The 55,401-nt window shown below is 64.8% G+C and carries 55 protein-coding genes and 1 riboswitch (1 of these 56 only partly in view); of the genes, 18 read left to right on the top strand and 37 right to left on the bottom strand.

Annotation, left to right across the window (positions count from 1 at the left end):
- Positions 1-243, bottom strand: the beginning of a protein-coding gene (locus tag OWC48_RS40780) for a hypothetical protein (RefSeq protein WP_282525063.1). Its footprint begins 810 nt before the window's first position; 243 of the gene's 1,053 nt are visible here — the first part of the coding sequence; the start codon lies at positions 241-243; its stop codon lies beyond the left edge, outside the window.
- A gap of 195 nt (positions 244-438) precedes the next feature.
- On the bottom strand, positions 439-1,575 hold the full coding sequence (locus OWC48_RS40775; RefSeq protein WP_404979889.1) for a 2'-deoxycytidine 5'-triphosphate deaminase: 1,137 nt from the start codon (positions 1,573-1,575) through the stop codon (positions 439-441).
- 80 nt (positions 1,576-1,655) lie between these two features.
- Positions 1,656-1,735, top strand: a riboswitch (SAM riboswitch).
- 71 nt (positions 1,736-1,806) lie between these two features.
- On the opposite strand from OWC48_RS40775, the gene OWC48_RS40770 reads away from it, so the two are divergent.
- The gene (locus OWC48_RS40770) at positions 1,807-3,003 is read left to right on the top strand and encodes an O-succinylhomoserine sulfhydrylase (RefSeq protein WP_282525062.1); all 1,197 of its coding nucleotides are present in this window, start codon (positions 1,807-1,809) and stop codon (positions 3,001-3,003) included.
- Between the two features lie 175 nt (positions 3,004-3,178).
- Here the strand turns inward: OWC48_RS40770 and OWC48_RS40765 are convergent, their stop codons facing one another.
- Genes OWC48_RS40765 through OWC48_RS40755 form a run of 3 tightly spaced genes read right to left on the bottom strand, consistent with a single transcriptional unit; the run spans position 3,179 to position 6,225 of the window.
- On the bottom strand, positions 3,179-4,168 hold the full coding sequence (locus tag OWC48_RS40765; RefSeq protein WP_282525061.1) for an SGNH/GDSL hydrolase family protein: 990 nt from the start codon (positions 4,166-4,168) through the stop codon (positions 3,179-3,181).
- A gap of 12 nt (positions 4,169-4,180) precedes the next feature.
- Complete coding sequence (locus OWC48_RS40760) at positions 4,181-4,960, bottom strand: SGNH/GDSL hydrolase family protein (RefSeq protein ID WP_282525060.1); 780 nt, start codon at positions 4,958-4,960, stop codon at positions 4,181-4,183.
- Positions 4,960-6,225 (bottom strand): OpgC domain-containing protein, encoded by a 1,266-nt coding sequence (locus tag OWC48_RS40755; protein WP_282525059.1) that lies wholly within the window; start codon positions 6,223-6,225, stop codon positions 4,960-4,962. Before OWC48_RS40755 ends, OWC48_RS40760 begins: the two co-directional genes overlap by 1 nt.
- Before the next feature lie 181 nt (positions 6,226-6,406).
- Here OWC48_RS40755 and apaG point away from each other — a divergent pair, with 181 nt between their 5' ends.
- Entirely contained in the window at positions 6,407-6,799 is a 393-nt protein-coding gene (gene apaG, locus OWC48_RS40750) for a Co2+/Mg2+ efflux protein ApaG (RefSeq protein ID WP_014491305.1), read from the top strand.
- Between the two features lie 171 nt (positions 6,800-6,970).
- Here the strand turns inward: apaG and OWC48_RS40745 are convergent, their stop codons facing one another.
- From OWC48_RS40745 to OWC48_RS40735, 3 genes are all read right to left on the bottom strand, one after another.
- Positions 6,971-7,978 (bottom strand): Hsp33 family molecular chaperone, encoded by a 1,008-nt coding sequence (locus tag OWC48_RS40745; protein ID WP_282525058.1) that lies wholly within the window; start codon positions 7,976-7,978, stop codon positions 6,971-6,973.
- Between the two features lie 256 nt (positions 7,979-8,234).
- A complete protein-coding gene (gene argF, locus OWC48_RS40740; RefSeq protein ID WP_282525057.1) occupies positions 8,235-9,158 on the bottom strand; it encodes an ornithine carbamoyltransferase in 924 nt (307 codons plus the stop codon).
- Positions 9,158-10,366, bottom strand: coding sequence for an aspartate aminotransferase family protein (locus OWC48_RS40735; protein ID WP_212095151.1), 1,209 nt, complete (start codon positions 10,364-10,366; stop codon positions 9,158-9,160). Before OWC48_RS40735 ends, argF begins: the two co-directional genes overlap by 1 nt.
- A 456-nt stretch (positions 10,367-10,822) precedes the next feature.
- Here OWC48_RS40735 and OWC48_RS40730 point away from each other — a divergent pair, with 456 nt between their 5' ends.
- Positions 10,823-11,335 carry a GcrA family cell cycle regulator gene (locus OWC48_RS40730; protein ID WP_014491301.1) on the top strand — a complete coding sequence of 171 codons (513 nt, stop codon included), beginning with the start codon at positions 10,823-10,825 and terminating at the stop codon, positions 11,333-11,335.
- A gap of 102 nt (positions 11,336-11,437) precedes the next feature.
- On the opposite strand, the gene phoB is transcribed toward OWC48_RS40730, so the two are convergent.
- From phoB to OWC48_RS40665, 13 genes are all read right to left on the bottom strand, one after another.
- Entirely contained in the window at positions 11,438-12,145 is a 708-nt protein-coding gene (gene phoB / locus OWC48_RS40725) for a phosphate regulon transcriptional regulator PhoB (protein WP_014491300.1), read from the bottom strand.
- Between the two features lie 14 nt (positions 12,146-12,159).
- Positions 12,160-12,876, bottom strand: coding sequence for a phosphate signaling complex protein PhoU (gene phoU, locus OWC48_RS40720; RefSeq protein ID WP_028155152.1), 717 nt, complete (start codon positions 12,874-12,876; stop codon positions 12,160-12,162).
- Positions 12,877-12,887: 11 nt separating this feature from the next.
- On the bottom strand, positions 12,888-13,709 hold the full coding sequence (pstB, locus tag OWC48_RS40715) for a phosphate ABC transporter ATP-binding protein PstB (RefSeq protein ID WP_014491298.1): 822 nt from the start codon (positions 13,707-13,709) through the stop codon (positions 12,888-12,890).
- Positions 13,706-14,551: a phosphate ABC transporter permease PstA gene (pstA, locus tag OWC48_RS40710; protein ID WP_282525056.1), complete on the bottom strand. Its 846-nt coding sequence runs from the start codon at positions 14,549-14,551 to the stop codon at positions 13,706-13,708. The genes pstB and pstA overlap by 4 nt, the downstream gene beginning before the upstream one ends.
- A gap of 4 nt (positions 14,552-14,555) precedes the next feature.
- Positions 14,556-15,545: a phosphate ABC transporter permease subunit PstC gene (gene pstC, locus OWC48_RS40705; protein ID WP_282525093.1), complete on the bottom strand. Its 990-nt coding sequence runs from the start codon at positions 15,543-15,545 to the stop codon at positions 14,556-14,558.
- 143 nt (positions 15,546-15,688) lie between these two features.
- Complete coding sequence (pstS, locus tag OWC48_RS40700) at positions 15,689-16,702, bottom strand: phosphate ABC transporter substrate-binding protein PstS (RefSeq protein ID WP_014491295.1); 1,014 nt, start codon at positions 16,700-16,702, stop codon at positions 15,689-15,691.
- Between the two features lie 144 nt (positions 16,703-16,846).
- On the bottom strand, positions 16,847-18,145 hold the full coding sequence (locus tag OWC48_RS40695; protein WP_282525055.1) for an ATP-binding protein: 1,299 nt from the start codon (positions 18,143-18,145) through the stop codon (positions 16,847-16,849).
- Between the two features lie 32 nt (positions 18,146-18,177).
- Positions 18,178-19,233, bottom strand: coding sequence for a lysylphosphatidylglycerol synthase domain-containing protein (locus tag OWC48_RS40690; protein WP_282525054.1), 1,056 nt, complete (start codon positions 19,231-19,233; stop codon positions 18,178-18,180).
- Between the two features lie 453 nt (positions 19,234-19,686).
- A complete protein-coding gene (locus tag OWC48_RS40685; protein WP_282525053.1) occupies positions 19,687-19,797 on the bottom strand; it encodes an Rdx family protein in 111 nt (36 codons plus the stop codon).
- Between the two features lie 12 nt (positions 19,798-19,809).
- The gene (locus tag OWC48_RS40680) at positions 19,810-20,742 is read right to left on the bottom strand and encodes a haloalkane dehalogenase (RefSeq protein ID WP_282525052.1); all 933 of its coding nucleotides are present in this window, start codon (positions 20,740-20,742) and stop codon (positions 19,810-19,812) included.
- A complete protein-coding gene (locus tag OWC48_RS40675; protein WP_282525051.1) occupies positions 20,739-21,329 on the bottom strand; it encodes a TetR/AcrR family transcriptional regulator in 591 nt (196 codons plus the stop codon). The genes OWC48_RS40680 and OWC48_RS40675 overlap by 4 nt, the downstream gene beginning before the upstream one ends.
- 121 nt (positions 21,330-21,450) lie before the next feature.
- Positions 21,451-21,747, bottom strand: a complete 297-nt coding sequence (locus tag OWC48_RS40670; RefSeq protein ID WP_282525050.1) for a hypothetical protein — start codon at positions 21,745-21,747, stop codon at positions 21,451-21,453.
- A 2-nt stretch (positions 21,748-21,749) separates the two neighbouring features.
- Positions 21,750-23,144, bottom strand: a complete 1,395-nt coding sequence (locus tag OWC48_RS40665; protein ID WP_282525049.1) for an OmpA family protein — start codon at positions 23,142-23,144, stop codon at positions 21,750-21,752.
- Between the two features lie 164 nt (positions 23,145-23,308).
- On the opposite strand from OWC48_RS40665, the gene OWC48_RS40660 reads away from it, so the two are divergent.
- Together OWC48_RS40660 and OWC48_RS40655 are read left to right on the top strand one after the other, a co-directional pair.
- Positions 23,309-24,367, top strand: a complete 1,059-nt coding sequence (locus OWC48_RS40660; RefSeq protein WP_282525048.1) for a polysaccharide deacetylase family protein — start codon at positions 23,309-23,311, stop codon at positions 24,365-24,367.
- A 104-nt stretch (positions 24,368-24,471) separates the two neighbouring features.
- Positions 24,472-25,272 (top strand): SDR family oxidoreductase, encoded by an 801-nt coding sequence (locus OWC48_RS40655; RefSeq protein ID WP_282525047.1) that lies wholly within the window; start codon positions 24,472-24,474, stop codon positions 25,270-25,272.
- A 172-nt stretch (positions 25,273-25,444) separates the two neighbouring features.
- Here OWC48_RS40655 and boxB read toward each other — a convergent pair whose 3' ends face one another.
- The 5 genes from boxB to OWC48_RS40630 all read right to left on the bottom strand — a co-directional run bounded on the left by boxB (position 25,445) and on the right by OWC48_RS40630 (position 31,974).
- A complete protein-coding gene (boxB, locus tag OWC48_RS40650) occupies positions 25,445-26,881 on the bottom strand; it encodes a benzoyl-CoA 2,3-epoxidase subunit BoxB (RefSeq protein ID WP_282525092.1) in 1,437 nt (478 codons plus the stop codon).
- Between the two features lie 157 nt (positions 26,882-27,038).
- The gene (gene boxC, locus OWC48_RS40645) at positions 27,039-28,727 is read right to left on the bottom strand and encodes a 2,3-epoxybenzoyl-CoA dihydrolase (protein WP_282525046.1); all 1,689 of its coding nucleotides are present in this window, start codon (positions 28,725-28,727) and stop codon (positions 27,039-27,041) included.
- 119 nt (positions 28,728-28,846) lie between these two features.
- On the bottom strand, positions 28,847-29,371 hold the full coding sequence (locus OWC48_RS40640; protein ID WP_282525045.1) for a DUF309 domain-containing protein: 525 nt from the start codon (positions 29,369-29,371) through the stop codon (positions 28,847-28,849).
- A gap of 18 nt (positions 29,372-29,389) precedes the next feature.
- Complete coding sequence (locus OWC48_RS40635; protein WP_282525044.1) at positions 29,390-30,208, bottom strand: alpha/beta fold hydrolase; 819 nt, start codon at positions 30,206-30,208, stop codon at positions 29,390-29,392.
- Between the two features lie 224 nt (positions 30,209-30,432).
- Positions 30,433-31,974 (bottom strand): benzoate-CoA ligase family protein, encoded by a 1,542-nt coding sequence (locus tag OWC48_RS40630; RefSeq protein ID WP_282525043.1) that lies wholly within the window; start codon positions 31,972-31,974, stop codon positions 30,433-30,435.
- 28 nt (positions 31,975-32,002) lie between these two features.
- Between OWC48_RS40630 and OWC48_RS40625 the strand changes: the two genes are divergently transcribed.
- Positions 32,003-33,019, top strand: a complete 1,017-nt coding sequence (locus tag OWC48_RS40625; RefSeq protein WP_404979890.1) for a helix-turn-helix transcriptional regulator — start codon at positions 32,003-32,005, stop codon at positions 33,017-33,019.
- A gap of 258 nt (positions 33,020-33,277) precedes the next feature.
- Positions 33,278-33,673, top strand: a complete 396-nt coding sequence (locus OWC48_RS40620) for a group II truncated hemoglobin (protein WP_282525042.1) — start codon at positions 33,278-33,280, stop codon at positions 33,671-33,673.
- Between the two features lie 64 nt (positions 33,674-33,737).
- On the opposite strand, the gene OWC48_RS40615 is transcribed toward OWC48_RS40620, so the two are convergent.
- From OWC48_RS40615 to OWC48_RS40600, 4 genes are all read right to left on the bottom strand, one after another.
- On the bottom strand, positions 33,738-33,998 hold the full coding sequence (locus OWC48_RS40615) for a hypothetical protein (RefSeq protein ID WP_282525041.1): 261 nt from the start codon (positions 33,996-33,998) through the stop codon (positions 33,738-33,740).
- Positions 33,949-35,685: a YbaL family putative K(+) efflux transporter gene (ybaL, locus tag OWC48_RS40610; RefSeq protein ID WP_282525040.1), complete on the bottom strand. Its 1,737-nt coding sequence runs from the start codon at positions 35,683-35,685 to the stop codon at positions 33,949-33,951. The genes OWC48_RS40615 and ybaL overlap by 50 nt, the downstream gene beginning before the upstream one ends.
- An 85-nt stretch (positions 35,686-35,770) precedes the next feature.
- Positions 35,771-36,103 carry a PRC-barrel domain-containing protein gene (locus tag OWC48_RS40605; protein WP_041956976.1) on the bottom strand — a complete coding sequence of 111 codons (333 nt, stop codon included), beginning with the start codon at positions 36,101-36,103 and terminating at the stop codon, positions 35,771-35,773.
- A gap of 68 nt (positions 36,104-36,171) precedes the next feature.
- Positions 36,172-36,957, bottom strand: a complete 786-nt coding sequence (locus tag OWC48_RS40600; RefSeq protein WP_282525039.1) for an IclR family transcriptional regulator C-terminal domain-containing protein — start codon at positions 36,955-36,957, stop codon at positions 36,172-36,174.
- A 111-nt stretch (positions 36,958-37,068) separates the two neighbouring features.
- On the opposite strand from OWC48_RS40600, the gene OWC48_RS40595 reads away from it, so the two are divergent.
- Positions 37,069-38,427 (top strand): aromatic ring-hydroxylating dioxygenase subunit alpha, encoded by a 1,359-nt coding sequence (locus tag OWC48_RS40595; protein ID WP_282525038.1) that lies wholly within the window; start codon positions 37,069-37,071, stop codon positions 38,425-38,427.
- A 157-nt stretch (positions 38,428-38,584) separates the two neighbouring features.
- Positions 38,585-40,021 (top strand): glutamine synthetase family protein, encoded by a 1,437-nt coding sequence (locus OWC48_RS40590; protein WP_282525037.1) that lies wholly within the window; start codon positions 38,585-38,587, stop codon positions 40,019-40,021.
- Positions 40,022-40,631: 610 nt separating this feature from the next.
- Here the strand turns inward: OWC48_RS40590 and OWC48_RS40585 are convergent.
- From OWC48_RS40585 to OWC48_RS40555, 7 genes are all read right to left on the bottom strand, one after another.
- On the bottom strand, positions 40,632-41,360 hold the full coding sequence (locus OWC48_RS40585; RefSeq protein WP_282525036.1) for an ABC transporter ATP-binding protein: 729 nt from the start codon (positions 41,358-41,360) through the stop codon (positions 40,632-40,634).
- Positions 41,353-42,120 (bottom strand): ABC transporter ATP-binding protein, encoded by a 768-nt coding sequence (locus OWC48_RS40580; RefSeq protein WP_282525035.1) that lies wholly within the window; start codon positions 42,118-42,120, stop codon positions 41,353-41,355. The genes OWC48_RS40585 and OWC48_RS40580 overlap by 8 nt, the downstream gene beginning before the upstream one ends.
- Positions 42,113-43,057 (bottom strand): branched-chain amino acid ABC transporter permease, encoded by a 945-nt coding sequence (locus OWC48_RS40575; RefSeq protein ID WP_282525034.1) that lies wholly within the window; start codon positions 43,055-43,057, stop codon positions 42,113-42,115. The genes OWC48_RS40580 and OWC48_RS40575 overlap by 8 nt, the downstream gene beginning before the upstream one ends.
- Positions 43,054-43,971 (bottom strand): branched-chain amino acid ABC transporter permease, encoded by a 918-nt coding sequence (locus OWC48_RS40570; protein ID WP_028148057.1) that lies wholly within the window; start codon positions 43,969-43,971, stop codon positions 43,054-43,056. Before OWC48_RS40570 ends, OWC48_RS40575 begins: the two co-directional genes overlap by 4 nt.
- Positions 43,972-44,280: 309 nt before the next feature.
- Positions 44,281-44,499: a hypothetical protein gene (locus OWC48_RS40565; protein ID WP_282525033.1), complete on the bottom strand. Its 219-nt coding sequence runs from the start codon at positions 44,497-44,499 to the stop codon at positions 44,281-44,283.
- A gap of 1 nt (position 44,500) precedes the next feature.
- Positions 44,501-45,160, bottom strand: a complete 660-nt coding sequence (locus OWC48_RS40560) for an acyl-homoserine-lactone synthase (RefSeq protein WP_282525032.1) — start codon at positions 45,158-45,160, stop codon at positions 44,501-44,503.
- A gap of 83 nt (positions 45,161-45,243) precedes the next feature.
- The gene (locus tag OWC48_RS40555) at positions 45,244-45,981 is read right to left on the bottom strand and encodes a LuxR family transcriptional regulator (protein ID WP_282525031.1); all 738 of its coding nucleotides are present in this window, start codon (positions 45,979-45,981) and stop codon (positions 45,244-45,246) included.
- A gap of 165 nt (positions 45,982-46,146) precedes the next feature.
- On the opposite strand from OWC48_RS40555, the gene OWC48_RS40550 reads away from it, so the two are divergent.
- The 9 genes from OWC48_RS40550 to OWC48_RS40510 all read left to right on the top strand — a co-directional run bounded on the left by OWC48_RS40550 (position 46,147) and on the right by OWC48_RS40510 (position 55,162).
- Entirely contained in the window at positions 46,147-46,323 is a 177-nt protein-coding gene (locus OWC48_RS40550; protein ID WP_014491261.1) for a hypothetical protein, read from the top strand.
- A gap of 252 nt (positions 46,324-46,575) precedes the next feature.
- Positions 46,576-47,514, top strand: coding sequence for a LysR family transcriptional regulator (locus OWC48_RS40545; RefSeq protein WP_282525030.1), 939 nt, complete (start codon positions 46,576-46,578; stop codon positions 47,512-47,514).
- 144 nt (positions 47,515-47,658) lie between these two features.
- Complete coding sequence (locus tag OWC48_RS40540) at positions 47,659-48,537, top strand: shikimate dehydrogenase (RefSeq protein WP_282525029.1); 879 nt, start codon at positions 47,659-47,661, stop codon at positions 48,535-48,537.
- Between the two features lie 58 nt (positions 48,538-48,595).
- Complete coding sequence (locus OWC48_RS40535; protein ID WP_282525028.1) at positions 48,596-49,726, top strand: ABC transporter substrate-binding protein; 1,131 nt, start codon at positions 48,596-48,598, stop codon at positions 49,724-49,726.
- Positions 49,727-49,936: 210 nt separating this feature from the next.
- A complete protein-coding gene (locus OWC48_RS40530) occupies positions 49,937-50,812 on the top strand; it encodes a branched-chain amino acid ABC transporter permease (RefSeq protein ID WP_014491257.1) in 876 nt (291 codons plus the stop codon).
- Positions 50,809-51,807, top strand: coding sequence for a branched-chain amino acid ABC transporter permease (locus tag OWC48_RS40525; RefSeq protein WP_282525027.1), 999 nt, complete (start codon positions 50,809-50,811; stop codon positions 51,805-51,807). The genes OWC48_RS40530 and OWC48_RS40525 overlap by 4 nt, the downstream gene beginning before the upstream one ends.
- Positions 51,804-52,547, top strand: a complete 744-nt coding sequence (locus tag OWC48_RS40520; RefSeq protein WP_282525026.1) for an ABC transporter ATP-binding protein — start codon at positions 51,804-51,806, stop codon at positions 52,545-52,547. The genes OWC48_RS40525 and OWC48_RS40520 overlap by 4 nt, the downstream gene beginning before the upstream one ends.
- Before the next feature lie 9 nt (positions 52,548-52,556).
- Positions 52,557-53,294, top strand: a complete 738-nt coding sequence (locus OWC48_RS40515; protein ID WP_028148065.1) for an ABC transporter ATP-binding protein — start codon at positions 52,557-52,559, stop codon at positions 53,292-53,294.
- Complete coding sequence (locus OWC48_RS40510; RefSeq protein WP_282525025.1) at positions 53,291-55,162, top strand: bifunctional sugar phosphate isomerase/epimerase/4-hydroxyphenylpyruvate dioxygenase family protein; 1,872 nt, start codon at positions 53,291-53,293, stop codon at positions 55,160-55,162. The genes OWC48_RS40515 and OWC48_RS40510 overlap by 4 nt, the downstream gene beginning before the upstream one ends.
- Positions 55,163-55,401 lie beyond the last annotated feature (239 nt).

The raw sequence follows: 55,401 nt of genomic DNA, 5'->3' as shown, positions 1-55,401 counted from the left end.
GTGATATTGCGCGGCGGCCACCGCCGGCGGCAGATGACTGAGACCGAGCTTCTCGAGCCCCGGCAGGAAGCGCTCCTGCTGCTGGCGGCGAAACACGCGGAAGACGAATTCGGCAGCATCCGCCGTACCGCGCCGCGTGACGACGGTGAGGATGAGGCCGGTGAAGTAGGCGTGATAGAGGTCGGCGACCGCGCGCCAGCGCTTCCATTGCGCTTCTTGTGCTGCGTCTGATGCGGCGGTCATGTTCGCTCCCGATCGTTGTTTTGCGGGAGTGTGTCATCGCGGATGGGGTGACGCAACACGCCACAAGCTCGGTGTCATCACCCTGCGAAGACCGGGCGATCCAGTATTCCAGAGGCGCTTGTGATTGAGTCGAGAGGCCGTGGCGTACTGGATTCCCCGCCTTCGCGGGGAATGACAGCGGAGGGTGGGCTATTACTACACCCGGAAATGCTTGCTCAGCTTCAGCCCCTGCGCCTGGTAGTTCGAGCCGATGCGCTGGCCGTACATCGCGTCGGGGCGCGCCAGCATCTTCTCGTAGACGAGACGGCCGACGATCTGGCCGTGCTCGAGAATGAACGGCACTTCGCGCGAGCGCACTTCCAACACGGCGCGCGATCCCTGCCCGCCGGCGCCGGCATAGCCGAAGCCGGGATCGAAGAAGCCGGCATAGTGCACGCGGAACTCGCCGACCAGGGGATCGAACGGCACCATCTCCGCGGCGTAATCGGGCGGCACCTGCACGGCTTCCTTGGAGGCGAGGATGTAGAACTCGCCGGGGTCGAGGATCAGGCTGCCATCGGGACGCGCCGAGATCGGCTCCCAGAAATCCTCCACCGCATAGCCGGAGCGGCGGTCGACGTCGACGACGCCGGTGTGGCGCTTGGCGCGGTAGCCGACGAAGCCGTTGGCCTTCTCGCCGGAGAGGTCGACGGAGACGGCGACGCCGCCGGTGAGATCAGCATCGTCGAGATCGACCAGACGCTCGGTCGCATGCAGCGCCTCGAGCTCGTCGATGTTGAGGATGGCATCTCCGGTGCGGAAGCGCACCTGGCTCAAGCGCGAGCCCTCGCTGACCAGCACCGGAAACGTCTTCGGGCTGATCTCGGCGTAGAGCGGGCCGTGATAGCCGGCGCCGATCATGTCGAAGCGGCGGGTGCCGTCGGCGATGACGCGTGTGAAGACATCGAGCCGGCCGGTCGAACTTTTCGGGTTCGCGGCGGCGACGATCTCCGGCGGCAGCGCCAGGCTTTCCAAGAGCGGCACGATGTAGACGCAATTGGTCTCCAGCACCGCGCCATCGGTGAGGCTGAACTCGTGCAGCTTCAACTCGTCGATGCGCTCGGCGACGGTCGCGCCGGGACCGGGCAGGAAGCTGGCGCGAACGCGATACGCGATGTCACCGAGGCGGAGGTCGAGGCTCGCCGGCTGGATCTGGCTCTCGACGAAGTCATAAGCGGGCAGGATGAGGCCTGCCTCCGCCATCGCTGCGATCATGCGGTCGGGCAGGATACCATTGGCGTCGGCGGCAACCGTGAAGCTCAACCAGGGGTCCTCGTCGGGGGTCAAACGCATCCGGACATGCGGGAAATACTAGCCTTTTACGGCTATCCGATGGACGCCTTGACGGAAAGGCCATTGCGGAATATGAGCATCACTTATCCCGTGGTGATTTGAGCCGGCCGGCTTGCAGCCACGTTAAATAAGTCGCTAAACAGGCCGGGGACCTCTGTGATCCCGGCCCGTGGAAGTTATCCAGGCCGGTTTTTTTGTGACCATTTTCGATGGTCACGCAGAGGAGGTCCTATGTCGAAGTCCCCGGCGTCCACCACGCAATACCGTCCTGAAACCCGTCTGGTTCATTCCGGCACCCTGCGCTCGCAATATGGCGAGACGTCGGAGGCGCTGTTCCTGACCCAGGGCTATGTCTACAACAGCGCCGAGGAGTGCGAGGCGCGGTTCAAGGGCGAGGACCCCGGCTTCATCTATTCGCGCTACTCCAACCCCACCATCGCGATGTTCGAGCGCCGCATGATCGAGCTCGAGGGCGCCGAGGCGGCGCGCTCGGCCGCAACCGGCATGGCCGCGGTGACGACCGCGATCCTGGCGCCGCTGAAGGCCGGCGATCACGTGGTCGCCTCGCGCGCCCTGTTCGGCTCGTGTCTCTACGTCATCCAGGACTTGCTGCCGCGCTACGGCATCGAGACCACGCTGGTGGACGGGGCCGATCTCGACCAGTGGCAGCGTGCGCTCAGGCCGAACACCAAGACGTTCTTCCTGGAAAGCCCGACCAATCCGACGCTCGACGTGCTCGACATTCCCGGCATTGCCGAGATCGCGCACGGCGGCGGCGCGCGGCTCGTCGTCGACAACGTGTTTGCGACACCGATCTGGCAGAGCCCGCTCGCACTCGGGGCCGACGTCGTGGTCTATTCCGCGACCAAGCACATCGACGGCCAGGGCCGTTGTCTCGGCGGCATCATCCTGTCGTCGGAAGCGTTCATCGCCGAGCACATCCACAATTTCATGCGCCAGACCGGCCCGTCGATCTCGCCGTTCAACGCGTGGGTCCTGCTCAAGGGCCTGGAGACGCTCGGCGTACGCGTGCGTGCGCAGACCGAGACGGCGGGACGCATCGCCGACGTGCTGGCGAGCCATCCGAAGATTTCGCGCCTGGTCTATCCCGGCCGCGCCGACCATCCGCAGGCAGCTCTCGTGAAGAAGCAGATGCGCGGCGGCTCGACGCTGGTCGGCTTCGAGGTCAAGGGCGGCAAGCAGGGCGCGTTCCGCGTGCTCAACGAGCTCAAGCTTGCAAAAATCTCGAACAATCTCGGCGATGCCAAGAGCCTCGTCACGCATCCGGCGACCACGACGCATCAGCGCCTCAAGCCGGAAGACCGCGCCGCGCTCGGCATCAGCGAGGGCTTCATCCGCTTCTCGGCGGGGCTCGAGCATGCGGATGATCTGATCGAGGATCTGACCGCGGCGCTGGAGAAGGCGTGAGGCTCTTACCCTCCCCTGGAGGGGGAGGGTCGATCGCGCGAAGCGCGAGCGGGGTGGGGTGATCTCTCCAAGCGGGCAGTATTCGATGCGGAAGCACCGTCACCCCGCCCCGCTCCGCATTCCGCTTCGCTGCATGCGAAGCGACCCTCCCCCTCCAGGGGAGGGTGAGCGAAGCTCACATCGGCCGATACGTCCGCACATCAGCCGGCACATTCACGCCGAGCTTGATCTGACCGACGGAGCGGATGATGTCGTCGCCGAGGAGCTGGGCGAAGCAGGCATAGCCCCAATCGTTCATGTGCAGGCCGTCGGCGATCACGAAACTCTCGACCGGGATCGATTGCTTCTCGTGCCAGTCGCGCATCACCTCGAAGCGGGGGAAGATGCCGACGTGACGAAGCTCGGCGACCTTGCCGAGCAGCTGCACCATCTTGCCGGCGCTCTCCTTGCGCTGGTTCACGGCCGGCGAGTATTGCGGATCGACCAGCACGATGTCGGCCCCGCCGGCGGCCTGGATGCGGGAGATGCCGTCCTCGACCATCTTGGCGGTGTCACCGGGATCGAGATTGCGCAGCACCGCATTGGTGCCGACCTGCCAGATCACGAGATCCGGATGCACGTCGATCACCTCCTTCTGGAGGCGCTTCATCATCTCGGGCGCGTCCTCGCCGCCGACGCCCGCATTGATGACGGTGATGTCGGCGCTCGGATATTGCCGCCGGAGCTGCGCGGCGAGGCGGTTCGGATAGTTGAAATCGGGCGAGCTCGCGCCATAGCCTGCCGTCGACGACGAGCCGAACGCAACGATCGCGACGGGTTTGCCGGCGGCGAGCTTGCCCGCGACATGCGGCAGCGAGCCCATCGTCTTCGCGCCGCCCTTCGGTGCGAGGCAAGGCACGCGGCTGAAAATGTCGCCGGCGGATTTCGCGACCTGCTTCACCTTGTCGATGGCGCGCGCGGTCACGCCGCGCTGTTCGGGGGACGTCACGGCGACGGTGGTCTGGGAGGGCGAAGCGGGAGCCGGACTAGCGGCCTGCTGCGGCGCGGGCGTTGCCTGCATGGCCTGCGCCTGCACCGGTGCCAGCGACACCGGCGTCAGCAACAGCAGAGCCGCCGCGGGGGCAGCCAGCCACGCCGTCAGGCAAAAAGGGCGGAGAGAACTCATTAACGCTAGACCTCAATTTTGCTGCTCAGCCGGCCCCAGATGGGCTGCGTCGATCACGAACTGTGCCAACGCCCGGCCAAGGCAATCATGGACCTGTTTCGCCAGCTCTGGCCCGCGGGACGGGCTGAACAGGTCGAACTGACCCTGATCATTCCACTGCCGCATGATCGCGAAACGGTCGAACAGCGGGATGTCATGCTCCTGCGCCACCACCCGCATATTGTCGAGATAGGGCGGCACCGAGATCATGGTTTCGGTACGTGGGCTGTACTGCAAGTTCATCAAGACGACGTCAGCCCCTGCTTTTTGCAACGCGGAAACCCCTCCGGTCACCGCCCCGCGAAAATCATCGGGATCAATCGCTCGGATAGCATCGACAGTCCCGGTCTGCCAGATGACCAAAGTAGGCCTTTTTGCTTCCATCAGCTTAACGAAGGTGGTGGCCGCTTCCTCGGCCGTCTTCTTGCTCTGTATTTCTACGGAGACATGCACGGCCTCCGACGGCAGCAGCCTGTCCTTCAAAATGGCCTGCATGCGCGCCGGATAGGAGCTGTCCTCCGAGGCCGGAATCGTGGTCGAACGGCTGCCTATGACCAGGATTTCCAGCGGTTTGCCGGCCTTGATGGCGTCGGCGACCCTGGGAAGCTGGCTTTCAGTGGTGAGCAGATAGGATGGCAATTCGCAGGCCGGGGGTGCGGCCGGAGCAGTCGACGCAGCATCGCCCGCGCGCGCCAGGGGCGCGGCGAGGTTACCGCACAGCAGGACCAGGCTCAGGAGAACCTTCGCCTTCATCAGCCCCCTCCCGCCAGATCGGCGTTGCCGACGGCGTTTTTGGTTTTCGCACCGCTCTTGTCAGCCACGCGCTTGTACCACGAAATCACCCAGGCAACGCCCCACATGATCAGGATTCCGGAGAGACTAATCAGCGCATGCATGGCTGCGCCGCCGGAGACTTCGGCCAGGATGAAATGGCCGGCGAAGGCGAGGAAGACGCCGAGACAGAAGATCTCCAGGGAATGCTGGCCGCAGAGGATCAGCGGCCGCAGCCAGGGCGATTTCAGGCCCGGCCATTCCCGGGGCAGGAAGCGAACGGTGAGTGCGGCGAACGCCAGGAAATGCGTGAAGCGCAGCACGTCGAGATCGGCCTTGTCGATCGGATACATCCACTGCTCGAGCCGCTTCGGCATGAAGTGGGAGAGCTGCGGCACATACCAGGTCAGCGTCACGTAGAACGCCGCGACCAGATAGGCGATCGAGATCCACATCGTGACGCGGGACGCCAGGATGCGCGACATGCGTCGCGCACCTCCGAGCGCACACCATGCACCGAAGACGAAAAGCAATTGCCAGGCGAAGGGATTGAACGCCCAGAAGCCGTTCGGATAGGCCGACAGATAGAGGTCGTATTCCCAGGTCACCGCGTAGAGCACGACCGAGAGGCCGAGCGTCACGTCGGGCCGCCATTTCATCAGCCACAAGATCAAGGGCAGCGCCAGCATCAGCACGATATAGAGCGGCAGCACGTCCATGTTGACCGGACGAAAGCGCAGCAGCAGCGCCTGCACAATCGTGACGTCCGGCTGCTTGAGGAAATCCATGATGCCCATCTCTTCGGTGTAGAGCGGGTTCTCGAACCTGGTCGCAACGTAGGAGATTTCGGCGAGGAAGATCGTGAACAGAAAGACGTGGGCGACATAGATCTGCCAGACGCGCCGCAGGATGCGCGCGGTGGCGACGACGAAGCCGCTTTCGAGCATGGCACGACCGTAGACGAACGCCGCAGTATAGCCGGAGATGAAGATGAAGATCTCGGTAGCGTCGCTGAAGCCGTAATTGCGGATCGTGAACCAGGTCAAAAGGCTCGGCGGCAGATGGTCGACGAAGATCAGCCACAGCGCGAGCCCGCGGAACAGGTCGAGCCGGAGCTCGCGCTCGCCGATGGCGGGCAGCGTGATGGCCGGCGCGGCGGAGCGCGGCTTCGCCTCCGCAGGTCTGGCCTCCGCAGGCTTGCCGGTTCCCGCGATCGTCGATCCCGTCACTTGGTCGGCAATGGTCATCGGGGGTTCGAAACCCTTCCGCAAATCGCGACGTATCAAGGAGTGTACAGGTCCGGCCGTCGTCTCGCAAAGCGGCCGGATCACATTGGGATCTACTTCCTCGGTAATTCTGGCGGCACGATGTCGCCAAAACCGCCTGCGGCCGTTGGTTCCCGGCCGGGTTTTCGTTATGATGGCAGCCATGTATCGCGCCGTGACCCGCCAGATCGAAGTGACCGTCGAGCCGAACTTTGTTCCGGAGCAGTCGTCGGCCGACCGCTCCCGCTATTTCTGGTCCTACACCATCGTCATCACCAATTCCGGCGACGAAACCGTGCAGCTGAAGACGCGACACTGGATCATCACCGACGCCACCGGCCGCCAGCAGGAGGTCAGGGGCGAGGGCGTCGTCGGCGAGCAGCCGACCCTGGCTCCCGGCGAGCGCTTCGAGTACACCTCCGGCGTGCCGCTCGCGACCGCCTCGGGTTTCATGACCGGCCGCTACCAGATGGTCAGCGAAAGCGGCGAACGCTTCGAGATCGACGTGCCGACGTTCTCGCTGGACAGCCCGGACAACAAGCGGGTGTTGAACTAGGGCGCGCCGAGATCGTCGCAACACTTGCAGCCGTCATGCCCCGCGAAGGCGGGGCATCCAGTACGCCGCAGCCTCTCGGCTCAATCACTGCCGTCTCGGAGTACTGGATCGCCCGGTCAAGCCGGGCGACGACACCAAGTGTGTGGCTCGCAATGACGAAGGATGCGATGCCTACGCACCCTCGACGCCCGCCTCGGGCGGCGTGAACTGGTACACCGACGAGCAGAACTCGCAGGTCACCACGACCTTGTCGTCCTTGACCATGGCGGCGCGGTCGTCGGGCGAGAAGCTCTTCAGCATCGCGCCAACCGCATCGCGCGAGCAGGAGCATTGCGCCTTCAGGACCAGCGGATTGAACACGCGCACGCCGCGCTCGTGGAACAGGCGGAACAGCAGTCGTTCGCCGGAGAGCTCGGGGTCGATCAGCTCGACGTCTTCGACGGTCTCGACCAGCGAACGCGCCTCGACCCAGGCGTCGTCTTCGGCGACAGCATGCACCTCCGCGCCTTCGGGCGCATCGCCGGGATGCAAATCGGCCTGCCGCGCGCGCTCGGGCGCCTTCGGCAGGAACTGCATCAGCATGCCGCCGGCGCGCCAGCGATGCTTGCCGCCGTCGTTCGAGCGCCACTCCTCGCCGACCGCGAGACGCACGCGCGTCGGGATCTGCTCGGAGCGCAGGAAATATTCGTGGGCGGCATCTTCCAGGCTACCGCCGTCGAGCGCGACCAGACCCTGGTAGCGGCTCATGTCGGGACCCTGGTCGATGGTCATGGCGAGATGACCGTTACCGAGGAGCGTGCCGGAATCTTTTATCTCGCCGAGGCGCTCGGCATCGTAGCGCGCATAGGCGCGCAGGCGATCCGGCGCCATGTAGTCGACGACCAGGAACGACACCGGACCGTCGGTCTGGGCCTGGAGAATGAAGCGGCCCTCGAACTTCAGCGCCGAGCCGAGCAGCGTCGTCAGTACGATGGCCTCGCCGAGCAGCTTGCCCACGGCAGCGGGATAATCGTGCTTGGTCAGGATCTCGTCGAGCGCGGGACCAAGCCGCACCAGGCGGCCACGCACGTCGAGCGCGTCGACCTCGTAAGGCAGCACGGCGTCATCGATGGGAACCGCTGATGGCGCGCGAACCGGGCCTTCAGGCCCGGTATTCATGTCAGGGGATTGGGAAACCATGGCGCTTTATCTGGGGTCGATGGAGGAAAATGGAAGAGGGCGCAAGGGTGGTGTGTTCCGGATGCACTTATGATCGCACAGGATCCTGCAAATTCGATGTCGTCCCGGGGCGCGCGAAGCGCTGATACGGGACCCATAGCCACAGGATTACGCGATAGCCCGCGTAGCCCGGATGGAGCGTAGCGCAATCCGGGACCACTCCAACTGCGGACACAAACCCGGATTTCGCTGCGCTCCATCCGGGCTACAAGTGAGATTACTTCACCGCGTCAAAGCACCAGGCCAGAATGCCCTTCTGCGCATGCAGGCGGTTTTCGGCCTCGTCGAACACGACCGATTGCGGGCCGTCGATCACCTCGTCCGTGACTTCCTCGCCGCGATGGGCGGGCAGGCAATGCATGAACAGCGCATCGGGCCTGGCCAGCGACATCAGCTTCGCATTGACCTGATAGGGCTTGAGCACGTTGTGACGGTGCTCGCCCTCCTTGTCGCCCATCGACACCCAGGTGTCGGTGACGACGCAGTCGGCGCCCTTCACGGCGGCCTCGGGATCGGTGCCGAGCACGATCGGCGCGCCGGTGGCCTTGATGAAGTCCCGCATCACCTTTTTCGGCGCAAGCTCCGGCGGCGTCGCGACATTGAGCTTGAACTTGAAACGCTCGGCGGCATGCGCCCAGGACGCCAGCACATTGTTGTCGTCGCCGGTCCAGGCCACCGTCCTGCCCTCGATCGGGCCGCGATGCTCTTCGTAGGTCATGAGGTCGGCCATCACCTGGCAAGGGTGCGAGCGCCGCGTCAGGCCGTTGATGACGGGCACCGTCGCATATTCCGCCAGCTCCAGCAGGGCCTCGTGATTGAGGATGCGGATCATGATGGCGTCGACATAGCGCGACAGCACGCGCGCCGTGTCGGCGATGGTCTCGCCGCGGCCGAGCTGCATCTCGGCGCCGGTCAGCATGATGGGCTCGCCACCGAGCTGGCGCATGGCGACGTCGAACGAGACGCGGGTGCGGGTGGAGGGACGCTCGAAGATCATCGCCAGCGTCTTGCCTTCCAGCGGCTTCACCGGCTGGTGCGCTTTCTGCTTCGCCTTCATGGCGGAGGAGGCCGCGAGCATGCTCTTGAGCTCCGACAGCGGGAGCTCGTTGATATCCAGAAAGTGCTTCGGGGACTTGCTCATCAGCTTGCCGCCCGCTTGGTCTGACTGGACGAGATCGCGGCGCAGGCGCGTTCGAGCCGACCGACGCTGTCCTCGATTTCGGCTTCGGTGACGATCAAGGGCGGCAGGAAGCGCACGACATTGTCGCCGGCGCCGACCGTGAGCAATTTCTCGTTGCGCAGCGCCGCGCCGAGATCGCCTGACGGCACCACGGCCTTGATGCCGATCAGAAGGCCTTCGCCGCGCACTTCGCTGACGATGTCAGGATAACGATCGATCACGGAGGCGAGCTTCTGCTTGAGCAGCAGCGACATCTTCTGCACGTGATCGAAGAAGCCGGGCTTGAGCATGACGTCGAGCACGGCGTTGGCAGCCGAGATCGCGAGCGGATTGCCGCCGAAGGTCGAGCCGTGCGAGCCGGGCCCCATGCCGGCAGCCGCGTCCGCGGTCGCCAGCACCGCGCCGATCGGGAAGCCGCCGCCAAGCGCCTTGGCCAGCGACATCACGTCAGGCGTGACGCCGGTGCGGCGATGCGCGAACAGATCGCCGGTGCGGCCCATGCCGGTCTGCACCTCGTCGAACGCGAGCAGCAGACCCTTCTCGTCGCAGAGCTGGCGCAACGCCCTCAGGAAGGCGGGCGTTGCCGAACGCACGCCGCCCTCGCCCTGGATCGGCTCAATCAGGATGCCGGCGGTCTGCGGACCGATCGCCTTCTTGACGGCTTCGATATCACCATGCGGGACCTGGTCGAAGCCGTCCATCGGCGGGCCGAACCCCTCGAGATATTTTGCCGAACCGGTCGCGGCGAGCGTTGCCAGCGTGCGGCCGTGGAAGGCGCCTTCGAAGGTGATGATGCGGTAACGTTCCGGATGCCCCTTTGAGAAGTGATGATGGCGGACCAGCTTGATCACACCTTCCAGCGCTTCAGCGCCGGAATTGCAGAAGAACACGAAGTCCGCGAAGCTTTCATTGCACAGACGCGCGGCAAGCTTCTCGCCGTCCGGGCTCTGGAACAGGTTCGACATGTGCCAGAGTTTGGTGGCCTGCTCCTGCAACGCCTTGACCAACGCAGGATGAGCATGGCCGAGCGCATTCACCGCCACGCCCGAGGTGAAATCGAGATAGCGATCGCCGTTGGTCGCAATCAGCCAGCAGCCTTCGCCGCGCTCGAAACCGAGGTCGGACCTGGCGAAAACGGGGAGCAAGTGCGGCGCTGCGCTGTTAGTCATGACGATCACTTGAATGTTGCGGACGGTGTGAGCGTGCATTGCGCAACGCACCATTGACCGGCCCGGAAAACGAAACGTGCCGCCTTTTAAGGGCGGCACGCACGACTATCTTATGCCTGGTGAAACCGGTGTCAATGCCGCCCGGAAAGCCTCGCGAAACGCAGAATCCGTAGTCTTGCGGTGTCGATTTTGCGTATTTCCGCCACGGAACATGTGGAAGCGAGTCGGCGGACTCTTGCGCGTGAGTCACGCCATATTGTAGCGTTTGGCTTGTCAGATACGACATCTCGTGCAGCAGTTCTGATCCTCTAAGTCCTCATGTACCGGCGTAAGCGTTCGGGCGCATCTGGCGCGCCCGGCGAGCCTTAAGGGATTCTGGCGGCACGGGTTTTTCGAAGCTTAGGCATTCGCCGTGCGGCCGCCAGGATGGCAGGCGCCGGCGAAGGAAAGGGTGCAATGACCGTTTTGACCTGGTCGGATGATCGCGTCGAGCAGCTGAAAAAGCTCTGGGAGGCCGGACTTTCGGCCAGCCAGATCGCCGCTGAACTCGGGAATGTGACCCGCAATGCCGTGATCGGCAAGGTGCACCGGCTCGGCCTGTCGGGCCGCGCCAAGAGCCCTTCATCGGCAGCGCCCCGGCCGCGCAAGGCGCGCCCCGCCCAGCACATGATGCGGGTGACCCGCCCGATCGCGCGCGGCAACACCGCGCTGGCGCAGGCCTTCGAGGTCGAGGTCGAGGCCGAACCGGTCACCTACGACAACGTCGTGCCGATGAGCCAGCGGCTGTCGCTGCTGGAGCTGAACGAGGCCACCTGCCACTGGCCGGTCGGCGATCCCTCGAGCCCGGATTTCTTCTTCTGCGGCGGCAAGGCGCTCTCCGGCCTGCCCTACTGCGCCCAGCACTCGCGCGTGGCGTATCAGCCCGCGGCCGATCGCCGTCGCGCGCCGGCGAAGCCGGGTCCGCGCTGAGTTAGCTCCAGACAACCTTGTCCCGGCACAGGGCTGGGACGATCGAGCAAGAAAAAAGCGCGCCACCCGGCGCGCTTTTTGTTTGCTGGCTTGCGGCGGACCCTACGCCTGCTCCGCCTTCGCAAAGCGATCGTCCAGTGCGTAGCCCGCGCCGCGGACGGTGCGGATCGGGTCCTGCTCGCGGCCGAGATTGAGCAGCTTGCGCAGGCGGCCGATATGGACGTCGACGGTGCGCTCGTCGATGTAGATGTCACGGCCCCAGACGCTGTCGAGCAGCTGCTCGCGCGAGAACACGCGGCCGGGATGCTCCAGGAAGAACTCCAGCAGGCGATATTCGGTTGGACCGAGATCGATCGGCCGGCCCGAACGCGCCACGCGGCGCTTGTCGCGGTCGAGCTCGATGTCGCCATAGGCGAGCACCGTGGCGAGCCGCTCCGGGCTGGCGCGCCTGAGCAGGCCCTTCACGCGTGCCAGCAGCTCCGGCACCGAGAACGGCTTGACGATGTAGTCATCGGCGCCGGTCGCAAGGCCCCGCACCCGCTCGCTCTCCTCGCCACGCGCGGTGAGCATGATGATCGGGAGCTGCTTGGTCTCGGGCCGGGTGCGCAGCCGCCGGCACAGCTCGATGCCGGAGAGGCCCGGCAGCATCCAGTCGAGCACGATCAAATCGGGGATGTGCTCCTTGAGGCGGGTGTCGGCATCGTCGCCGCGCATCACCGTCTCGACGTCATAGCCGTCGCCTTCGAGGTTGTAGCGGAGAAGCTCGGTGAGAGCTTCCTCGTCCTCAACCACCATAATGCGTGCGCCCATGGTGTCGTCGCTCCTTAAGTGTTCGGGACCGTCGTGGCGAAGGTCGTCATGTCGCCCTTCGGCCGCTTGTCGGTGATCGCCTGGCCCTCGATCATGTAGAACACGGTCTCGGCGATGTTGGTGGCGTGGTCACCGATGCGCTCGATGTTCTTGGCGCAGAACATCAGATGGATGCAGAACGAGATGTTGCGCGGATCCTCCATCATGTAGGTGAGGAGCTCGCGGAACAGCGAGGTGCAGATGGCGTCGACTTCCTCGTCGCCCTTCCACACCGCCATCGCCGCCGGCAGATCGTGCGCGGCATAGGCATCCAGCACCGACTTGACCTGCTGCTGCACGAGGTCGGTCATGTGCTCCAGGCCGCGGAACAGCTTGAGCGGATGGAAATCGGTCTCCAGCGCCGCGACGCGCTTGCCCATGTTCTTGGCGAGGTCGCCGATCCGCTCGAGATCGGTCGCGACGCGCATGGCGCCGACGATCTCGCGCAGATCCACCGCCATCGGCTGGCGGCGCGCGATGGTGAGCACGGCGCGCTCCTCGATCTTCTTCTGAAGCGCGTCGAGCTCGGCGTCGATGGTGACGACACGCTGGCCGAGCGCGACGTCACGGCGGATCAGCGCGTCGACGGAATCGACGATCATGCGCTCGGCGATGCCGCCCATCTCGGCGACCAGGCGCGTGAGCTCCTGGAGGTCGGTGTCGAAGGCCTTTGCGGTATGTTCAGAACCCATGTTCCGTCTCCTCAGCCGAACCGGCCGGTGATGTAATCCTGCGTGCGCCGGTCGGTCGGCGACGTGAAGATCTTGCTGGTGTCGTCGAACTCGATCAGCTCGCCGAGATACATGAAGGCGGTCTTGTCGGAGACGCGCGCCGCCTGCTGCATGTTGTGGGTGACGATCGCGATCGTGTAGTTCTCGGACAGCTCCTGGATCAGTTCCTCGACCTTCGCGGTCGAGATCGGGTCGAGCGCCGAGCAGGGCTCGTCGAACAGGATCACCTCGGGCCGCACCGCGACCGTGCGGGCGATGCAGAGGCGCTGCTGCTGGCCGCCGGAGAGCGACAGGCCGGAGGCGTTGAGTTTGTCCTTGACCTCGTTCCACAGCGCGCCGCCGCGCAGCGCCTTCTCGACGCGGTCGTCCATCTCGGACTTCGAGATCTTCTCGTAGAGACGGATGCCGAAGGCGATGTTTTCGTAGATCGTCATCGGGAACGGCGTCGGCTTCTGGAACACCATGCCGACGCGGGCGCGCAGCAGATTGAGGTCCAGCTTGGGGTCGAGGATGTTGGTCTGGTCGAGCATGAGCTGACCGGTGACGCGCTGGCCCGGATAGAGGTCGTACATCCGGTTGAAGATGCGCAGCAGGGTGGACTTGCCGCAGCCCGACGGACCGATGAACGCCGTGACGCGGTTGGTGCCGAGCGCCAGATTGATGTTCTTCAGCGCGTGGTGCTCGCCATAATAGAAGTTGAGGTTGCGCACCGTCACCTTGGCCGGGGCTTCGGGCAGCACCGGCGCCTGGGGCAGGCCACCGGCCGCGCTCATCGATACGGAAAGCTCACTCATTTTGCGGTCCTCTCGGCGCCAAGGATGCGCGCACCAATATTCAGGGCAAGAACGGTCAGGGTGATCAGCAGCGCGCCGCTCCAGGCAAGCTGCTTCCAATAGGCGTAGGGGCTCTGCACGAAGTTGTTGATGGTGACCGGCAGGTTCGCCATCGTCTTGTTCAGGCCGAGGCTGAAGAACTGGTTCGACAGCGCGGTAAAGAGCAGCGGCGCGGTCTCGCCGGCGACGCGGGCAGTCGCGAGCAGCACGCCGGTGATGAGACCCGATCGGGCGGCACGATAAGCAATGCGCTTGATCACCAGCGAGCGCGGCAGCCCGAGCGCGGACGCCGCCTCGCGCAGCGCGTTCGGCACCAGCAGCAGCATGTCCTCGGTGGTGCGCAGCACCACCGGGATGACGATGACGGCGAGCGCGAGCGCGCCTGCGATCGCCGAGAAGCCGCGCATCGGCACCACCACCGCGCCGTAGATGAACAGGCCGATGATGATCGAGGGCGCCGACAGCAGGATGTCGTTGATGAAGCGGATCACCGAGGTCAGGCGGTCGTTGCGGCCGTACTCGGCGAGATAGGTGCCGGCGAACAGGCCGAGCGGCGCGCCGATGCCGACGCCGAGCACGGTCATGATGATCGAGCCGACGATGGCGTTGCGCAGGCCGCCTTCGGTCGAGCCCGGAGGCGGCGTGTCCGCGACGAAGAGCTCCAGGTTCAGACCGGCGATGCCGTTGTAGAGCAGCGTGATCAGGATCAGCGCAAGCCAGGTGACGCCGAAGGCGGCGGCGCCCATGCAGAGCCCGCGAACAACGATGTCCTTGCGGCGGCGGCGTGAATAGATCGGGTTCATGGCGCTAGTTCCCCGCCTTCTTTTCCAGCCGCATCAGCATCAACCTCGCCGCTGCGAGCACGAAGAATGTCAGCACGAACAGCAGCAGGCCGAGCAGGATCAGGCCGGACTGGTGCAGGCCGTCGCTCTCGGCAAACTCGGATGCGATCGCCGCCGAGATCGTGGTGCCCGGGGCGAAGATCGAGGAGGAGATCCGGAACGAGTTGCCGATGATGAAGGTCACGGCCATGGTCTCGCCGAGCGCGCGGCCCAGCGCCAGCATGACGCCGCCGATGACGCCGACGCGGGTGTAGGGGATCACCACGCTGCGGACGACTTCCCAGGTGGTGCAGCCGACGCCGTAGGCGGCTTCCTTCAGCACCGGCGGCACCGTCTTGAACACGTCGACCGAGATCGAGGTGATGAAGGGCAGCACCATGATCGCGAGGATCAGCGCGGCGTTGAACAGGCTGAGATAGGACGGGGGACCTGCGAAGATGGCGCCCAGCACGGGGACGCCGTCGAAGATCTTGATCATGAAGGGCTGGAAGGTGTTGGCCAGGAACGGGCCCAGCACGAAGAAGCCCCACATGCCGTAGATGATCGAGGGGATGCCGGCGAGCAGCTCGATCGCCATGCCGATCGGGCGGCGCAGCCATTGCGGGCAGAGCTCGGTGAGGAAGATCGCAATGCCGAGACCCACGGGAATGGCAATCAGCATCGCGATGAAGGAGGTCACGAGCGTGCCGTACATCGGTCCGAGCGCGCCGAGCACCGGCGGATCGGCGGACGGCGCCCAGCGCTGCGTCCACAGGAAGGAGAGGCCGTATTCCTTCATCGCCGGGAAGGCGCCGACGATCAGCGAAATGATGATGCCGCCGAGGATCAGCAGCACCGAGATCGCGGAAAGCCGCGTGATCCAGTAGAAGGTGACGTCGCCGAGCTTGAAGGCGCTCAAGGCCTTGGCGCGGTCATACGGTCCGGCGTCGTCGATTATATCGCTCTGAACGGCCATCTCTGCCACGCCGATCCCCTGTGCCCGTTTGATATACGCTTGTTGTCGGTCTTGTTGTTGGTGTTGCGCTCCGGATGCGGCGCGAGGCCGATCCGGAGCGGAGGTCTTGTGAGATCCCGGCGCCCAGTCCGGGACAAGAGCGCTTAGCTCTTGATCTCGGCAGCCCAGGTCTTCTCGATCAGCTGGACGACCGGGTCCGGCATCGGGATGTAGTCGAGCTCTTCAGCCGCCTTGCCGCCGCTCTTGAAGGCCCAGCGGAAGAACTTGATGGCTTCCTGCGAGGCTGCCTTGTCGGTGGCATCCTTGTGCATGAGGATGAAGGTCGCCGCCGTGATCGGCCAGGACTTGTCGCCGGGCTGGTCGGTCAGGATGACGTAGTAGCCGGGAGCCTTGGCCCAGTCGGCGTTGGAAGCCGCGGCCTGGAAGGCTTCGACCGTCGGCTGCACCGGCTTGCCGGCCTTGTTGACGAGACCGGTGTAGGTCAGCTTGTTCTGCTTGGCATAGGCGTACTCGACGTAGCCGATCGAGTTCTTGGTCTGGCTGATGTTGCCCGACACGCCTTCGTTGCCCTTGGCGCCGACGCCGACCGGCCACTCGACCGCGGTGCCCTCACCGACCTTGCTCTTCCAGTCCGCGCTGGCCTTGGAGAGATAGTTGGTGAAGTTGAAGGTGGTGCCCGAACCATCCGAGCGGCGGACCACGGTGATGGCGTCCGACGGCAGCTTCACGTTCGGATTGAGCTTCTTGATCGCGGCGTCGTCCCACTTGGTGATCTTGCCGAGATAGATGCTGGCCAGGGTCTCGCCGTCGAACACCAGCTCGCCGGGCTTCACGCCCTCGATGTTGACGACCGGAACGATGGCGCCCATCACCATCGGCCACTGGACGAGGCCGTCCTTCTCGAGCTGCTCGGCCTTGAGCGGCGCGTCGCTGGCGCCGAAGGTCACGGTCTTGGCCTGTATCTGCTTGATGCCGCCGCCGGAGCCGATCGACTGGTAGTTCAGACCGTTGCCGGTCTCCTTCTTGTAGGCGTCAGCCCACTTGGAATAGATCGGGAACGGGAACGTCGCACCGGCACCCGTAATGTCGGCAGCAAAGGCCGCCGTCGCCGATGCGGCGACCAAGCCGGCAGCGACGATCGTTTTGATGAAATTCATGGTGGTCTCCATACAGGGGAGCGAAGCGCCATCCGCGCCCGATCGCGCTCCCCGTGCCGCCCCTTTAGGAGCGGTCGGCTGTGCTTTTACGAAGGTTTCGTGACAGCTGGATGACACATACAAGCGTTTGAAATCGCTTGAATATCAGGTTAGAGTCGCGGTCTTCGCCTGGGGAAAACAGGCCGTGAAAACGGCACCCTGCTTGGGCACGCTCTCGATCAAAAGCCGGCCGCGATGGCGGTTAAGAATATGTTTCACCAGCGATAATCCGAGCCCCGTCCCGCCCTGCGACCGGCTGTCGCCGACGTCGACCCGGTAGAACCGCTCGGTCAGCCGCGGCAGGTGCTCGGGCGCGATGCCAGGGCCGAAATCGCGGACCATGACCCGGATTTCCTGAGTTCCATCAGTGGCTGCCGCGGCCGCCAGCGACACGATGACACGTCCGCCCGACGCCCCGTATTTGAGCGCGTTCTCAATCAGGTTCTCGAACAGACGGAGCAATTCCTCGCGATCGCCCGCGATCATCACCGGGGTCTCAGGCAGATGGGTTTCGACCTCGACCTGGCGCTCCCGCGCCAGTGGCTCGAGCCCGTCGGCGACCTGGAAGATGATCGGCAACAGGTCGACCAGGGTGTCGGGCCGCACATGGGCCGACAGCTCGACCCGCGACAGCGAGAGCAGATCGTCGATCAGGCGCGCCATCCGGGTCGCCTGGTTGTGCATGATGCCGAGGAAGCGCTCGCGCGCCTTGGGATCGTCCTTGGCCTGGCCCTGGAGCGTGTCGATGAAGCCCGACAGCGCGGCGAGCGGCGTGCGCAGCTCGTGGCTGGCATTGGCGACGAAGTCCGCGCGCATTTCCTCGACCCGGCGCAGCGGCGTCTGGTCGTGGAAGGTCATCAGCATGCATTTGTCGGCGCCGCCGAAGGAGGTCGGCACCGGCACCGGCGTGATGATCAGCTCCATCCAGCGATCGACCGGGACATGGTCGAGATAGGTCGCACGCCGCGGTTCGGTGGTGGCGATCGATTCACGCAGCGCCGTGATGATCTCCGGCGAGCGCAGCGCGAACTGGGCGAGCTCGTTCTTGCGCAGCGCCGGCGCCAGCTGGGCGGCGGCGGCATTGAGATGGATGACACGCCCGGCGCGGTCGAGCAGCACCGCCGGATCCGGCATGCCGGCGACGACCGCAGCCACCGCCGCGCTCTCGACCTGGTTGACGCGGCGGGTGTCGTCGCGCGAGGCGGCGTTGTCGTGCAGCCGCCAGGGGATCAGCGCCGCGGCCGCGATGCAGAGGAACACCGTCGCCGCCCGCATCACCGACAATTCGCCGAGCGAGACCACCACCGACAGCGCCAGCGCCGCGGCGATCAGGATGACGGTCGAGTGCCGCAGCCGGTCGGACCAGGGCTGCGCCGAGGGAGAAGATGGGGCGTCGATCGCCATCGGGGCGGGCTTCTCCTAAGGGGATGCGCCGGTCAGGCGCCGCTGTCGCTGCGCTCTCTCACATAGGCGGCTTCACGTGCCGGGCCGGGGTCGAGCTTGAGCGCCGCCTGCTGCAAGCGCTTCGATCGAGCGCCGATTATAACCTCGCGAAACGTCAGCAAGATTACAGATATGACGAAGGGGGAGAGATAATAGAGGACGCGGAACAGGAGCATGCCACCCAGCAGTTCCTCGCGATCCATCTGCCAGAGGCCGACCAGCATGGCGGCATCGAACACGCCGAGCCCTCCCGGCGAGTGGCTGGCGAAACCGAGCAGCGTCGCCGAGACGAAGATCACCGCCACCACGACGAAGCCGAGATTGGGCTCGTCCGGGACCAGCACGTACATCGCGAGCGCACAGAAGCCGAGATCGATGATTCCGATGGCGATCTGGAGCAGCGTCAGCGGTCCGCCCGGCAGCACCACGGTCCAGGGCCCGCGGCCGACCACCCGCGGCTGGGTCCAGACCCAGACCACATAGGCGACCAGCCCCACGATGATCATCATCGCCAGCATCCGGTTCAGCCAGGGCGGAAGCTGGTCGATCGAGGCCGCGGCTTCCGGATGGTAGGAGATGCCGAGGCCGAGCACCGCGGCATTGCCGAGCCAGAAGGTCAGGCCGGCGAGAAAGCAGATCTTTGCGACGTCGATCGCGTTCAGGCCATAGGCGGAATAAATGCGGTAGCGCACCGCGCCGCCGGTGAAGACGCTGGCGCCGACATTGTGGCCGATCGAATAGCTGGTGAAGGCGGCGAGCGCATTGATGCGGTAGGGCACATGGGCATGGCCGATCGCGCGCACGGCGAACAGATCGTAGAAGGTCAGGGTGAAATAGCCCGCGGCCACGAACAGCGCCGCCATCGCAATCTGGCTCGGCTCGGTGCTCTTGATCGCTTCGAGGACCTCGTTGACGTCGATGCCCCGCAGCATGTGGTAGAGCACATAGCAAGCGATGCCGATGACCGCGACGCTGATCACAACTCCAAGTTTATGCAGGACTTGCTTCTGGCGCAGAAACGTCATCGCCCTGCGTATGGCTTCCAGCATCTAGACCTCGAACAACGCTTCAGCGGCCAGGGCGGCCGGCGGACAGGCGGACGACGTACAGGCACTCAACGAACCCTTGCCGCCGGCTCCGGCATCGCGCGTGCCCCATGCCCCTCCACTAGCGCGTTTTGGGGCGGAGTGGAATTCAGCAATTCGAACAAAAACTCGTGCCTTCAATATTTTAGGCAGGGTTGCGGGCTCCTGATGCACGGATTGGCGCTTTCGGCGGCAAGACTGACGCGAATCTCCATGGCAATCCTGCGCAGGCGCCATGAAGTTTTGATGATTTCGACCGCACAATGTTCCGTCACGACTTAAGCCAACGTCAATCTATGGGCCGCCCCCGCCTGGCGAAAGAGGGCTGGCCGGAGCTGTTGTTCAGGGATTTCCGGCGGGCTGAAAGGCCGCGGCGACGGCCGTGGCCTCAGGGAGGCGATCAGATTCCGCCCCGGATCAGAGCCACACGGAAGTGACGGCGGCACGCTGCCGCAGCGCAGCAGCGGCCTCCTTGGCGCGCTTCTCGTAGCCGCAGGGACGGCAATAGATGATGGTCACGTCAGGCATCGCGCCCTCCTATCAGGCCGCGCGCTGCGGACGCACCGCCTCGATGCCGGCGATCCAGCCGGCGACGGAACGGCCGATCGCCTCGGGGTGATCCTCCTGGAGGAAGTGCAGGCCTGCTCCGAGGCGGACCAATGCGCAGTGCTTCAGCGAGGCCGCGAACCGCTCGGCAAATTCGGGCGCGACGAGCGCACCGGGCGTGCCCGAGAACAACAGCTTCGGATAGGACGATGCAGCGAGCGCGGCATGCGCGGATCGGAGCATCTGGTAGACGTCGGCGGGCTCGCCCGCGATCGGCAGCTCGCGGGGGAAGGCGAGAACGGGCCGGCGGCTCTCCGGCGTCGGGAATGGCGCACGGTAAGGCGCCATCTCGTCCTCGCCGAGCTTGCGGACGATCCCACCGGGCAGCACGCGTTCGACGAACGCGTTCGCCTCCAGGATCATCGCTTCGCCCTCGCCCTCCGTCCTGAATTTGCGGAACGCCGCCCTCGCCGCCTCGGCGTGATCCTGCTCCTCCGCGACCTCGGTGTGGTGAAAGTCCTGCCAGGTCGGCATCGGCCGGATGAACTCCATGAAGGCCAGGCCGCGCACGAAATCGGGCCGGCGCGCGGCGAGATGGAACGCGAGCGCGGTGCCCCAGTCCTGCGCGACGAGATAGGCCGATTTGATGCCGCGCTGTTCGATGAATGCATCGAGATAGCGGACGTGGTCGACGAAGCGATAGCCGATGTCGGGCTTGCCGGATTGGCCGAAGCCGACGAGATCGGGCGCGATGCAATGTGCGACCGGCGATACCAGCGGCAGGATGTTGCGCCAGATATGCGACGACGTCGGGTTGCCGTGCAGGAACAGGGCAGCGGGCGCATCGCGATCTCCCATCTCGCGATAGGCCATCGTGCTTCCCAGCACAGACGCTTTGCGAATCTCGATTTCGATTGGCTTGCTCATGTCAGCTCCCTGAAGACGGTTTGAAAGGCGATGGTCTTGAAACGTTCGAGGGCGTTGGGATTGCGGTCGACCTTCATGCGCAGGATCGCGCCCTGCCAGGATGCGAGCAGGAAATCGGCGAGATCTTCGGGCTCGAAATCGGATGCGATCTCGCGGCACGTCTGGGCGTCCCTGATGCAGGCGGCGAACGGCGTGCGCCACTCAGCGAAGATTTCGGCGAGACGCGCGCGCAGCATTTCGCTGCTGGCTGATGCCTCCAAGCTGAGATCTCCGATCAGGCAGCCGCGCCCATAGCCGTCGGCCTCCAGACGGCCGGTGATGATGTCGAGATAGCGGCGCAGCCGCGCGCGCGGCGTCAGCGAGGTGTCGTCGAGCGCCTCCGCGACCAGTCCCCTCGTGGTGTCGAAGTAGCGGTCGAGCACCTCGGAGGCGAACACCTCTTTGGAACGAAAATGGTTGGTGAAGGACCCCTGCGGCGCGCCGGCCGCGGCGGTGACATCACGCACGCTGGTGCCGTGATAGCCGGTCCGGAACATGACCTTCAGGCCGGCATCGAGGATGGCGTCTTTGAGTGAGGGCTTTGGCATGAGCGAATAATACGTACGTACGTATTATTGTCAAGCGCATTCTGATCGGCAATTTGCTTGCCGATCAGGCCGTTATTGCAATGTTGGATAGAGGCCCCGCCCTCCGAGCGAACCTGAATATCTAAGCCGCAGGCTGGCTCCGCGAGACCACCCTGTCGCGCAGCCAGGCGCCGATGGTGCAGCCGACGAGGTAGCAGGCGAACATGACCAGCCCGAGATCGAGCCAATAGCCGAAGCGGCCGGGCACCACATGCGCGAAGGAGGCAGCGACCAGGGCGGCAGCAAGCGCGCCGAGCCAGCGCGCGGTCACCTTCGAGGTGCCGTTGCCGCGCTGGACCACCGAGATCCAGCCCATGCAAAAGCCCAGCAGCAGCGAGCCGATCAGCCAGCCCAGATGGAACGAGACGAGATAGGGCATCGTCACCTCACCAGAAATTCGATGCGGCGGTTCTGCGCCTTGCCTTCGTCGGTGTCATTGCCGGCGAGGGGCTGCGTGGCGCCATAGCCAACCGGAGTGAAGCGGGTGGCCGGCAACCCGGCCTTGACCAGATAGTCGATCACGGCCTGCGCGCGCTTCTCCGAGAGAGCCTGGTTGAAGGAGTCCTCACCATCGGCATCGGTGTGCCCGGCCACCTCGATATTGGTGGTGGGGCAGCGCAGCGCCGTCTCGATCAGATGGTCGAGAATGCCGGCGGAATCCGGGTCGATGTCGGCGCGTTTCGTTGCGAAGCGGATCTTGCCCTTGTTCAGGAGCTCCGAGAACAATTGCTGGCAGACCGTGCCATCGACCGGACCCGCGGCAGGCTTCACCGTAATCTCCGGCTTGTACTGCCAGTTCTTCGGGAAGTCCTTGCCGAGGCCTGCGCGGATGTCGTTGGCGGCGCCCTCGTAGAGGGCATCGCCCGACAGCTTCACCTCGCGATCGGACACCACGAGCGTACCGGTCGACAGCCGCGACAGCGCGCCGAGCGCTGCGACCACGGCAGTATTGAAGGAGCCGGGTGCGCCGACGCTGGCCTTGAGATTGTCGACGACCTTTTCGGTGAAGAACTTTCGCGAGGCACTGGTTGCAATGGCCGCGTGCACGCTGTTGTCAGGCACGTAGCCCGTCAGCGTCACGGTCGCCGCGACCGGGTCCTTGTAGGCCTGGAAGATGTAGGGCGGCGCCTTGACGTCGTTGGCGGCGACCGAAAAGCCCTCGGGCAGGTTCTTGAGCGCGGCCGCGATCGCCTCACGGCCGCCGAGGTCGCGCGCCATGCCCGACAGATTAACCTTGGTGTCGGTGATCGTGATCTTGCCGTCCTTGAGCTTGCCGATCTGGTCGAGCAGCAGCATCGCGGCCGCCTCGAACCGCGGCGGCGCGCCGCGCGCGAGGCCCATCTGATCGGCGACCTCGGTCCCGTTGACCTCCTTGCGCGCGGCCTCGGTCAGGCGTGCCTTCATCGACGGCAGGGGCGCGGAGCCGGACAGCGTTACCCGCACCACGTCACGCTCGGCATTCCAGACGAAGGGCGTCGCTTCGGGAACAAGGCGGGTCCGGTCGTCGACCAGGCGCACGCCCGGGACGAGCTCGACCGCCATCACGGCATCGCGGCGCCCCTCCTCGGAAAAGGCGTCCGCGGCCAGGCTGACGTCCCGGCCGTCGACCGCGATCCGGGTCTTGTCCAGAACAGTCTCCTTGAGCGCCGCCGAGCTGCGGGCGGACAGGTCCGCCTCGACCGGCAAGGTATTATTCCAGGCCGCAAATCCCCACATGACGGCCAGGGGGATCAGCCCTGGCCACCATTTGCTGGCCCACCTGAAAAGCTTCTGCATTCAACGACCCGAACTCTGGAACCGGAGACAAAACAAACCCTTGGCGGGCTGTCAAACCGGAAATGATGCCCTTCCGAGGGCCATGCGTCGACAATTGGAATAACTTTTTCTTCAAGGGTTCTTCCGTAAGTTGAAAGTGGAATGCCAGAGTTCGCCAGCCGGTCATGAAACAACTCCGAAACAACGTCATCCGCGCAGCGCTGGGGGCACTCTATTTCAGCGGGGCGCACCACCTGTTGCGCCCGCTCTTGTCGGGCGTCGGCGCCATTTTCATGCTGCACCACGTGCGGCCGGCCCGCGAGGCCGCGTTCCAGCCGAACCGGCACCTCGAAGTCACCCCCGATTTCCTCCGCGCCACCCTGAGCCATTTGCGCTCGCGCGGGATCGACATCGTCAGCATGGACGAGCTGCATGAGCGGCTGGTGCAGGGCCGGTTCATCCGCCCCTTCGCCGCCTTCACCCTCGACGACGGCTACCGCGACAATCTCGAATTCGCGCTGCCGGTTCTGCGCGAATTTGACGCGCCCTTGGCCGTCTATGTCGCGAGCGAGTTTGCCGAGGGCACCGGACGTCTGTGGTGGACCGCGCTGGAGGCCGTGATCGCCAAGGCCGAACAGATTGACATCCAGATCGGCAATTCCGCCCTGCGGCTGGATGCAACGACCCCAGCCGCAAAACAAATGGCGTTCGACCGCCTGCACGATTGGCTGCGCGCGCTGCCGGGCGAACATGATCTCAAACGCGAGATCGAGGCGCTCTGCGCCAGATACGACGTCGACATGGCCGCACTGTGCCGCAGCCTGTGCCTGTCCTGGGACGAGGTGAGGGCATTTTCCGCCGATCCGCTGGTCACGATCGGCGCGCACACCATCAGCCATTGTAATCTGGCCAAGCAGAGCGAGGGGATCGCCGCGCAGGAGATGGCGGTCAGCCGCGCGCGGATCGAGCAGGCGCTCGGCCGTACCGTGCTGCACTTCGCCTACCCCTATGGCGACCGCGAAGCGGCCGGCGAGCGCGAATTCGCACTCGCTGCATCGGCCGGCTTCAAGACCGCCGTGACGACCCGGCCCGGCATGCTGTTCGCCGAGAACGCCGGCCACATGACCGCGCTGCCGCGCGTCTCGCTCAACGGCAATTACCAGGACGCGCGAATTTTGCCGGTGCTGACCTCAGGCGCCGCGACCGCGATGTGGAACGGCTTTCGCCGGATCGCCGCGGCCTGATCCATCACTCAGACCTCATCCTGAGGAGCGCTCAGTAAGAGCGACGGCGGAGATTGACTCCCCTCTCCGCCGCGCTCAAAACGGCGCCAACCAAGGGAGGCACCATGTTCAACGATCTGTTCTCGCTCAAAGGCCGTGTCGCGCTCGTGACCGGCGGCTCGCGCGGCATCGGCAAGATGATCGCGGCGGGCTTCCTCGCGCAGGGCGCGGCGAAGGTCTACATCACCGCGCGCAAGGCAGGTCCCTGCGAGGCGACGGCGAAGGAGCTCTCCGCCCAATATGACGGCGAATGCATCGCGCTGCCGATCGACATCTCGACCATCGAAGGCTGCGACAGGCTGGCCTCCGAGATCATCAAGCTGGAGCCGAAGCTCGACATCCTCGTCAACAATGCGGGTGCGGCCTGGGGCGCGGAGTTCGACGAATTCCCGGAGAGCGGCTGGGACAAGGTGATGGACCTCAACGTCAAGTCGCTGTTCTTCCTGACCAAGGCGCTTGCCGCACCTCTGCGTGCGGCGGCGTCGCACGAGCGGCCCGCCAAGGTCATCAACATCGCCTCGATCGACGGCATCTTCGTCAATCCGAGCGAGACCTATTCCTACGCCGCCAGCAAGGCCGCCGTGATCCACCTGACGCGGCGCATGGCGACGAAACTGATCAAGGACAACATCAACGTCACCGCGATCGCGCCGGGCGCGTTCAAGTCCGACATGAACCGCGCCGCGCGCGACCATGCGGACGAGGTCGCAAAGCGCATCCCGGCGCGGCGGATCGGAACCGATGAGGACATGGCCGGCGTGGCGATCTACCTCGCCTCGCGCGCGGGCGATTACGTGGTCGGCAACACCATCGCCGTCGATGGCGGCGTGGTCTATGCGAATGCGGGACTGGAGATTGCGGGGTAGGCGAGCTTCAGGAGAAGCCGTGCCGCACACTCCGCTGTCATGCCCCGCGAAAGCGGGGCATCCAGTACGCCGCGGCTTCTCGGCTCTAGAACGACCGCCTCTGGAATACTGGATCACCCGCTTCCGCGGGTGATGACAGCATTCGTGTGGCGCGAGCGTCGTCGTCTAACGTCTACGACTCGATCTTCACGTACTCGAAATCGCCGGGCTTGTTGTCGATGCCGACTTTCGGCGGCGAGATCCAGGAGGCGAACTTGCCGGTCTCGGTGACGGGCTGCATCAGCGAGGTGATGAAGTCGCCATCGGCGGTCGAGGGCAACCAATCATCCTTGCGCTTGGCCCAGGTGGCGTCGTCGATCAAAAGACCATCCGGCGTCGCATGGATGCCCTTGAACTCGCCGATGTGGCGGTGGAAGGCGACATTCGGCAGCGTCAGCTTGAAATCATAGCCCGCGGTGGAGATCACCTTGTTCCAGCGCAGCATGCCCTTGACGCAGTCCTGGCTGTAATCGTCGCGCAGGCGCATGTTGAGCGCGGTCAGCGCCGGCTCGTCGACGAGCTTGATCTCGCCGTTGATGAACTTGAGCACCGGATAGGTGGCGTTCTTGAGCTGGTGATCGTCGTCGATCTGGGTCTCGTGATAGCGGCCCTTGATGCCGGTGTTGAAGGCGTTGGCCGCGTTGGTCGAGACCTCCGAGCCGAACAGGTCGAGCGACAGCGTATAGTGCAGATTCAGCTTCTTCTGGATGGTCGGCAGGTCGATCACGCCGAGCGCACGGACCTTTGCGATGTCGGTGGGATCGGTGATGCCGGCTTCGCGCATCGCGTCACAAGTGCGCTGCACGACGCGGGTGATGCCGGTCTCGCCGACGAACATGTGGTGCGCTTCTTCCGTCAGCATGAAACGGCAGGTGCGCGACAAGGGATCGAAGCCCGACTGCGCGAGCGAGTGCAGCTGCATCTTGCCGTCGCGGTCGGTGAAATAGGTGAACATGAAGAAGGACAGCCAGTCCGGCGTGGCCTCGTTGAACGCACCGAGCATGCGCGGCGCGTCGGCATCGCCCGAGCGGCGGCGCAGCAAGTCATCCGCTTCCTCGCGACCGTCGCGGCCGAAGTACTTCTGCAGCAGATAGACCATCGCCCAGAGATGGCGGCCTTCCTCGACATTGACCTGGAACAGGTTGCGCATGTCGTAGAGCGAGGGCGCGGTCTTGCCGAGATGGCGCTGCTGCTCGACGGAAGCCGGCTCGGTGTCGCCCTGGATCACGATCAGGCGGCGCAGCATGGCGCGATACTCGCCCGGGACTTCCTGCCAGGCCGGCTCGCCAAAGTGCTCACCGAACGGAACGACGCGGTTCTCCTCCTGCGGCGCAAGCAGGATGCCCCAGCGATAGTCGGGCATGCGGACATAGTCGAACTTGGCCCAGCCGCGCGGATCGACGGAGTACGCGGTGCGAAGATACACCAGCGACTCCTGGAAGCCTTCCGGCCCCATGTCGCTCCACCAATCCATATAGCCGGGATGCCATCCTTCCAGCGCCTTCAGCACCTGGCGGTCTTCGGCGAGATTGACGTTGTTCGGAATCTTGGTCGAGTAGTCGACGTTCATGATGTTCATGGCCGTGCTCCTTGCTCCGTCTCGTGTCCCGGACGCAGTGCGGCGCGAAGTGCTGCACTGCTGAGCCGGGACCTATTGTCTGATCCTGTGGGTCCCGGTTCTGCGCGGCGTCACTTCGTGCCGCAGCGCGCCCGGGACACGAGAGTCATCAAACTCTCGTCATATCGAATTTCGGCTTCTGGCCGCTGCCGTAGCGGCGCAGTGCACCTTCCTCGCCGACCGCGTTCGGGCGCTGGAAGATCCAGTTCTGCCACGCGGTGAGGCGCGCGAAGATTTTTGATTCCATCGTCTCGGGGCCGACGAAGCGCAGGCTGGCTTCCATGCCGGTGAGGCTGTCGGGCGAGAAGCTGGCGCGCTCTTCCAGGAACACACGGACCTCGTCGTCCCAGTCGATGTCGTCGAGCGCGAAGGTGACGAGGCCGAGCTCTTCCGCCTGCTCGGCGTCGAGCGCGGTGCCCATGGTGGCTTCCGCACGCTCGACGTCGGACGGATCGGCCTGGAAGCGCGATTCCAGCCGGGTCAGGCCGTGGCTCATCGGATACGGACCGAAATTCATCGCGGAGAGTTCGATCGACGGCGGCGGACGGTTGTCGCCCTGACGCGTGCCGATCAGCATGTAGGAGCGGTCGGCAGCGAAGACGAGCTCGGCGAGCGTACCGGCAAAGCAGGAGCCGGGCTCGACCAGCGTCACCAGCGTGCGCGAGGTGACGTCGATGCGCTTCAGCACGCGCTTCCAATAGTGCCTGATTTCGTTGACCAGCCAGTGCGCCTTGTGGGCATCGAGGAAGGCATCGGATGCCAGCACGTGGGCGCGGTCGCCATGGCTCTTGAACACCAGCATCGCAATCTCGAGCTCGTTGATGCGCAGATGCAGGATGGCGTCGTCGAGCTCGCGCGCGACCTGGAGCGGCCAGAACGATGACCCCTGCGCCATCATGCCATCGATGTCGGCCGGCGGCGCGGCCTCCGGCGCCTTGATCGAGATGGTGGCGATGCGCGCCGTGCGATCGATGTCGACGCTGACAAAACCGTAGCGGATGCTGGTCTCGTCGATGACGCGCCTGAGCGGTGTCAGCGCAATACCCTTGCCGCTGCCCTTGCGCTTCGACTGGCCTGCGAACGCCTTGGCGCGCTCGGCGACCTTGGCTTCAAGTTTGGAGTTCGGCGCGATCTCGTCGACGAGGCGCCACTGCACGGCGCGCTTGCCCTTCACGCCTTCCTCGATGGTGCAGAAGAAATCGGCGTGGTCGCGGCGCACCTTGCGCTTGTCGACGACGCGGGTGAGGCCGCCGGTGCCGGGCAGCACCGCGAGCAGCGGCACTTCCGGCAGGGCGACGGCCGACGAGCCGTCATCGGCGAGGATGATGTGGTCGGTCGCGAGCGCCAGCTCATAGCCGCCGCCGGCGGCCGAGCCGTTCACCACCGTGATGAAGCGCTGGCCGGAATTCTCCGACGAATCTTCCATGCCGTTGCGGGTCTCGTTGGTGAATTTGCAGAAGTTCACCTTGTGGGCATGCGTCGAGCCCGCGAGCATGCGGATGTTGGCGCCGGCGCAGAACACGCGGTTCTTGGCCGAGCGCATCACCACGACCTTCACCTCGGGGTGCTCGAAGCGCAGGCGCTGGACGACGTCTGCCAGCTCGATGTCGACGCCGAGATCGTAGGAATTGAGCTTGAGCAGATAGCCCTCGAACAGGCCGCCATTCTCGTCGACGTCCATGGTCAGGGTGGCGACGTCGCCATCGACCGCGAGCTTCCAGTGCTTGTAGCGGGACGGTTCGGTCTGGAAATCGATGAATGTCGCGCCGCCTGCGAGGCGCCGATCTTCCCCGGCCATGGGCCACCCTTGAGCTTGATTATGCGTTCTGGCTGTAGCGTTAGATGCACAATAGTGCATCTTTTCGAAAGCGTCTAGCCCTTAACGGCTGCCGCATGCACTTTGTTTCATGAGGCCTATCAAGACCGCACAATGGCGCCGAGGGTGATCCAGTCCGCCTTGGAGAGTTGGGGACGGCCCAGCTTGGCCTGGAGCAGAGCCGCCAGCGCCGGAATGGGGAAGCTCTCGACAAAGCCGTCGCCTCCCGCGGCCGCCTTGCGCGAGCTCAGCGCCCGCAACTCCGCCTGCGCGTCGCCGAACAGGCGCGCGGCCGAATGCAGCCGCTGCATGCGCAGTCGCAAATTGGCATTGGCGATGTGAATGCAGGCGCGCAGCAGGATGCGCTCGCGGCCGCCTTGCGGGGCTGCGGCCCACACCGCTTCCAGCACCTCCTGCGATTCCCAGAAATAGCCGCGGTCGTTGAGCGCGAGCCCGTAGCGCAGCGCCGGATGGCGCGCCGGCACGTAGCCGCGGAACGCCGGGGGCACCAGTGGCTTGGCCAAATCAAGCGTCTTGTAATCCGCGTCGACCCCGCCGGTCTCGCCCGGCACATAGGCCCATCGCGGCCACGGCAACGGGCCGCTCGCATCCGAAGGCACATTCATAAATGTGCCTCCGCAGGATCACGCGGCGCGTCCTTGAAGTCCCTGGTCGTCGCGCAGGGCCGCTTTTGCAAATTGCTCAATCGCGTCAAGCGTCGCCCCCGGCGCTTCACGATGCGGGGAATGTCCCGCGTCTGAAATAATTTTCAAATCTACCGGACAATAGCACTCTTCTTGCGCAATATCGACCTGACGCAGTGTCCCATATTGGTCGTTCTTGCCCTGCACGACCAGGATGGGAACGCGGATGTAGGCGAGATATTCCGAGATGTCCCAGTCGCGGAATTTCGGATCGAGCCAGGCACCGTTCCAGCCGTAGAAGGCGTTGTCGACATCCTTGTGCCAGCGCGCCAGCTTCACCTTGAGGTCGGTGGTCTCGAAGGTCGTCTTGATCGCTGCGATGGATCTCACCGAGATGTCCTCGACGATGAAATGCGGCGCCATCAGCACGAGGCCTTGCAGACGGTGATCCTGATGCGCGCCGGCATAGATCGTCGCGATCGAGGCGCCGTCGGAATGGCCGAGCAGGAGGCCACGCTTGAAGGAAATCGCATCGAGGATCTTCGGCAGCACATCCAGCGCCTCGCGCTGCATGTAATCGAGCGGCCGCGGCAGCGTGACCGGGCTCGACTGGCCGTAGCCGGCACGCGAATAGACGAAGATGCCGGCGCCGGTGGCTTGCTGCAGCTTCTCGGGCAAGTCGCCCCACAGGCCGACGGAGCCGAGGCCTTCGTGCAGCATGACGATGGTGGGGCCGTCAGCGGCTTGTGGCGCAAGCCATTTATATTCGAGGCTGGCGCTGCCGATGGTCAGGAAGCCGGTGGGGGTGAGGTTGGTCATGGTCGTATTCCTGTTCGCTCCGTCTGTACCCTCCCCTGGAGGGGGAGGGTCGGCTCACATCGAGCGCAGCGAGATGTGAGACGGGGTGGGGTGACAGTCTCTCGGCGGATGCGGTGCCCGAGTGGAGAGATCACCCCACCCCGCTTCGCATTGCGCTTCGCACCATGCGAAGCGACCCTCCCCCTCCAGGGGAGGGTAAGCAAGCGAGTCCACCGCCTGCGCGCTCAATTCGCCCCTTCCCGCAGCTTGAACCGCTGGATCTTCCCCGTCGCGGTCTTCGGCAGCGACTCCACCACGTCGATCCAGCGCGGATATTTCCACGGGCCGATCTTCTGCTTGACGTGCTCCTTCAGCATCTCCTGCAAGTCCGCCGTCGCCGCGCCCGGACGCAGCACGACGAACGCCTTCGGCTTCAACAGGCCTTCCGGATCGGCTTCCGGCACGACGGCGGCTTCGAGCACGGCGGGATGCGTGATCAGCGCGCTCTCGACCTCGAACGGCGAGACCCAGATGCCTGAGACCTTGAACATGTCGTCGGCGCGGCCGCAGAAGGTGTAGCGGCCTTCGCCATCCCTGACATATTTGTCGCCGGTGCGGGTCCACGGACCTTCAAAGGTGCGGCGGCTCTTGTGGCGCTGGTTCCAATAGCCCTCGCCGGCGGAGGGCGCATCAACCAGCAGCTCGCCGACCTCGCCGTCGGCGACATCCTGGCCCGCCTCGTTGACGAGCCGCACCGCATAGCCCGGCACCGGCTTGCCGGAGGAGCCGTATTTGATGTCGCCGGGCGCGTTCGAGAGAAAAATGTGCAGCAGCTCGGTCGAGCCGACGCCGTCGAGGATGTCGACGCCGAAGCGCGCCTTCCAGCTGTTGCCGACGGATTCCGGCAACGCCTCGCCGGCCGAGGTGCAGATGCGCAGCGACTTGCCACCGCGCTCGCTCTTCATGGTTTCGTCGTTGAGCATCGCCGCGAACAATGTCGGCACGCCGTAGAAGATCGAGGGATTGTACCTGTTCATCAGGTCGAACATGCGCGCCGGCGTCGGGCGCTCGCTGTTCAGCACCACGGTGGCGCCGACCGACATCGGAAAAGTCAGTGCATTGCCGAGGCCATAGGCGAAGAACAGTTTTGCCGCAGACAGGCAGACGTCGCTCTCGCGGATGCCAAGCACCTGCTTTGCATAGGTGTCAGCGGTCGCCTGCAGGTTCGAATGCAGATGGCGCACGCCCTTGGGCATGCCGGTCGAGCCCGACGAATAGAGCCAGAACGCCGGCTCGTCCGGATGCGTCGCGGCGGTCGTGAACCGGTCGCTCTCATCGGCGAGCTCTTCCGCGAGCTGCTTGTGACCGTTCTGCTTGGCGCCGGACACCACGACGTGCTCGAGATCCGGCATGCGGCCGACGACGTCCTTGATAACAGGATAGAGCGCCTCGGAGACGAACAGCACACGCGCGCGGCAATCGGCGAGGATGTAGGCGTATTGATCCGCGGTCAGCAGCGTGTTCAGCGGCACCGGCACGATGCCGGCGCGGATCGCGCCCAGGAACACGATCGGGAAATCGACCGTATCCAGCATGATCATCGCCACGCGCTCCTCGCGGCGGACCCCGAGCCGACGCAGCATGTTGGCGGCGCGTCGGGTCTCGCGCTGGAGCTCGCCATAGGTGAGCCGCGAGGCGGTGTCGTCGAAGGCGAGCTTGCCGCCCCTGCCGTCCTCGACGTTGCGGTCGAGCAGCCAGGTCACCGCGTTATAGGATCCCTCGCTCACGGACTTCTCCCCCGAATTTAGAATTATAATTCATAGAAAGACACCGCCGCGGCTTGCTGTCAATGCTGGCAGGCACTATGTTTCATTAAAATGCGCCGCAGGACACCCTCTCAAGAAGGCCCATGATCTGCAGTCCATGACCGACAGTCCCGACGCCGAATCCCGATTTCTCGAACAGCTCGGCCAGCGCGTGCGCACCATGCGCGCGCTGCGCGGCATGTCGCGCAAGGTGCTCGCCAAGGTATCAGGGATTTCGGAGCGCTACATCGCGCAGCTCGAGAGCGGCAAGGGCAATGTCTCCATCGTGCTGCTGCGCCGCGTCTCCGACGCGATGGGCGCGCATCTCGAAGACCTGCTGCCCTCGGCCGACCCGACGCCGGACTGGCAGATGTTTCGCGATCTCCTGCGCAAGGCGACGCCGGCGCAGATCGCTCAGGCCAAGGACGTTCTCGCCGGCGGCAGCGCGTCGGCGCCGCGGCGCGCCCCGTTCTGCGGCATTGCGTTGATCGGCCTGCGCGGCGCCGGCAAATCGACGCTTGGGCGGATGCTGGCGAAGAAGGTCGGCTGGAGTTTTGTCGAGCTCAACAAGGAGGTCGAGCAGCAGAACGGGCTCTCGGTCGCCGAGATCATCGCGCTCTACGGCCAGGAAGGCTTTCGCCGCATGGAGCAGGCCGCGCTGCAACAGCTGCTCGCACGCAACGAGCTGATGGTGCTGGCGACCGGCGGCGGCATCGTGTCGGAGCCGTTGACCTTCGACCAGATCCTGTCGTCGTTCTACACGATCTGGCTGAAGGCCGAGCCTGAGGAGCACATGGCCCGCGTGCGCCGCCAGGGCGACCTGCGCCCGATGGCGGACGACCGCTCCGCGATGGCCGAGCTGCGCAACATCTTGCTGAGCCGCGAGCCGCTTTATTCGCGTGCGACGGCGGTGGTGGATACGGCAGGGCTGTCGGTCGATGCGGCGGCTGCAAGGCTGATCGATGCGGTGCGGCCGGTGCTGCAGAACGAAGCGCGGAGTTTCGGCCTGCGCAGCGTGGCGCTGTAGAGCGATCTGCTAACTCCGTTCTCCGCTGCATTCCCTCCCCCCTTGCGGGGGAGGGTTAGGGAGAGGGGTACCACACGGGGACTCCATCACTCGCGAAACGCGCTTCTTCTTCGCGACAACCAATACCATTTCCTGGGCGACCCCTCTCCCCCGCAAGGGGGGAGGGAGCAGAGCTGAGCGCGCAGCTACGCCATGCGTCCCCTTTTCATTTCGCAAAGGGAGACGATATGAAGAGCCTTGCATCAGACAGGACTCACGATGACCTCCAGCGACGTCGCAATCTCCATGTTCGAGCGGATCGGCGGCAGCGGCACGATCGACCTTCTGGTCGACCGCTTCTACGAGCGCATGGACACGCTGCCGGAGGCGAAGATGATCCGCGCGATGCACGCGGATGACCTCGGACTGATCAGGGACGTGCTGAAGCGCTACCTCACCGAATGGACCGGCGGCCCAAAACTCTATTCGGTCGAGAAGGGCCATCCGCGGCTACGGCAGCGGCACATCAGCTTTGCCATCGGCGACGCCGAGCGCGATGCGTGGCTACTCTGCATGCGCGGCGCGCTGGACGAGACGGTCACGGACGCTGCCGCGCGGCAAGACCTCGACAAGGCGCTGTCCGGTCTTGCCGACTGGATGCGCAACCGACAGTGACACAGAGCGCGAGGCGGGGACGCGGTGGGTTACGCCAGCGGACTGCGCTTCGCGCAGTTGCAGGCTAACCGACCCTGCGCACCCCAGCCCGATCGTTGCACGCATCGAACACCGAACGGTCGAGTGCTTCGGCGGCAAAGCCCGCCACATAGATCAACGCCAGGATCGCCGCGGAGATCGCCATTGTCTCCGCATGCGCGAGCAGCAACCGCAACAACCGCTGCGACAATGTCGGCGGCGGGAAGCGGTAGGTCCGGCCCTGCGGCGTGATCAGCTCAAACGACCGAACCGATCGCGAGCGGACGGGGATCTTGCTGGGCAGCATCTGGAACTCTCCTCTCCAGCTCCTCGATCATGCCGCGCGCGATCTCCCGCTCGCCCATGATGACGACATCCGCCCCCAGCCCCTTCAAATGATCGACCTCGGCATCCGCATGCGCCCGCGCGATGATGCGGATGTCCGGATTGGCCGCGCGCGCCTGCTGCACGATCTGTCCCGCCTCGAACGCCTCGGGGATCGCGATCACGAGATGCCGCGCCCGTGACGGATTGGTGGCGCCGAGAATTTCGGGCTGCGCGGCATTGCCCATGACGGTCTCGATGCCGCCCTGCTTCAGCTTCGCCAACGCACCCTCGCCGACTTCGGCGACAAGGAACGGTAATTGCCGCTGCTTCAGGGCATCGCCGACGAGCGCGCCGACGCGGCCATAGCCGATCACGATCGTATGGTCGGTCAGGTCCGTGGTGCGGATCGGTTCGGGCACGGCAGCCGCGGCCTGCGGTGAATCCCGGCGCGGGTCGAGACGCGGCGCGAGCCAGGTGGCGGCCGCGAACATCAGCGGGTTGAGCATGATGGAGAGGATCGCGCCGGCCATGATCAGGTCGCGGCCGTCGCTGGGCAGGATCTGCGAGGCGACGCCGAGCTCGGCCAGGATGAAGGAGAACTCGCCGATCTGCGACAGGCTCGCCGAGATCGTCAGCGCGGTCGCGACCGGATGCCGGAACAGCACCACGATCAGGAACGCCGCGAGTGATTTGCCGAGCATGATGATCGCGAGCGTCGCCAGCAGCGGCCAGGGCTCGCGGATCACGCTCATCGGATCGAACATCATGCCGACCGAGACGAAGAACAGCACGGCGAAGGCATCGCGCAGCGGTAGCGATTCCTGCGCGGCGCGCGCGCTGAGCGGCGATTCCCGCAGCATCATGCCGGCGAAGAACGCGCCCAGCGCCAGCGAGACGTCGAACAGCTTCGTCGCCCCGAATGCGATGCCCAGCGCGATCGCAAGCACGCCGAGGCGGAACAATTCGCGCGAGCCGGTATGCGCGATGTAGTGCAGGATCCAGGGAATCACCCGGCGCCCCACCACCAGCATCAGCCCGATGAACACGATGATCTTGGCCAGGGTCAGCATCACGATGCCGGCAAGCCCGAAGCCGGCCTGCGCGGCCAGCGGCTCGAAGGCCGGCTTGTCGCCGCTGCCGCCCTGAAGGCTTGCGATCGCCGGGAACAGCACCAGCACGAGCACCATCGCGAGGTCCTCGACGATGAGCCAGCCGACCGCGATGCGGCCGCGATCGGTCTCCATCAGGCGCCGCTCCTGCAGCGCGCGAAGCAGGACCACAGTGCTCGCGACCGACAACGCCAGTCCGAACACGAGTCCCGCACCGACGCTCCAACCCATCAGCCATGCAAGGCCGAGCCCCATCAGTGTGGCGACCGCAATCTGCACGACGGCGCCCGGAACGGCGATGTGCCGGACGCTCAGCAGATCCTGGAGCGAAAAATGCAGGCCGACGCCGAACATCAGCAAGATAATGCCGAGCTCTGCGAGCTCGGTCGCAAGCGCCTGGTCGGCGACGAAGCCCGGCGTGAACGGGCCGACGGCAACGCCGGCGAGCAGGTAGCCGACAAGCGGCGGAATGCGGAACCGCTGCGCTATAGTTCCAAGTACGAACGCTAGTCCAAGTCCGACGACGATGGTGGCGATGAGAGGTGTGTCATGCGGCATTTTTGCCTTTTGACACAGCGAGCGCGCCGGCGCACCGCGACCAAGTGAGGCGGCTCAGCGCGCGACGCCTGCCGCAATCGCGCCGTCAGATCGACCAATAATTCGGGTGCGCGTAGGGCCGCGAACGATCGCCCCAGTCGAATTCGTCGCCGTCGAACTCGCACGGTCCGCTGGCGAGTTCGTCCTGCGTCACCTCGACACGAAAGGCCTGCCGCGCGGGATCGTATTTCAGCGCGCCCCACTGCACAGGATAATGGTGGTGCGTGCCGAGCAGCCCGCCAGTCTTGATCACGGCGTAGGCGACCGTGCCGGTCACCTTGTCGAGCATCAGCCGCTCGATCGAGCCGAGCTTCGCGCCGTCGCGTCCGTAGACGCAGACGTGCTCCACGCGATCACTGGGAACCATGGTGTGTTTCATGGCGTCCTCCCCGTTGTCTTGCGTGACGAGATTATAGGCCCGCGGACGCGCGGCGCCAACGATCGTTGCTAGAGCAGCTGCGACCGCACGGACTCCGCGCCTTCGCGGAGCAGCGGGAGCAACCGGTCAATCAGCTCCCCTGCCGGCACGCGGTCGACATGGGCCCCCATGTTGATGGCCGCGACGATCACGCCGTCGTAGCGGCGCACCGGAACCGAGATCGAGCGGAAATGCGGCTCTGCCTCGCGATCGACCAGCGAATAGCCCTGGTCGCGATCGGCTGTGATGCTGGCCAGCAGCGCCTTGGGATCCGTCACCGTCTGCGGCGTCAACATATCGCGCTTCATTGTCTTCAGGCGTGCGGCAAGCGCTGCATCATCGAACTGCCCGAGCATGGCGCGTCCGACCGAGGTGCAGAACGCCGGCAGCCGGTAGCCGATCTCGAGCCCACCCGAAAACATCCGCGCCGGGCTGCTGCGCGCGACAAACACGACATCGTCGCCGTCGAGCACCGCGAGCGAGGAAATTTCCTGCGCTGCCGTGGCGACGCGATCGAGCACCGGCTGAAGCACGGCGACGAGCTGGCTGGAGCGCAGGTAGGACGCCGCGAGCGTCAGCACGTGCGGCGTCAGCGAGAACAGCTTGCCGTCGCCGGCGACGAAGCCGCCGCGCTGGAGCGTGAACAGCATGCGCCGCGCGGTGGCGCGCGGCAGCCCCGCGGCGCGGGCGAGATCGCTCAGCGTCATCGGGCCTTTGGTCGCGCCGAAGCATTGAAGCAGGCGCAAACCGCGATCGAGGCTCTCGACGAAATCCGTCGCCCGCTCGTCGTTTTCGCTGCGCTTCAGCTTGGGCATTGGTCCGGGAACATCCTGCAAAATATTGCTTGCTGCCGGACCCAGGCATGGCATAATTCGCCCATTCGTTCAATAGGCGAACAAACGCCTCTCCGACAAAGGACGCCCGCCATGATGAGCCAGGAGCAGAACGACCTGATCACCCGTACCGGTCCGAAGGACCCCTGCGGCAAGCTGATGCGGAGCTACTGGCAGCCGGCGGCGCTGGTCGACGAGCTGGAGGGCGCGCGCCCGATCCGTCCCGTCAAACTGCTCGGCGAGAACCTGGTGCTGTTCCGCGACGAGAGCGGACGCTACGGCCTGATCGATCGTCACTGCGCCCATCGCGGCGCCGACCTGGCCTTCGGACGTCTCGAACATGGCGGCCTGCGCTGCGCCTTCCATGGCTGGCTGTTCGACGCCACCGGCCAGTGCATCGAGACGCCGGCCGAGCCGAAGGACTCAAAACTCTGCCAGAACATTCGCCAGCGTTCCTATCCCGTGGTCGAGAAGAGCGGCATCCTCTGGGCTTATCTCGGCGAGGGTGAGCCGCCGGCATTTCCGGAGCTCGACTGCTTTGTCGCGCCCGGCACGCACACTTTTGCGTTCAAGGGCCACATGGCCTGCAACTGGCTTCAGGCCCTCGAGGTCGGCATTGATCCCGCGCACGCCTCCTATCTGCACCGCTTCTTCGAGGACGAGGATACGTCGACGGCTTACGGCAAGCAGTTCCGCGGCGCCTCCGCCGGCAGCGACCTGCCGATGACAAAGATCCTGCGCGAGTACGACCGGCCGATCATCAATGTCGAGCACACCGAATATGGCCTGCGGCTGATCGCGCTGCGCGAGATAGACGAGGTGCGCACCCATGTGCGCGTCACCAACCAGCTCTTTCCGCACGGCTTCGTCATCCCGATGAGCACGGAAATGACGATCACGCAGTGGCACGTGCCGGTCGACGACGAGAACTGCTACTGGTACGCGATCTTCACCAGCTATTCGAACCCGGTCGACAAGCAGAAGATGCGCGATCAGCGGCTCGAGCTCTATGAGCTGCCCGACTACAAATCGTGCAAGAACAGCGGCAACGATTACGGCTTCGATCCGCACGAGCAGGCGACCGCGACCTACACCGGCATGGGCACCGACATCAACGTCCACGACCAGTGGGCGGTGGAATCGATGGGTGCGATCCAGGACCGCACCAAGGAGCATCTCGGCTCGAGCGACAAGGCGATCGTGCAGTACCGCCGCCTGCTGCGGCAGGAGATCGAGAAGGTCGGCGGCGGCGAGAAGCCGATGCTGTTCCTGGACGAGAGCAGGGCGCGCAGCATCCAGGGACCGGCCACCATGGACGGAATCGGGCCGACCCAGGGTTGGGAGCTCTACTGGATGGAGGTCGACGTCAAGCGCCGCCGCGGCGCGCCTTGGGCCGCGCCGGTGCCAAAGGAGATCGCCGACAACGTGCACCGGCTGACGGCGGCGGAGTGACGATCTTGCACGCCTCCCCCTCGTCATTGCGAGCGAAGCGAAGCAATCCAGACTGCCTCTCCGGAAAGATTCTGGATTGCTTCGCTGCGCTCGCAATGACGGAGAATGTGGCAGGCGTCTTGCACCCGTCCAACATCGTGACTGAGGAGCAACCGAAGTGACTTTCGTCGCGCGTCATGCGCTGTGGTCGGATGAGCAGAAGGACGCCGCAGCGCGCCTGCGCCGCATCGTCGAGGAAAAGAACCTCGAGGTCATCCGCCTCGCCTTCCCGGACCAGCACGGCATTTTGCGCGGCAAGACCATCATCGCCGCCGAAGCGATCGCCTCGCTGGAGAGCGGCTGCTCCATCACCACGACCATGCTCGCCAAGGATACCTCGCACCGCACGGTGTTTCCGGTGTTCACTTCAGGCGGCGGGTTCGGGATGAAGGAGATGGAGGGCGCGGCCGACGTGTTGATGGTCGCCGACCCAACCACGTTCCGCGTGCTACCATGGGCGCCCGCGACGGGCTGGGTGCTCTGCGATCTCCATTTTGGCGACGGCCGTCCCGTGCCGTTCGCGACCCGCGGCCTCTACCGCAAGGTGCTCGATGATCTCAGCGGCCGGGGCCACGATTTCGTCGCCGGCCTCGAGGTTGAATTCCACATTTTCAAGCTCGACGACGCGCATATGCGGCCCGAGGATGCCGGCCAGCCCGGCACGCCGCCCTCGGTGAGCCTGCTCAGCCACGGCTATCAATACCTCACCGAGCAGCGCTTCGATCAGATGGAGCCGGTGCTGGAGATCCTGCGCCGCGATATCGTCGCGCTCGGACTGCCCTTGCGCTCGGTCGAGGTCGAGTTCGGGCCGAGCCAGTGCGAATTCACCTTCGCGCCGAAGAAGGGGCTGGAGCCCGCCGACAACATGGTGCTGTTCCGCTCTGCCGTGAAGCAGATCGCGCGCCGCCACGGCTATCACGCCACCTTCATGTGCCGGCCGAAACTGCCGAATGTGTTCGCGAGCGGCTGGCACTTGCACCAGTCGATCGTCTCGCGCGCGAGCGGCGAGAATCAGTTCATGACGAAAGAGGGCAGCGAGCCGCTCAGCGCGTTCGGCAAGGCGTATCTCGCCGGCCTGCTCGACCACGCCCGCGCCTCGACCGTGTTCACCACCCCGACCATCAACGGCTACAAGCGCTACCGCTCCTATTCGCTGGCGCCGGACCGCGCGATCTGGGGCCGCGACAATCGCGGCGTGATGATCCGCGTACTCGGCGGCGCCAATGATGCCGCAACGCGCCTGGAGAACCGCATCGGCGAGCCCGCCGCCAATCCCTATCTCTATATGGCCTCCCAGATTCTGTCGGGCCTCGACGGCGTCGACCGCAAGCTCGACCCCGGTCCGTCCGCCGACACGCCCTACGAGACCAAGGCGCCGCCGTTGCCGAAGTCGCTGCGCGATGCGGTCGCCGCGCTGAAGGACGATCCGTTCTTCCGCGAGAAGTTCGGGCCTGAGTTCGTCGACTACTACACCCACATCAAGAATGCCGAGATCGACCGCTTCCTGTCAGAGGTGACCGATTGGGAGCACCGCGAATATTTCGAGGTGTTTTGATGGAGATACGTCTCACGCCCGCGTGAGGCGACTTCGTCCGGTCTGTTCCGACGACATCGCGGCGCTCGCCGACGAAGCCATTTTCCTCCCTCCGCGAAAACCGCCGGAAAGACACGGGGTTTAGACTTTACCCAGATGATCAACAGCGGAGTTCGGTCATGTGGGGTCAATTGTTCAGTCTGATCTATCGCTTGTCCTGCCGGACCACCCTGATCGAAATCGGCACGCATCATTTGTCGCGTTAGTCGCTGACGAGTGCGATTTGGGTAAGACATATTGACCCGATAACGGGGTCCGTATGCGCACCGGTCGCGACCTCTCCGGGCGCCACAACCCGCACTCAGTCCACTGCAAGCACGAGCGAAACGGCGAAGCCAAAGCGCCGCCAGCCGTCTACCGAAGCCCGCGTGATCCGGGAACTGCACCGGCATGGGATTTATTGGTAAAGCGCAGCGCTCATCCCGATCACCTCAGGGAGAAGTCTGGCGACGATGGGTCGCCCGGTACCAATACCGATCGCACCCGATAGATTCCGCGGTATGGGTCCTGGCTTTCGCCAGGACGACACCGAGTAAGCGGCCAGCGTCCTGCCTCTCACCTCAACGCGTCGCTAAATTCCCAGATATTTGTGCTGGAGGTCCGGCTCCGCCATCAGCGCGACGGACGTGCCGCTCCACACCGTCTTGCCGCGCTCGATGATGTAGTGGCGGTCGCAGATGCGGGCGAGGTGGTCGACGTTCTTGTCGACGACCAGGATCGACTGGCCCCGGCTCTTGAGCAGCGACAGGCAGTTCCAGATCTCTTCGCGGATCAGCGGGGCGAGGCCTTCGGTCGCTTCATCCAGGATCAGCAGCTTTGGGTTGGTCATCAGGGCACGGCCGATCGCGAGCATCTGCTGCTCGCCGCCGGAGAGCTGGTTGCCCATGTTGGAGGCACGCTCGGCGAGGCGCGGAAACATCACGTAGATCGCAGCGAGCGTCCACGGATTACTGCTGCCGAACCGATCGGCGGCGGCCGCGACCAGATTTTCGCGCACGGTGAGGTTCGGGAAGATCTGGCGTCCCTCGGGGACGAGGCCGACGCCAAGCTTGGCGATGCGGTAGGACGGCAGCTGCCGTACTTCTGCGCCGGCGAAGCGGATCGTACCGGCGCGCGCCGGCGTCAGGCCCATGATGGAGCGGATGGTGGTGGTCTTGCCCATGCCGTTGCGGCCCATCAGCGAGACCATCTCGCCCGGCTTGATCGATAGCGACAGGCCGAACAGCACCTGGGAGAGGCCGTAGCAGGTCTCGATGCCGTCGACGTCGAGCAGCGTATCAGCCATCACCTTTTCAGCCATGGTGCGTCACCACGTGCTGGTCGCCGAGATAGGCGCGCCTGACGTCGTCGTTGGCGCGGATCGCGGCCGGATCGCCCGAGGCGATGACGCGGCCATAGACCAGCACCGAGATGCGGTCGGCGAGCGCGAACACCGCCGGCATGTCGTGCTCGACCAGCACGATCGAGACCTCCTTGCGCAGCTCCTGGAGCAGTTTCACCATGCGCTGGGACTCGGTGACGCCGAGGCCCGCCATCGGCTCGTCGAGCAGCAGCAATTTCGGCTTGCTCGCGAGCGCGACCGCAAGCTCGAGTTCGCGCCGCTCGCCATGGCTGAGCCTGGACACCACGACTTCGGCGCGGTGCAACAGGCCGACGCGGTCGAGGGCGGCGTGCGCGGCATCGCGCAAACCCTTTTCCTTGCGGGCGTTGGCGAAGAAGCGGAACGAGTGGCCTGCATGCGCCTGCGCCGCCAGCGCGACATTGTCGGCGGCGGTGAAGTCGAGCAGCAGCGAGGTGATCTGGAACGAACGGGCGAGCCCCAGCGCACAGCGGCGATAGGCCGGCAGATAGGTGATGTCGCGCCCCGCCAGCGAGACGCTGCCGGAATGCGGTTCGAGGTGTCCGGTGAGCTGGCTGATCAGCGTGGTCTTGCCGGCACCGTTCGGGCCGATGATGGCGTGCAGCTCGCCGGCCGCGACATCAAGGGAGACGTTGTCCGTCGCAACGATGCCGCCGAAGCGGCGCACCAGTTTTTCGACGCGGAGCAGCGGTTCAGCCACGATTGAGCCTCCCGAGCAGGCCCATGATGCCGCCGCGGCCGAACAGCACGATCAGCAGCAATAGCGGACCCATGATCAGCGCCCAGTATTCGGTGATCTGCGACAAAAATTCTTCCAGCAGCAAAAACACCACCGCGCCCATCACCGGGCCGAACAGCGTGCCCATGCCCCCAAGGATCACCATCACCATGAGGTCGCCGGAGCGGGTCCAGTACATCACGGCCGGGCTGACGAAATCGGTGTTGTTGGCAAGCAGCGCGCCGGCAAGGCCGCACATCGTGCCTGAGATGACGAAGCAGACGAGCTGATAGCGTTTTGCCGGAAAGCCGATCGCCTGCATCCGCTGCTCGTTGGAGCGCAGGCCCTGCAAGACGAGGCCGAAGCGCGAATTGGCGATGCGCCAGATCAGGACGATCACGGCGAACAGGCAGGCGAGGCAGAGATAATAGAACTGCGTGCGGTTCGACAGGTTGATCAGGCCGGAGAAGTCGCTGCGCTTGTAGACGGTGAGACCGTCGTCGCCGCCGTAACGTGCGAGGCCCGAGGCGACGTAATAGGCCATCTGCGCGAAGGCCAGCGTGATCATGATGAAGTAGACGCCACGCGTGCGCAGCGAGAGCGCGCCGATCACCAGCGCGTAAGTCGCGGAAGCTGCGAGCGCGACCGGGAACTGGATGAAGCCGGAGCCGACGCCTTCCTGCGCGAGCATGCCGACCGCGTAGCCGCCGATGCCGAGATAGGCGGCGTGGCCGAAGCTCATCATGCCGCCAAACCCCATGATGAGGTTGAGGCTCGCGGCCGCCAGCGCCAGGATGACGATGCGGGTGAACAGCGTCAGGATGAAGATGTTGCCGGACAGTTGCGAATACAGCGGCAGCAGCACGAGGCCCGCCAGCATCAGGGCCGTGACGGCCTTGCTCACAGTGAAAGCCTTCATCGACGGTTGGCCGGAAACAGCCCCTCCGGCCGCACCACCAGCACGATCGCCATCAGCAGATAGATCAGCATGGACGACAGCGCGGGCGCGGCGGTGGAGGCCGCGGCGCCGCTCAGCACCTGCCGCAACAGGTTGGGCAGGAAGGCGCGGCCGAGCGTGTCGATCATGCCGACGAAGATCGCGGCCAGGAACGCGCCGCGGATCGAACCGATGCCGCCGATCACGATGATGACGAAGGCGAGGATCAGGATGTTCTCGCCCATGCCGATTTGCACGGTGAGGATCGGCGCCTGCATCAGGCCGGCGAGGCCGGCGAGCGCGGCGCCCAGGCCGAACACCAGCGTGTAGAGCAGCTTGATGTTGATGCCGAGCGCGCCGATCATCTCGCGGTTCGAGGCTCCGGCGCGGATCAGCATGCCGATGCGGGTGCGCATCACGCCGAGATAGAGCAGCAGCGCGACCAGCAGCGCCACCACGATGATGGCGAGACGGTAAGCGGGATAGTGGATGCCTGGCAGGATCGGCACCGGCACCGTGAGCCAGGCCGGCAGCGGCAGCGCAAGCCCGGCCGGGCCCCAGATCAGCCGCACGGCTTCATTGAAGAACAGGATCAGGCCGAAGGTCGCGAGCACGTGGTCGAGATGGTCGCGCCCGTAGAGATGCCGCAGCGCCGTCATCTCCAGCACGATGCCGAGCACCAAGGTCGCGCCGAGCGCCATCAGCGCACCGAGCAGGAAGCTGCCGGTCCAGGCCGCAAAGGTCGCGGCGAAATAGGCGCCCATCATGTAGAGTGAGCCGTGCGCGAGGTTGACGAGATCCATGATCCCGAACACCAGCGTCAGGCCGGCGGCGAGCAGGAACAGGAGCAGGCCGAACTGCAATCCGTTCAAGAATTGTTCGACGACGAGCAGCATCAAAACTCTTTCAGGCGCACGCGGTGTCGCGCCAAAGTTCGAACACGGTCGCCATCAGTGAAAGAGCTCCCCCTGCCTCTTCAAGGCGGAAAAATGGGTAATGGCAGTATCGTTCCGAGGCAAGAGCGATTCAACACCAGACATGCACTTTGTTGCATGCCGGTGCATGCGATCGAAATTGGCCTTGCGAATTGGCCTTGCAAGAAGGCTGCCGTGCAGGATGGGTCAACCTGCCGCACCCAAACGATCGCCCTCCCCCAGGCATGCCTGGAAGAGGGCGCGAAGGTCGACGGAAGCAGGAGAAGGCGTCTAGTGCGACGTCATCTGCCGGGGAAGATCATCCGGCTCGGCCAGCACGTTGTTGGCCGTCGAGGCTTCCAGCGCCGCCATCCGGAACAGATAGGCGAGCGTTGCCAATCCGGTGTCTTCCGCCATCTGCGCCAGCTCGAGCGCCATGTCGGACATGTAGCCGAGATTCTCGTCCTTGGTCTGCGCCATGATCTGGCTGTCCCGCATCATGTTCGACATCTCAGGCGCTCTTTCGTTGCGCGGCAGCAAGGCCGCAGAGGTTGGCACGGGCGACGGCGTCCAGACGCGGGCCGTCCTGTTGTACGATCGAATCCACGCCGATGCGATCATGCAGGGCATCGAGGGTCTCGCGGCGAATGTCGATGGTCGCCGCCATGGTCCAGGCGTTCTCCACCAGCGCGGGCAGACCAAGCGGCGTCACGACGAAGCCGGCCTCATGGAAGCGCGGCAGCCACCAGGTCTCCATGATCGCGCTGACCTGCGCGATTCCCTGATCGAGGCAGAACTCCTGCACCGCCGCCATCAGTTGCAGGTTGAGAGCGCCGTCGCGGCGATCGCGCACGACGAAGTAGCGCGACCATTCCCAGACCAGCGGATTCGCAGGGCAACCGCGAACCGATGCCAGATGCGGGAAGACCTCGCTCATCATCGAGGGTTTGGTGGTGGGGTAGAGCCGGTGACCGCCGACGACGCGCCGGCCTTCCAGCGCGAGCAGATAGACGGTGTCCTCGTCGTCGTAGGAATCAACCTCGCGGCAATCAGGCCGGCGCAGCGTCTCCCAGTGCCGCTCTTCGACGAAGATGTCGTGGCGCAGCCGGAAGTGCTGCTCGAGTACGTCTTCGTAAAGGTGGCGATTGACCGAAGAAATTGCGTGAATCATGAAAACCCCCATTCAGCCTGAATGAGGGACAGCCTCCGCGAAAAGAGGCAGGTTCGATATTGGGAAATTTCCCAGTACGTCGCTTAGGGATTGATGATCTTGTTGCGAATCGCCAGTGCAACCGCATGCGTACGGTTGACGGCACCGAGCTTGCGCGCGGCGGTTGCAAGATGCTCTTCGGCGGTACGCTGCGTGATGTGCAGGATCTCGCCGATTTCCCAGGCCGACTTGCCCTGCGAGGCCCAGGCGATCACCTCGCGCTCGCGCGGCGTAAGACGCGTCGAGAGATGCGGCGCCGGATCGAGCAGGCGGCGAATATGGTCGAAGCCATACATTGCCATCAGGTGCAACGCCGGCTTGCTGCGGGAATTGAGGTCGAGATGGACGCCGCCGAGCGACACCGCCGCCTCGTAGCCGGTGAGCCCGTGGATCGGCACGATGAAGCCGCGCGACATGCGAAAATCGGTGGCACGGTTCATCACCTCGGCCGCGTTCGGCTCGAGCTCGGCATTATAAGGCGCTTCCGCCCATTCGAACGGATTGACTGATTGCCGGCACAGCCGCACCACGGGGTCGACGCGGTCGTAATTGTTCTGCGTGTAGAGATTGAACCATCCCGCCGGCCAGCGCTTGGCGAGCACCATCTGCGCGAACCGCTGATCGGGATTCGGCAATCCCGTCACGATGATGGTCTCGAAGCCGAAGCGACCGAACGCCGCCTCAAGCGCACCCATGGCGTCCGGTACCTTCCGATAGGTTCCGAGGCCTTCGATGAAGTCGAGCGCTTCCCGGCCATAATCTACGGCGTCTACGGCGGACATCGGTGCGTTTCCTGAGCCTCGCCGTCGGTATAGCACGTATTTGGGAGCTGCCTCAATTCGCTGCTTCCGTAGTTTACCGGCCCTCGTCTGCACCGCAGATTTAATCTACTTGTGGAGGAAGTGACGTCAAGTTACACCTATGGCGTCTGAAGCGGGAAAATCACGATGGAAGACGAGGACATCGCCCTCAACAGCGTGCTCGGCCTGGAACTCAACCGCGTGTTTTTCGCCGTCCGCGAAACGGCAAACAAGCAGAAGATCATCGAGTACGCGCGCGAGGTGCTGCAGCGCGAACGCGCGGAGCGGCCCGGCAGCGCGTCGCCCGAGAGCCCGGCGAGCTAGAACGCAGTTACAGGTGTGGCGTACGTTCTGGGCGAGCGACGCCCCCCGTTCGAACGTGCCGATTTTGGCCGAAACTTTCTGACCGCGAAGTTAATCAGCAATTGTTGCCGGTGAGCGCGCTGCGCTCTCACTCTCCCTTGGAGGCGGAAAGCACCGCCCGCTCCGTCCACATCAACGCACACTTGCCGCTGGATGACATCACGGCTCTCGTGAGATGATCGCCACCACGATCCTCTTTGGGATGCCCACGAGATGATGACGCTGCGCCAGGTTGAAGTGATCCGTGCCGTGATGGTGACGGGTACCATCGGCGGCGCGGCGAAGCTGCTCAACGTGTCGGCGCCGGGGATCAGCCGGCTGGTCAAATACACCGAGCGCACGCTCGGCATCCGCTTCTTCCAGCGCCAGAACGGGCGCTATTTCCCGACGCCGGAAGCCGAGAACATCTTCGAGCAGATCAATGGCGTCTACAAGAAGGTCGACGACCTCTCCGAGCTCATCTCCAAGATCGGCCGCGGCGGCTTGTCGGAATTGCGCATCGGCTCGGTTCCGAGCATCTCCCAGGTGATGGTGCCGCGCGCGATCGAGCGCGTCCGGCGCCGCTATCCCGATCTCGGCATCGACATCAACATCCTCAAGCTCGAGGAGGCCATCGACTATCTCATGCTGGGCCGCGGCGAGTGCGTGGCGATGAGCTATCGGCTCGAGCATTCCGGGCTCGACTTCATGCCGCTCGCCTCGGGTGAGCTCTATTGCATCGTGCCGCCGGGTCACGAGCTTGCCGGCCGCAAGCAGGTCTCGGCCGCCGAGATCACCCGCTATCCGCTGATCGGCATCGATCCCAACGATCCCTACGGCCGGATCATGGCCGGGATCTTTGCGCGCCACCGGCTCGACTACAACATCACGATCCGCGCGCGCTTCGGCACCACGGTATGTGCGCTGGTGAAGGCGGGGCTCGGCATCGCCATCATCGACCAGTTCACGGTGGCCCACGGCGGCTATCCGGGAATCGAGCTGTTGAAGATCACCGAGCCGACGCGGTTCGAGACCTATATCGCGGTGAAGCGCGGCGCGCCGTTGTCGCTCCATGTCGAGTATTTCATCGAGTCCCTGCGCGCCGAGATGCGCACGGTCGAGCCGTCCCGCAGCGAAGGCAAGGCCGCCCCGGCACGCGGGCGGAAGAAATAACATTATGTTAGGTTTGCCCGATAAATGGGTAATTGTGTTAGGCAGGGGAAAGGCTATCGTCGCAACTGGAAGCCCCCTTGGAATTGTGCGGATTTCCCCGCTAATGGCCAGGACCCAACGCTCCCAACGAGACGATAGGCAATCATGTCCAAGCGCGGATACGCCGCCAGCAAGAAGCTTCTCACCGGCCTGATCGGGGCGCCGATCGCGCATTCCGCCTCCCCTGCCATGCACGAGCGGGCCGCCGAGGCGCTCGGCCTGCGCGGTCACTACCAGCTCATCGAGGTCGCCGGCGCCGATGCGGCCGGGCTCCGCATGATGCTCGAGGGCGTGCGGCGGCTCGGCTTCGCCGGCGTCAACGTGACTTACCCTTACAAGGAAGCAGTGGTCCCGCTGCTCGACGAGCTGGCGCCGGGCGCGGCCGCCATGGGCGCGGTCAACACCGTCGTCGCCAACAACGGCCGGCTGATCGGCCACAACACCGACACGACCGGGTTTGCGCGCGCGGTCGCGCCGCTGCTGGCACCGTCCGGAAATGCAGTCGCCGTGATCGGAACCGGCGGCGTCGGGAAGGCGATCGCCTTCGCGCTGGCGAGCCTGAAGGTCTCCGACCTCCGCATCTTCGACAGCGAGACGGCGCGCGCCGAAAAGCTCGCTTCATTGCTTGCCAGCCACGGCGGCGCCACGGTGGCGAAAAGCGTCGAGGACGCGCTCGATGGCGCAACCGGCCTCGTCAACGGCACGCCGGTCGGCATGCTGCCGAACCGGGGCATGCCGGTCCCGGCGGCCTTGCTGCACGAGAAAATGTGGGTCGCGGACGCCGTCTATTCGCCGCTGATCACGCCGCTGCTGGCAGCGGCACAAGCCAAGGGCGCGCGGATCATGACCGGGCGGGAGCTCGCGATCTACCAGGCCGCCGATGCCTTCGAACTGTTCACGGGCCTTGCCCCATCGACCGAGGTCATGGGAGAGGCATTCGACGAGGTGATGACGGCACGAAGCGCAGCCTACCACGCGGCGTAACCGAAGCGGCCGGACACAAGGCCGCGGAAGACATCAACGAAAAATGGGAGGAGTGACCATGAAATCGACCCTAGTGGCAGGCGCCTTGCTTGCCTTCGCGACTGCAACCAGCGTCCACGCGCAGGCGATCAAGCTCGCCGACGTCGCCGAACTCTCGGGCGGCGGCGCCACCGTCGGCACCAACTGGAAGAACGGCATCGACCTCGCGATCGAGGAGATCAACGCCAAGGGCGGCGTGCTCGGCCGCAAGCTGGAGGTCAGCCACGCCGATTCGCAGTCCAACCCCGGCGTTGCCCGCGCCCAGGTGCAGAAGGCGCTCGACGCCGAGCCCTATGTGCTGCTCGGGCCCGGCTATTCCGGTTCGGTCAAGGTGACGGCGCCGCTCGCGGCCGAAGCCGGCATCGCGCAGATCATGGGCGGCGAAGCCGCCGAGCTGACGCAAGCCGGCAACAAGTTCCTGTTCCGCACCTCGTTCGGCCAGCAATCGTCGATGCCGAAGGTCGCAAAGTACATCCACGACGACATGAAGGCGAAGACGGTCGCGGTGGTCTGGGTCAACAACGATTTCGGCCGCGGCGGTCGCGACGTCGTCGTCAAAGAGCTCGACCGGCTTGGCTCCAAGGTGGTCGCCGATCTCTCGACTGAAGCGGGACAAGCCGACTTCGCCGCCGACGTCGGCAAGATCAAGGCCGCCAATCCGGATGCGGTGTTCGTCTACCTGAATGAAGAAGAGAGCGCGCGTATCCTGAAAGAGCTGAAGCGCCAAGGCGTCACCGCGCCCCTGATGGGCGAGACCACGCTGATCGGCCAGAAGGTGATCGAGCTCGCCGGCGATGCCGCCAACGGTGCGCGCGGCCATGTCGGCCTCACCACGGACGCACCGGTCGACCTGATCAAGACGTTCCGCGACAAGTTCGCCAAGAAGTACAATTATGTGCCCGACCATAACGGCCTGAAGGGCTACCTCGCCGTCTACATGGTGAAAGCCACCACCGAGAAGATGGGCAAGGTCGACAGCAAGGCGTTCGCCGACACGCTGCACGGCCTGACCATCAAGGCCGCGGACGAGCCGGGCATCCTGATGGACGTCACCTTCAGCGAGACCGGCGACATCGACCGGCAGAGCTTTCTGGTCGAGGTGGTCGAAGGCAAGCAGGTGGTGAAGCAGGTGCTGCCGAAGGTGAAGTGAGGGACTGCCCCTCTCCCTCGCCCCGCTCTTCGGGGAGAGATCTTTCGTCGCCCTCTCCCCGCCCTTCGCGGGGAGAGGGCGGGGTGAGGGGCTGCTTCTGCAAGGACGGTGAGAGATGGGCTCGCGGACAGAGCCCCTCACCCCTCCCTCTCCCCGTAAGAACGGGGCGAGGGAGACGACAGAGCTGGGCGAGGGACACGAGAGGGGAAAATGTCCAATCTGTTCGATCTTCTGGTCGCAGGCCTTGCCACCGGTGCGATCTACGCGCTGGTCGCGGTCGGCTTCACGCTGCTGTGGCAGACCTCGCAGACCATCAACTTCGCGCAAGGCGAGTTCGTGATGCTGCCGGCGTTCCTGATGCTGGCGACGATGCATGCCGGCGCGCCGTTCTGGCTTGCGATCATCCTCGGCATCCTGCTCTCGATGATCCTGCTGGGCCTCGCCTTCAAGATGCTGCTGGTCGATCCGATGATGCGCCATGGCGTGCTGCCGCTGGCGATCGCGACGATGGCGCTCGCGATCGGCATCAAGGAGGCCGTGAAGCAGTTCTTCAGCGCGGAGGCCTCGCCCTTCCCCTCGATCGTGCCGACCGGTGACATCTCCATTCTCGGACATGCCGTATCGCTGCAAAGCATCGGCGTCCTCGTCCTCGCCATTCTTGCCGTCTTCGGCCTGACGAGCCTTCTCAACCGCACGTCGCTCGGTCACCAGATGCAGGCGGCGGCGCAGAACCCGACGGTGGCGCGCATCATCGGCGTGCCGGTCGAGCGCATGATCCTGCTGACGTTCCTGATCAACGCCTTCCTGGTCGCGCTGGCGTCGCTTTTGATCACGCCGATCTATCTCGCAAAATTCTCCTCCGGCGAGGTGCTGGGCCAAGCCGCCTTCATCGCCGCGATCGTCGGCGGCTTCAACCAGGTGCGCGGCGCCATCGCCGGCGGCCTCCTGATCGGCGTGCTCGACAATCTCGCCGCTGCCTATGTCTCGACGCAGTACCGCGCCGCCGTGCCGATGATCTTCCTGATCGCCGTCATCCTGTTTCGGCCGCAGGGCTTGCTCGGCCGCGCCGAGGAGCGCACCGTATGAGCGGCTTCGCCAAACCGTTGAAGATCGCGCTCGGCCTCATCGTCATTGCCGGCCTGATCATCGTCCCCATGAATTTCAACCGCTACGGCCTGTTCATCCTGAGCCAGTGGGCGGTGATGAGCATCGCCGCGATGGGGCTCAATTTGACGCTCGGCTATGCCGGCCAGGTCTCGCTGGCGCAGGGCGCCTTCGTCGGCATCGGCGCCTATGCGGCAGCGATCATGACCACCCAAGGCTGGCCGCTGCCGGCGGCGATCGTGGTCGCGATCGTCTTGAGCTTCGCGGTCGGCTGGGTGCTCGGCTATCCCGCGCTGCGCGTGCAGCACCATTACCTCGCCTTCGTCACCCTCGCCTTCTCCACCCTCGCCTTCCTGGTGTTCCGCAACGAAAGCTGGCTCACCGGCGGCATCTACGGCATCTCCAACATTCCGCGGCCGCACATCTTCGGCATCGCGACCAACAAGCCGCTGCCGTTCTACTATGTCTGCCTCGGCTCGCTTGCGATCGTGTCGCTCGCGGTGTGGTGGCTGATCCGCTCGCCCTGGGGCCGCGCCTTCATGGCATTGCGCGAAAATCCGCTGCGCGCGCAGTCGCTCGGCGTCGACACAAGGCGCTATACGCTGATGGCGTTCGCGATCGGCTCGGCGCTCGGTGGCATCGCCGGCGCGCTCTATGCGCCGCTGACGCAATATATCGATCCCGTGCCGTTCAACCTGTCACTCTCGCTCGACCTCTTGATGATGGTGATCGTCGGCGGTGCCGGCTTCTATTTCGGCCCCTTCCTCGGTGCGATGATCGCAGTGCTGTTGCCGGAATGGCTGCGCTTCACGGAAGGGTATTATCTGATGCTCTACGCCGTCGCGGTGATGCTGCTGTTGATCTGGTCGCCGACCGGCATTCTGGGAATTCTCGACCGCTATCTCGCCGAGCGCCGCACCAAGGCGGCCTCCGCGCTGCGCGCCGTCGCAAAGTCCCGACTGGAGACGGTGCAATGAGCGCGGTCCTGGAAGTCACCGGCATCAAGAAGAATTTCGGCGGCATCAGCGCCGTCGACGGCGTCTCATTCGACGTCCGCGAGGGCGAGATCCTCGGCCTGATCGGCCCGAACGGCTGCGGCAAGTCGACCCTGTTCAACTGCATCCTCGGCCAGCTCACACCATCAGGCGGCGAGGTCAAGCTCGACGGCAAGCTGGTCACGGGCCTGCGTCCCGCCGAGCTCAACAAGCTCGGGGTCAGCCGCACTTTCCAGCTCTTGCAGGTGTTCCCAAAGCTCTCGGTGCGCGAGAACCTGATCCTTGCGGGACAGGAGCACCAGGGCAGCATGGCCTCGCGCCTGGTCGGCCGCTCCGATGCCGGGCTGACTGAGGCCGCCAACCAGATGATCGGCTTCTTCAAGCTCGACCATCTCGCCGACGAGCCGGCCGGCGGGCTCTCCTATGGCCAGCAAAAACTGCTCGATGCCGCGATGGCCTTCATGGGCGGGCCACGCCTGGTCCTGCTCGACGAGCCCGCCGGCGGCGTCAACCCGTCGATGCTGTCAGACCTGAAGGATCGCCTGGTCGCAATCAACCGCGAGAAGAACGCCACCTTCGTGGTGATCGAGCACAACATGGAATTCGTGATGTCGCTGTGCTCGCGCGTGATGGTGATGGCGGAAGGCAAGGTGCTGGCGATGGGACGGCCGGACGAAGTGCGGAAAAATCCCGCCGTGATCGAAGCCTATCTCGGACATTAGGAAGCCATCATGAGCGACCCGATCCTCTCGGTTCACAATCTCGTCGGCGGCTACGGCAAGATGACGATCCTGAACGGCACCACCTTCGCCGTGCCGCAGGCCACCATCACCACCATCATCGGCCCCAACGGTGCCGGCAAGTCGACGGTGTTCAAGGCGATCTTCGGCCTGTTGAAGCTGCGCGAGGGCAAGATCAGCTTCGCCGGCCGTGACGTCACGAATTTGAGCCAGCGCGCGCTGCTCAATGCCGGCATCTGCTACGTGCCGCAGGGCCGCAACATTTTTCCGGAGCTCTCGGTACGCAGCAACATCGAGCTTGGCGGGGTCTCCGCCGGGAAAGGTATCGACCTGCCCGCACGGATCGAAGCCGCGCTCGACCTGTTTCCCGCGCTGCGCCGCAAGTCGGCGCAGCAGGCATCGACACTCTCCGGCGGCGAGCAGAAGCAACTCGAGATCGCGCGCTCGCTGCTGCTCGAGCCAAAGCTCGTGCTGATCGACGAGCCCTCGATCGGCCTGTCGCCGCTGATGGTGCAGCAGACTTTCGACATCCTGAAAGGCTTGCGCGACCGCGGCGTCACCATCCTGATGATCGAGCAGAACGCGCGCTCGGCGCTGGAGATTTCTGACATCGGCATCGTGCTCGAGCTCGGCCAGACCCGCATGGTCGACGGCGCGAAGCGCATTCTGAACGATCCGCGCATCGGCCAGCTCTTTCTCGGCGGCGCCATGGAGGACAACGCAGCATGAACAAGCGTTCGATCGCGACCGTCTCGCTCTCAGGCAGCCTGGACGAAAAGCTCCGCGCCATCGCATCAGCCGGGTTCGACTCGGTCGAGATCTTCGAGAACGACCTGCTGTCGTTCGGCTTGGGCCCGCGCGAGGTGGCGCAGCTGTGCAAGGACCTCAATCTCGAGATTTGCGCATTCCAGCCGTTCCGCGATTTCGAGGGCATGCCGGAGCCGCAGCGGACACGCAACTTTGCCCGCGCCGAGCGCAAGTTCGATCTGATGCAGGAGCTCGGCACCGACCTGCTGCTGATCTGCTCCAACGTCTCGCCCGCCTCGCTCGGCGGCATCGACCGCGCCGCGGACGATTTTCGCGAGCTCGGCGAGCGCGCGGCCAAGCACGGCTTGCGCGTCGGCTACGAGGCGCTGGCCTGGGGCCGCCATGTCAACGACTACCGCGACGCCTGGGAGATCGTGCGCCGCGCCGATCATTCCGCGATCGGCGTCATCCTCGACAGCTTTCACGCACTCGCGCCCGGCTTTCCGGTTCGCGCCATGGCCTCGATCCCCGGCGACAAGATCTTTCTGGTGCAACTCGCCGACGCGCCGAAGCTCGAGCTCGACATCCTCTCATGGAGCCGGCACTTCCGCTCCTTCCCCGGCCAGGGCGACCTCCCGGTCGGTGAATTCATGCAGGCCATCGCGGCGACCGGCTATGCCGGGCCGCTGTCGCTCGAAATCTTCAATGACCAGTTCCGCGCCGGCTCGTCCGCGCAGACCGCGGTCGACGGCCTGCGTTCGCTGATCCTGCTGGAGGACAAGCTCGCACCGGATTGGCCAAAACTTGTCAGCGAGCCTCTGGCGCCGAAGGCCAAGAGCCACGGCACCGGCTTCATCGAGTTTGCCGTCAACGAGACCAAGGCGGTCGACCTCGCGCGCCTGCTCGCGCAGCTCGGCTTCCGCAAGACCGGCAAGCATCGCAGCAAGGCCGTGGAGCGCTGGTCGCAAGGCAAGGTCGAGCTCGTGATCAATTGCGAGACCGACGGCTTTGCGCATTCGCACTACGTCACGCACGGCCCCGGCGTCTGCGCGATTGCGCTCGACGTCGACAATGCCGGTCTCGCCATGCAGCGCGCCGAAGCGCTGAAGACGCGCACCTTCTACCAGCCGGTCGGGCCGGGCGAGCTGGAGATTCCCGCGATCCATGGCGTCGGCGGCAGCCTGCTCTATTTCCTCGATCAGGCCGGCAAGAACTGGGATACCGATTTCGAGCCGGTCGCAAGTGACGCGAACGCCGACGCCCTGCTCGCCGTCGATCACATCGCGCAGTCGATGCCCTATGACGAGATGCTGTCCTGGCTGCTGTTCTACACCGGCATCCTCGACCTCATGCGGCTGCCGCAGATGGAAATCGCCGATCCCCGCGGCCTCGTGCAGAGTCAGGCCGTCATCAACGCCGACCAGAGCCTGCGCTTCGTGCTCAACGGCTCATCCGCCAACCGCACCCTGCCGGCGCGCTTCATCTCGGAATTCTTCGGCTCGGGCGTGCAGCACGTCGCGTTCTCCTGCCGGGACATTTTTGCGACGGTCGCCGCGATGCGCAAGCGCGGCGCGGATTTCCTGGATATCCCTGATAATTACTACGACGACATCGAAGCCAAATACGACCTCGCGCCCGACCTGATGGCGCAGCTGCGCGCCAACCACATCCTCTACGACCGCGAGGGCGACGGCGAGTTCTTCCAGGTCTACACCCACATCTTCGACGAGCGTTTCTTCTTCGAGATCGTGGAGCGAAGGGACTATCAGGGATTTGGCGCAGCCAATGCCGGGATCAGGCTCGCGGCGCAGGCCCGCGAGGTAAGGCCTGCGAGCATGCCGCGGGTGTAGGCTTTCTTACCCTCTCCCCTTGTGGGAGAGGGTGGCTCGCCGCGCAGCGGCGAGACGGGTGAGGGGTCTCTCTCCGCGAGGACATCTCTCACAATTGAATACGCGGATACATACCCCTCATCCGGCGCTTCGCGCCACCTTCTCCCACAAGGGGCCTGTTGCGTTATCGGCTCTTGAGGCTGAAGACGTCAGGAGAGAAGGCCTTGGTCCCGGTAATTTCCTGCCAAGATCTGTAGTTG

It is taken from the genome of Bradyrhizobium sp. Arg816, from assembly GCF_029989365.1.
Classification (GTDB): Bacteria; Pseudomonadota; Alphaproteobacteria; order Rhizobiales; family Xanthobacteraceae; genus Bradyrhizobium.
The sequence above is the reverse complement of the archived record's forward strand: the minus strand, read 5'-3'. Positions and strand labels throughout refer to the sequence as shown.

Excerpts from the sequence above, each read along its gene's own strand:
- OWC48_RS40685 (WP_282525053.1), bottom strand. The coding sequence starts at position 19,797 with ATGCCTGACGTGACCATCATCTATTGCCGTCCCTGCGGCTACGAGAAG.
- OWC48_RS40695 (WP_282525055.1), bottom strand. The coding sequence starts at position 18,145 with ATGGCGATCGACGCCCCATCTTCTCCCTCGGCGCAGCCCTGGTCCGAC.
- OWC48_RS40525 (WP_282525027.1), top strand. The coding sequence starts at position 50,809 with ATGAGCGGCTTCGCCAAACCGTTGAAGATCGCGCTCGGCCTCATCGTC.
- OWC48_RS40755 (WP_282525059.1), bottom strand. The coding sequence starts at position 6,225 with ATGACCATTGCCGACCAAGTGACGGGATCGACGATCGCGGGAACCGGC.
- argF (WP_282525057.1), bottom strand. The coding sequence starts at position 9,158 with ATGAGCAAGTCCCCGAAGCACTTTCTGGATATCAACGAGCTCCCGCTG.
- OWC48_RS40665 (WP_282525049.1), bottom strand. The coding sequence starts at position 23,144 with ATGCAGAAGCTTTTCAGGTGGGCCAGCAAATGGTGGCCAGGGCTGATC.
- OWC48_RS40745 (WP_282525058.1), bottom strand. The coding sequence starts at position 7,978 with ATGGTTTCCCAATCCCCTGACATGAATACCGGGCCTGAAGGCCCGGTT.
- boxB (WP_282525092.1), bottom strand. The coding sequence starts at position 26,881 with ATGAACGTCGACTACTCGACCAAGATTCCGAACAACGTCAATCTCGCC.
- OWC48_RS40760 (WP_282525060.1), bottom strand. The coding sequence starts at position 4,960 with ATGAAGGCGAAGGTTCTCCTGAGCCTGGTCCTGCTGTGCGGTAACCTC.
- OWC48_RS40585 (WP_282525036.1), bottom strand. The coding sequence starts at position 41,360 with ATGGCTGAAAAGGTGATGGCTGATACGCTGCTCGACGTCGACGGCATC.
- OWC48_RS40540 (WP_282525029.1), top strand. The coding sequence starts at position 47,659 with ATGTCCAAGCGCGGATACGCCGCCAGCAAGAAGCTTCTCACCGGCCTG.
- phoB (WP_014491300.1), bottom strand. The coding sequence starts at position 12,145 with ATGGGCGCACGCATTATGGTGGTTGAGGACGAGGAAGCTCTCACCGAG.
- pstS (WP_014491295.1), bottom strand. The coding sequence starts at position 16,702 with ATGAATTTCATCAAAACGATCGTCGCTGCCGGCTTGGTCGCCGCATCG.
- OWC48_RS40735 (WP_212095151.1), bottom strand. The coding sequence starts at position 10,366 with ATGACTAACAGCGCAGCGCCGCACTTGCTCCCCGTTTTCGCCAGGTCC.
- OWC48_RS40775 (WP_404979889.1), bottom strand. The coding sequence starts at position 1,575 with ATGCGTTTGACCCCCGACGAGGACCCCTGGTTGAGCTTCACGGTTGCC.
- OWC48_RS40690 (WP_282525054.1), bottom strand. The coding sequence starts at position 19,233 with ATGCTGGAAGCCATACGCAGGGCGATGACGTTTCTGCGCCAGAAGCAA.
- phoU (WP_028155152.1), bottom strand. The coding sequence starts at position 12,876 with ATGGGTTCTGAACATACCGCAAAGGCCTTCGACACCGACCTCCAGGAG.
- OWC48_RS40565 (WP_282525033.1), bottom strand. The coding sequence starts at position 44,499 with ATGTCGAACATGATGCGGGACAGCCAGATCATGGCGCAGACCAAGGAC.
- OWC48_RS40675 (WP_282525051.1), bottom strand. The coding sequence starts at position 21,329 with ATGCCAAAGCCCTCACTCAAAGACGCCATCCTCGATGCCGGCCTGAAG.
- OWC48_RS40730 (WP_014491301.1), top strand. The coding sequence starts at position 10,823 with ATGACCGTTTTGACCTGGTCGGATGATCGCGTCGAGCAGCTGAAAAAG.
- OWC48_RS40635 (WP_282525044.1), bottom strand. The coding sequence starts at position 30,208 with ATGACCAACCTCACCCCCACCGGCTTCCTGACCATCGGCAGCGCCAGC.
- OWC48_RS40770 (WP_282525062.1), top strand. The coding sequence starts at position 1,807 with ATGTCGAAGTCCCCGGCGTCCACCACGCAATACCGTCCTGAAACCCGT.
- OWC48_RS40570 (WP_028148057.1), bottom strand. The coding sequence starts at position 43,971 with ATGCTGCTCGTCGTCGAACAATTCTTGAACGGATTGCAGTTCGGCCTG.
- OWC48_RS40600 (WP_282525039.1), bottom strand. The coding sequence starts at position 36,957 with ATGCCCAAGCTGAAGCGCAGCGAAAACGACGAGCGGGCGACGGATTTC.
- OWC48_RS40620 (WP_282525042.1), top strand. The coding sequence starts at position 33,278 with ATGACCTCCAGCGACGTCGCAATCTCCATGTTCGAGCGGATCGGCGGC.
- OWC48_RS40655 (WP_282525047.1), top strand. The coding sequence starts at position 24,472 with ATGTTCAACGATCTGTTCTCGCTCAAAGGCCGTGTCGCGCTCGTGACC.
- OWC48_RS40515 (WP_028148065.1), top strand. The coding sequence starts at position 52,557 with ATGAGCGACCCGATCCTCTCGGTTCACAATCTCGTCGGCGGCTACGGC.
- OWC48_RS40660 (WP_282525048.1), top strand. The coding sequence starts at position 23,309 with ATGAAACAACTCCGAAACAACGTCATCCGCGCAGCGCTGGGGGCACTC.
- OWC48_RS40680 (WP_282525052.1), bottom strand. The coding sequence starts at position 20,742 with ATGAGCAAGCCAATCGAAATCGAGATTCGCAAAGCGTCTGTGCTGGGA.
- OWC48_RS40520 (WP_282525026.1), top strand. The coding sequence starts at position 51,804 with ATGAGCGCGGTCCTGGAAGTCACCGGCATCAAGAAGAATTTCGGCGGC.
- OWC48_RS40765 (WP_282525061.1), bottom strand. The coding sequence starts at position 4,168 with ATGAGTTCTCTCCGCCCTTTTTGCCTGACGGCGTGGCTGGCTGCCCCC.
- OWC48_RS40555 (WP_282525031.1), bottom strand. The coding sequence starts at position 45,981 with ATGTCCGCCGTAGACGCCGTAGATTATGGCCGGGAAGCGCTCGACTTC.
- ybaL (WP_282525040.1), bottom strand. The coding sequence starts at position 35,685 with ATGCCGCATGACACACCTCTCATCGCCACCATCGTCGTCGGACTTGGA.
- OWC48_RS40550 (WP_014491261.1), top strand. The coding sequence starts at position 46,147 with ATGGAAGACGAGGACATCGCCCTCAACAGCGTGCTCGGCCTGGAACTC.
- OWC48_RS40545 (WP_282525030.1), top strand. The coding sequence starts at position 46,576 with ATGATGACGCTGCGCCAGGTTGAAGTGATCCGTGCCGTGATGGTGACG.
- OWC48_RS40575 (WP_282525034.1), bottom strand. The coding sequence starts at position 43,057 with ATGAAGGCTTTCACTGTGAGCAAGGCCGTCACGGCCCTGATGCTGGCG.
- boxC (WP_282525046.1), bottom strand. The coding sequence starts at position 28,727 with ATGGCCGGGGAAGATCGGCGCCTCGCAGGCGGCGCGACATTCATCGAT.
- OWC48_RS40530 (WP_014491257.1), top strand. The coding sequence starts at position 49,937 with ATGTCCAATCTGTTCGATCTTCTGGTCGCAGGCCTTGCCACCGGTGCG.
- apaG (WP_014491305.1), top strand. The coding sequence starts at position 6,407 with ATGTATCGCGCCGTGACCCGCCAGATCGAAGTGACCGTCGAGCCGAAC.
- pstC (WP_282525093.1), bottom strand. The coding sequence starts at position 15,545 with ATGGCCGTTCAGAGCGATATAATCGACGACGCCGGACCGTATGACCGC.
- OWC48_RS40615 (WP_282525041.1), bottom strand. The coding sequence starts at position 33,998 with ATGCTGCCCAGCAAGATCCCCGTCCGCTCGCGATCGGTTCGGTCGTTT.
- OWC48_RS40670 (WP_282525050.1), bottom strand. The coding sequence starts at position 21,747 with ATGCCCTATCTCGTCTCGTTCCATCTGGGCTGGCTGATCGGCTCGCTG.
- pstA (WP_282525056.1), bottom strand. The coding sequence starts at position 14,551 with ATGAACCCGATCTATTCACGCCGCCGCCGCAAGGACATCGTTGTTCGC.
- OWC48_RS40595 (WP_282525038.1), top strand. The coding sequence starts at position 37,069 with ATGATGAGCCAGGAGCAGAACGACCTGATCACCCGTACCGGTCCGAAG.
- OWC48_RS40560 (WP_282525032.1), bottom strand. The coding sequence starts at position 45,160 with ATGATTCACGCAATTTCTTCGGTCAATCGCCACCTTTACGAAGACGTA.
- OWC48_RS40605 (WP_041956976.1), bottom strand. The coding sequence starts at position 36,103 with ATGAAACACACCATGGTTCCCAGTGATCGCGTGGAGCACGTCTGCGTC.
- pstB (WP_014491298.1), bottom strand. The coding sequence starts at position 13,709 with ATGAGTGAGCTTTCCGTATCGATGAGCGCGGCCGGTGGCCTGCCCCAG.
- OWC48_RS40535 (WP_282525028.1), top strand. The coding sequence starts at position 48,596 with ATGAAATCGACCCTAGTGGCAGGCGCCTTGCTTGCCTTCGCGACTGCA.
- OWC48_RS40640 (WP_282525045.1), bottom strand. The coding sequence starts at position 29,371 with ATGAATGTGCCTTCGGATGCGAGCGGCCCGTTGCCGTGGCCGCGATGG.
- OWC48_RS40510 (WP_282525025.1), top strand. The coding sequence starts at position 53,291 with ATGAACAAGCGTTCGATCGCGACCGTCTCGCTCTCAGGCAGCCTGGAC.